The organism is Devosia sp., from assembly GCF_048261455.1.
GTDB lineage: Bacteria > Pseudomonadota > Alphaproteobacteria > Rhizobiales > Devosiaceae > Devosia_A.
In genome coordinates, this window is sequence record NZ_JBLXGA010000003.1 from 63930 (window position 1) to 120145 (window position 56216).

At 62.8% G+C, this 56216-nt stretch carries 58 protein-coding genes (1 of these 58 only partly in view); 33 read left to right on the plus strand and 25 right to left on the minus strand.

Annotated elements, in window-relative coordinates:
* Nucleotides 1-432: SH3 domain-containing protein (locus ACN0TK_RS04225; protein WP_417308204.1), on the plus strand; the 432-nt coding region annotated here is incomplete at its 5' end.
* A gap of 83 nt (nt 433-515) precedes the next feature.
* Nucleotides 516-740, plus strand: coding sequence for a hypothetical protein (locus ACN0TK_RS04230; protein ID WP_417308205.1), 225 nt, complete (start codon nt 516-518; stop codon nt 738-740).
* Between the two features lie 2 nt (nt 741-742).
* Here the strand turns inward: ACN0TK_RS04230 and ACN0TK_RS04235 are convergent, their stop codons facing one another.
* On the minus strand, nt 743-1183 hold the full coding sequence (locus ACN0TK_RS04235) for a hypothetical protein (protein WP_417308206.1): 441 nt from the start codon (nt 1181-1183) through the stop codon (nt 743-745).
* Between the two features lie 122 nt (nt 1184-1305).
* Here ACN0TK_RS04235 and ACN0TK_RS04240 point away from each other — a divergent pair, with 122 nt between their 5' ends.
* Nucleotides 1306-1701 (plus strand): DUF2177 family protein, encoded by a 396-nt coding sequence (locus ACN0TK_RS04240; protein ID WP_417308207.1) that lies wholly within the window; start codon nt 1306-1308, stop codon nt 1699-1701.
* A 2-nt stretch (nt 1702-1703) separates the two neighbouring features.
* On the opposite strand, the gene ACN0TK_RS04245 is transcribed toward ACN0TK_RS04240, so the two are convergent.
* Nucleotides 1704-2645 carry a DMT family transporter gene (locus tag ACN0TK_RS04245; RefSeq protein ID WP_417308208.1) on the minus strand — a complete coding sequence of 314 codons (942 nt, stop codon included), beginning with the start codon at nt 2643-2645 and terminating at the stop codon, nt 1704-1706.
* 137 nt (nt 2646-2782) lie between these two features.
* Between ACN0TK_RS04245 and ACN0TK_RS04250 the strand changes: the two genes are divergently transcribed.
* Together ACN0TK_RS04250 and uvrC are read left to right on the plus strand one after the other, a co-directional pair.
* Nucleotides 2783-3583 (plus strand): SDR family oxidoreductase, encoded by an 801-nt coding sequence (locus tag ACN0TK_RS04250; RefSeq protein ID WP_417308209.1) that lies wholly within the window; start codon nt 2783-2785, stop codon nt 3581-3583.
* Entirely contained in the window at nt 3544-5454 is a 1911-nt protein-coding gene (gene uvrC / locus ACN0TK_RS04255; protein ID WP_417308210.1) for an excinuclease ABC subunit UvrC, read from the plus strand. The genes ACN0TK_RS04250 and uvrC overlap by 40 nt, the downstream gene beginning before the upstream one ends.
* Nucleotides 5455-5531: 77 nt before the next feature.
* Here uvrC and ACN0TK_RS04260 read toward each other — a convergent pair whose 3' ends face one another.
* Nucleotides 5532-5678 carry a DUF1127 domain-containing protein gene (locus ACN0TK_RS04260; RefSeq protein WP_417308211.1) on the minus strand — a complete coding sequence of 49 codons (147 nt, stop codon included), beginning with the start codon at nt 5676-5678 and terminating at the stop codon, nt 5532-5534.
* A 501-nt stretch (nt 5679-6179) separates the two neighbouring features.
* Here ACN0TK_RS04260 and ACN0TK_RS04265 point away from each other — a divergent pair.
* From ACN0TK_RS04265 to ACN0TK_RS04285, 5 genes are all read left to right on the plus strand, one after another.
* Complete coding sequence (locus tag ACN0TK_RS04265; protein ID WP_417308212.1) at nt 6180-7256, plus strand: 3-deoxy-7-phosphoheptulonate synthase; 1077 nt, start codon at nt 6180-6182, stop codon at nt 7254-7256.
* A 181-nt stretch (nt 7257-7437) separates the two neighbouring features.
* Nucleotides 7438-8007: a CDP-diacylglycerol--glycerol-3-phosphate 3-phosphatidyltransferase gene (gene pgsA, locus ACN0TK_RS04270; RefSeq protein ID WP_417308213.1), complete on the plus strand. Its 570-nt coding sequence runs from the start codon at nt 7438-7440 to the stop codon at nt 8005-8007.
* Nucleotides 8004-8255 carry a molybdopterin converting factor subunit 1 gene (gene moaD / locus ACN0TK_RS04275; RefSeq protein WP_417308214.1) on the plus strand — a complete coding sequence of 84 codons (252 nt, stop codon included), beginning with the start codon at nt 8004-8006 and terminating at the stop codon, nt 8253-8255. Before pgsA ends, moaD begins: the two co-directional genes overlap by 4 nt.
* A 1-nt stretch (nt 8256) precedes the next feature.
* Nucleotides 8257-8715: a molybdenum cofactor biosynthesis protein MoaE gene (locus ACN0TK_RS04280; RefSeq protein WP_417308215.1), complete on the plus strand. Its 459-nt coding sequence runs from the start codon at nt 8257-8259 to the stop codon at nt 8713-8715.
* Nucleotides 8712-9209: a nucleoside deaminase gene (locus ACN0TK_RS04285; RefSeq protein ID WP_417308216.1), complete on the plus strand. Its 498-nt coding sequence runs from the start codon at nt 8712-8714 to the stop codon at nt 9207-9209. Before ACN0TK_RS04280 ends, ACN0TK_RS04285 begins: the two co-directional genes overlap by 4 nt.
* Nucleotides 9210-9273: 64 nt before the next feature.
* On the opposite strand, the gene ACN0TK_RS04290 is transcribed toward ACN0TK_RS04285, so the two are convergent.
* Nucleotides 9274-10161, minus strand: a complete 888-nt coding sequence (locus tag ACN0TK_RS04290; protein WP_417308217.1) for a branched-chain amino acid aminotransferase — start codon at nt 10159-10161, stop codon at nt 9274-9276.
* A 192-nt stretch (nt 10162-10353) separates the two neighbouring features.
* Here ACN0TK_RS04290 and ACN0TK_RS04295 point away from each other — a divergent pair, with 192 nt between their 5' ends.
* Entirely contained in the window at nt 10354-10827 is a 474-nt protein-coding gene (locus ACN0TK_RS04295; RefSeq protein ID WP_417308218.1) for a MarR family winged helix-turn-helix transcriptional regulator, read from the plus strand.
* 6 nt (nt 10828-10833) lie between these two features.
* Here ACN0TK_RS04295 and proC read toward each other — a convergent pair whose 3' ends face one another.
* The 4 genes from proC to ACN0TK_RS04315 all read right to left on the minus strand — a co-directional run bounded on the left by proC (nt 10834) and on the right by ACN0TK_RS04315 (nt 13440).
* On the minus strand, nt 10834-11649 hold the full coding sequence (proC, locus tag ACN0TK_RS04300) for a pyrroline-5-carboxylate reductase (RefSeq protein ID WP_417308219.1): 816 nt from the start codon (nt 11647-11649) through the stop codon (nt 10834-10836).
* Nucleotides 11646-12149, minus strand: coding sequence for a YbjN domain-containing protein (locus tag ACN0TK_RS04305; protein WP_417308220.1), 504 nt, complete (start codon nt 12147-12149; stop codon nt 11646-11648). The genes proC and ACN0TK_RS04305 overlap by 4 nt, the downstream gene beginning before the upstream one ends.
* Before the next feature lie 341 nt (nt 12150-12490).
* Nucleotides 12491-13204 (minus strand): metallophosphoesterase family protein, encoded by a 714-nt coding sequence (locus ACN0TK_RS04310; protein WP_417308221.1) that lies wholly within the window; start codon nt 13202-13204, stop codon nt 12491-12493.
* Nucleotides 13201-13440, minus strand: coding sequence for an accessory factor UbiK family protein (locus ACN0TK_RS04315; protein WP_417308222.1), 240 nt, complete (start codon nt 13438-13440; stop codon nt 13201-13203). The genes ACN0TK_RS04310 and ACN0TK_RS04315 overlap by 4 nt, the downstream gene beginning before the upstream one ends.
* Nucleotides 13441-13581: 141 nt before the next feature.
* Between ACN0TK_RS04315 and lgt the strand changes: the two genes are divergently transcribed.
* The 9 genes from lgt (at nt 13582) to ACN0TK_RS04360 (ending at nt 21883) form a co-directional block, all read left to right on the plus strand.
* Nucleotides 13582-14397, plus strand: a complete 816-nt coding sequence (lgt, locus tag ACN0TK_RS04320) for a prolipoprotein diacylglyceryl transferase (protein WP_417308223.1) — start codon at nt 13582-13584, stop codon at nt 14395-14397.
* Nucleotides 14394-15479, plus strand: a complete 1086-nt coding sequence (locus ACN0TK_RS04325; protein ID WP_417308224.1) for a class I SAM-dependent methyltransferase — start codon at nt 14394-14396, stop codon at nt 15477-15479. Before lgt ends, ACN0TK_RS04325 begins: the two co-directional genes overlap by 4 nt.
* Nucleotides 15476-16246 carry a peptidoglycan editing factor PgeF gene (pgeF, locus tag ACN0TK_RS04330; RefSeq protein WP_417308225.1) on the plus strand — a complete coding sequence of 257 codons (771 nt, stop codon included), beginning with the start codon at nt 15476-15478 and terminating at the stop codon, nt 16244-16246. Before ACN0TK_RS04325 ends, pgeF begins: the two co-directional genes overlap by 4 nt.
* Nucleotides 16247-16357: 111 nt before the next feature.
* On the plus strand, nt 16358-17290 hold the full coding sequence (locus ACN0TK_RS04335; RefSeq protein WP_417308226.1) for a ribose-phosphate pyrophosphokinase: 933 nt from the start codon (nt 16358-16360) through the stop codon (nt 17288-17290).
* A 64-nt stretch (nt 17291-17354) separates the two neighbouring features.
* Entirely contained in the window at nt 17355-18380 is a 1026-nt protein-coding gene (alc, locus tag ACN0TK_RS04340; protein WP_417308227.1) for an allantoicase, read from the plus strand.
* Between the two features lie 36 nt (nt 18381-18416).
* The gene (locus ACN0TK_RS04345; RefSeq protein ID WP_417308228.1) at nt 18417-18917 is read left to right on the plus strand and encodes an ureidoglycolate lyase; all 501 of its coding nucleotides are present in this window, start codon (nt 18417-18419) and stop codon (nt 18915-18917) included.
* Nucleotides 18918-18997: 80 nt separating this feature from the next.
* Nucleotides 18998-19621: a nucleoside deaminase gene (locus ACN0TK_RS04350; protein WP_417308229.1), complete on the plus strand. Its 624-nt coding sequence runs from the start codon at nt 18998-19000 to the stop codon at nt 19619-19621.
* Between the two features lie 63 nt (nt 19622-19684).
* Entirely contained in the window at nt 19685-20458 is a 774-nt protein-coding gene (gene otsB / locus ACN0TK_RS04355; RefSeq protein WP_417308230.1) for a trehalose-phosphatase, read from the plus strand.
* A 6-nt stretch (nt 20459-20464) separates the two neighbouring features.
* The gene (locus ACN0TK_RS04360; protein ID WP_417308231.1) at nt 20465-21883 is read left to right on the plus strand and encodes an alpha,alpha-trehalose-phosphate synthase (UDP-forming); all 1419 of its coding nucleotides are present in this window, start codon (nt 20465-20467) and stop codon (nt 21881-21883) included.
* A gap of 496 nt (nt 21884-22379) precedes the next feature.
* On the opposite strand, the gene ACN0TK_RS04365 is transcribed toward ACN0TK_RS04360, so the two are convergent.
* The 3 genes from ACN0TK_RS04365 to ACN0TK_RS04375 form a co-directional block, all read right to left on the minus strand.
* Entirely contained in the window at nt 22380-23846 is a 1467-nt protein-coding gene (locus tag ACN0TK_RS04365; RefSeq protein WP_417308232.1) for a DEAD/DEAH box helicase, read from the minus strand.
* A gap of 314 nt (nt 23847-24160) precedes the next feature.
* Nucleotides 24161-24958: a molybdopterin-dependent oxidoreductase gene (locus ACN0TK_RS04370; protein WP_417308233.1), complete on the minus strand. Its 798-nt coding sequence runs from the start codon at nt 24956-24958 to the stop codon at nt 24161-24163.
* A complete protein-coding gene (locus ACN0TK_RS04375; protein ID WP_417308234.1) occupies nt 24951-25820 on the minus strand; it encodes a cytochrome b/b6 domain-containing protein in 870 nt (289 codons plus the stop codon). The genes ACN0TK_RS04370 and ACN0TK_RS04375 overlap by 8 nt, the downstream gene beginning before the upstream one ends.
* A gap of 224 nt (nt 25821-26044) precedes the next feature.
* On the opposite strand from ACN0TK_RS04375, the gene ACN0TK_RS04380 reads away from it, so the two are divergent.
* Both ACN0TK_RS04380 and ACN0TK_RS04385 read left to right on the plus strand, forming a co-directional pair.
* Complete coding sequence (locus ACN0TK_RS04380) at nt 26045-26605, plus strand: sigma-70 family RNA polymerase sigma factor (RefSeq protein WP_417308235.1); 561 nt, start codon at nt 26045-26047, stop codon at nt 26603-26605.
* Nucleotides 26598-27239 (plus strand): NrsF family protein, encoded by a 642-nt coding sequence (locus ACN0TK_RS04385; RefSeq protein WP_417308236.1) that lies wholly within the window; start codon nt 26598-26600, stop codon nt 27237-27239. Before ACN0TK_RS04380 ends, ACN0TK_RS04385 begins: the two co-directional genes overlap by 8 nt.
* Before the next feature lie 171 nt (nt 27240-27410).
* On the opposite strand, the gene ACN0TK_RS04390 is transcribed toward ACN0TK_RS04385, so the two are convergent.
* On the minus strand, nt 27411-28064 hold the full coding sequence (locus ACN0TK_RS04390; RefSeq protein ID WP_417308237.1) for a ThuA domain-containing protein: 654 nt from the start codon (nt 28062-28064) through the stop codon (nt 27411-27413).
* Between the two features lie 94 nt (nt 28065-28158).
* Complete coding sequence (locus ACN0TK_RS04395) at nt 28159-29220, minus strand: methyltransferase domain-containing protein (protein ID WP_417308238.1); 1062 nt, start codon at nt 29218-29220, stop codon at nt 28159-28161.
* A gap of 280 nt (nt 29221-29500) precedes the next feature.
* Here ACN0TK_RS04395 and ACN0TK_RS04400 point away from each other — a divergent pair, with 280 nt between their 5' ends.
* Complete coding sequence (locus tag ACN0TK_RS04400) at nt 29501-31408, plus strand: bifunctional metallophosphatase/5'-nucleotidase (RefSeq protein ID WP_417308239.1); 1908 nt, start codon at nt 29501-29503, stop codon at nt 31406-31408.
* A 198-nt stretch (nt 31409-31606) separates the two neighbouring features.
* On the opposite strand, the gene ACN0TK_RS04405 is transcribed toward ACN0TK_RS04400, so the two are convergent.
* The 7 genes from ACN0TK_RS04405 to ACN0TK_RS04435 form a co-directional block, all read right to left on the minus strand.
* A complete protein-coding gene (locus ACN0TK_RS04405; protein ID WP_417308240.1) occupies nt 31607-31861 on the minus strand; it encodes a GlsB/YeaQ/YmgE family stress response membrane protein in 255 nt (84 codons plus the stop codon).
* A gap of 61 nt (nt 31862-31922) precedes the next feature.
* Nucleotides 31923-32969 (minus strand): Gfo/Idh/MocA family protein, encoded by a 1047-nt coding sequence (locus tag ACN0TK_RS04410; protein ID WP_417308241.1) that lies wholly within the window; start codon nt 32967-32969, stop codon nt 31923-31925.
* Nucleotides 32970-33029: 60 nt separating this feature from the next.
* A complete protein-coding gene (locus ACN0TK_RS04415) occupies nt 33030-33800 on the minus strand; it encodes a ThuA domain-containing protein (RefSeq protein WP_417308242.1) in 771 nt (256 codons plus the stop codon).
* 146 nt (nt 33801-33946) lie between these two features.
* A complete protein-coding gene (locus ACN0TK_RS04420; protein ID WP_417308243.1) occupies nt 33947-34957 on the minus strand; it encodes an ABC transporter ATP-binding protein in 1011 nt (336 codons plus the stop codon).
* Nucleotides 34958-35038: 81 nt separating this feature from the next.
* Entirely contained in the window at nt 35039-36178 is a 1140-nt protein-coding gene (locus ACN0TK_RS04425; protein ID WP_417308442.1) for a carbohydrate ABC transporter permease, read from the minus strand.
* Nucleotides 36179-36234: 56 nt separating this feature from the next.
* The gene (locus tag ACN0TK_RS04430) at nt 36235-37254 is read right to left on the minus strand and encodes a carbohydrate ABC transporter permease (protein WP_417308244.1); all 1020 of its coding nucleotides are present in this window, start codon (nt 37252-37254) and stop codon (nt 36235-36237) included.
* A 132-nt stretch (nt 37255-37386) separates the two neighbouring features.
* Entirely contained in the window at nt 37387-38751 is a 1365-nt protein-coding gene (locus ACN0TK_RS04435) for an ABC transporter substrate-binding protein (protein WP_417308245.1), read from the minus strand.
* A gap of 447 nt (nt 38752-39198) precedes the next feature.
* Between ACN0TK_RS04435 and ACN0TK_RS04440 the strand changes: the two genes are divergently transcribed.
* Nucleotides 39199-40224, plus strand: coding sequence for a substrate-binding domain-containing protein (locus ACN0TK_RS04440; protein ID WP_417308246.1), 1026 nt, complete (start codon nt 39199-39201; stop codon nt 40222-40224).
* Here ACN0TK_RS04440 and ACN0TK_RS04445 read toward each other — a convergent pair.
* The 4 genes from ACN0TK_RS04445 to ACN0TK_RS04460 form a co-directional block, all read right to left on the minus strand.
* Nucleotides 40221-41315, minus strand: a complete 1095-nt coding sequence (locus tag ACN0TK_RS04445; protein ID WP_417308247.1) for a DUF1513 domain-containing protein — start codon at nt 41313-41315, stop codon at nt 40221-40223. The genes ACN0TK_RS04440 and ACN0TK_RS04445 overlap by 4 nt on opposite strands.
* Nucleotides 41316-41317: 2 nt before the next feature.
* Nucleotides 41318-42376 carry an imelysin family protein gene (locus tag ACN0TK_RS04450; RefSeq protein ID WP_417308248.1) on the minus strand — a complete coding sequence of 353 codons (1059 nt, stop codon included), beginning with the start codon at nt 42374-42376 and terminating at the stop codon, nt 41318-41320.
* Nucleotides 42376-43881: a di-heme oxidoredictase family protein gene (locus ACN0TK_RS04455; protein WP_417308249.1), complete on the minus strand. Its 1506-nt coding sequence runs from the start codon at nt 43879-43881 to the stop codon at nt 42376-42378. Before ACN0TK_RS04455 ends, ACN0TK_RS04450 begins: the two co-directional genes overlap by 1 nt.
* Before the next feature lie 100 nt (nt 43882-43981).
* The gene (locus ACN0TK_RS04460; RefSeq protein WP_417308250.1) at nt 43982-45238 is read right to left on the minus strand and encodes an imelysin family protein; all 1257 of its coding nucleotides are present in this window, start codon (nt 45236-45238) and stop codon (nt 43982-43984) included.
* Nucleotides 45239-45475: 237 nt separating this feature from the next.
* On the opposite strand from ACN0TK_RS04460, the gene sseA reads away from it, so the two are divergent.
* The 9 genes from sseA (at nt 45476) to ACN0TK_RS04505 (ending at nt 54952) form a co-directional block, all read left to right on the plus strand.
* On the plus strand, nt 45476-46327 hold the full coding sequence (gene sseA / locus ACN0TK_RS04465; protein WP_417308251.1) for a 3-mercaptopyruvate sulfurtransferase: 852 nt from the start codon (nt 45476-45478) through the stop codon (nt 46325-46327).
* A 19-nt stretch (nt 46328-46346) separates the two neighbouring features.
* Entirely contained in the window at nt 46347-46601 is a 255-nt protein-coding gene (locus ACN0TK_RS04470; RefSeq protein WP_417308252.1) for a hypothetical protein, read from the plus strand.
* A 95-nt stretch (nt 46602-46696) separates the two neighbouring features.
* Entirely contained in the window at nt 46697-50035 is a 3339-nt protein-coding gene (locus ACN0TK_RS04475) for a DUF2126 domain-containing protein (protein ID WP_417308253.1), read from the plus strand.
* A gap of 138 nt (nt 50036-50173) precedes the next feature.
* Entirely contained in the window at nt 50174-52585 is a 2412-nt protein-coding gene (locus tag ACN0TK_RS04480) for a circularly permuted type 2 ATP-grasp protein (RefSeq protein ID WP_417308254.1), read from the plus strand.
* A gap of 11 nt (nt 52586-52596) precedes the next feature.
* The gene (locus tag ACN0TK_RS04485) at nt 52597-53475 is read left to right on the plus strand and encodes a transglutaminase family protein (protein ID WP_417308255.1); all 879 of its coding nucleotides are present in this window, start codon (nt 52597-52599) and stop codon (nt 53473-53475) included.
* Between the two features lie 145 nt (nt 53476-53620).
* Nucleotides 53621-53788, plus strand: a complete 168-nt coding sequence (locus ACN0TK_RS04490; RefSeq protein WP_417308256.1) for a hypothetical protein — start codon at nt 53621-53623, stop codon at nt 53786-53788.
* 12 nt (nt 53789-53800) lie between these two features.
* Nucleotides 53801-53959: a DUF3309 family protein gene (locus ACN0TK_RS04495; RefSeq protein WP_417308257.1), complete on the plus strand. Its 159-nt coding sequence runs from the start codon at nt 53801-53803 to the stop codon at nt 53957-53959.
* A 166-nt stretch (nt 53960-54125) separates the two neighbouring features.
* On the plus strand, nt 54126-54503 hold the full coding sequence (locus ACN0TK_RS04500) for a DUF883 family protein (protein WP_417308258.1): 378 nt from the start codon (nt 54126-54128) through the stop codon (nt 54501-54503).
* Nucleotides 54504-54550: 47 nt separating this feature from the next.
* Entirely contained in the window at nt 54551-54952 is a 402-nt protein-coding gene (locus ACN0TK_RS04505) for a hypothetical protein (RefSeq protein WP_417308259.1), read from the plus strand.
* A gap of 245 nt (nt 54953-55197) precedes the next feature.
* Here ACN0TK_RS04505 and ACN0TK_RS04510 read toward each other — a convergent pair whose 3' ends face one another.
* Nucleotides 55198-56216, minus strand: the 3' portion of a protein-coding gene (locus ACN0TK_RS04510) for a diacylglycerol/lipid kinase family protein (RefSeq protein ID WP_417308260.1). The gene runs 82 nt beyond the window's last position; 1019 of the gene's 1101 nt are visible here — the last part of the coding sequence; the start codon falls outside the window, past its right edge; its stop codon occupies nt 55198-55200.

Below are 56216 nucleotides of genomic sequence, written 5' to 3' on the forward strand. Positions count from 1 at the left end.
ATGTCTATCATGCGAAAACTTGCCCCGCTCGCCGGCGCCGTGACCGCCCTGTGCATTGGTACAGTCGCCGCCAGCGCCGCACCTGCCTATTCCACCACCTCGCTGAACGTACGCTCCGGTCCCGGCACGGGATATCGGGTCGTTGATACCCTGCGCCCGGGTGAACCGGTCAATATCGAATATTGCCGTGGCAGCTGGTGCTTCGTGAACAAGGCCGGCCCCGACGGCTGGGCGTCCGCGACCTACCTGAGCCGGGGCCCCGTGGCAGATCGTTACGATCACTATGACCGGTACGATCGATATGATCGCTATGAACGCGACTACCCCCGCTACAACCGCTACCGCGGACCGCGACTGCCCTTCACCGGCTATCGCTACAGCGATCCGTCGGTCTGCTTCGGCTCCAACAACGCGCGTCTGTGTTTCGAGTAACGATGCCAGACTAACCCCGGCGCTCTTGCCCAGCATGAATGGCGTGCGTATCTAGGCGGCGCACGCCATTCGGATCCGACGTCATGAAGCCCAGACCCAACGCCAGATCGACCAAGATTGCAGGCACGCTCGTGACGCTTGGCTTGGGAACGATTTTTCTTGAGCGGTTCGGGCTCAGCGAGTGGCAGGGCAGCTCCGGCAGCGGCCATATCGACCCCACCCTGCTGTCCATTCTTGTGATTGTGCCGCTTATGCTGATCGGCGTCGGCTGCGTCATCTTCGTTGCGGGCCGGATCTTCCGCTTTTAGCGCTACTCGACCCGCAAACGCTCTGTATCGATCCCGCGCGCAATCAGCGGCTCGCGGATTCTCCGGCCAGCGAACTCATTGATGCCGTATAGCACCACTGCACCGGCAAGTAGCGCCAGTCCGAAACCACGCGTCCCCTCTGCAGTCGCCACCATGATGGCAGCGAAAAAACACGCCATACCGCCGGCCATCAGCAGCAGCCATTTGCGGTCGGACTGAACCTTGAGGTTGCGGGCGCTCGACATCAGCAGGTCCCGCAGTTCCAGATCGCTCATCGCGACCAGGTCAGCATTTGTGCCTTCTCGACGGATCGTCTGCATATAGGCCTCGACCCGGCGCGCCAGCACATCCTCGCGCTCGGCTTCGCGCCGTCCGCGCAGCAGAAAATTGCCCACCAGCGCCACCAGACCGATGACAAGCGCAATCTCGAGCAGGATGATCATGTGCCACGTCCCTTCCGAGAAACAATTGTGATCAGGAAATGTGTCCGCACGCTTGCCATTTCAAGGCATGCTGCGTTGTAGGGGAAGCCGGGCATTCGCAGCGGCACTTGGGGACACAGCATATGACCAGATATCTCATTCTTTACGTCGCAGGCGCGGTGATCTTTTTTGCCATCGACTTTTTGTGGCTGACTCTTTCGGTGAAGAGCATCTACCGCAGAGAAATCGGCGATCTGCTTCTGGATCAGCCAAACCTTGCCGTCGCTGCAGGGTTCTACCTTGTATATCTGGTAGGCGTCGTCGCCCTCGTTACCGCCCCGGCCGAAGGCGATGTTCTCAAGGCTCTGTGGATGGGGGCACTTTTCGGTCTCGTCGCCTACGGCACTTATGACCTCACCAACCTGTCGACGATGAAGGGGTTCACCCCCACCATCGCCATGATCGACATGGCCTGGGGCACTTTCCTCACCGCCATCACCTCGGCCGGCGCGGTATGGATCGCGGCACGCTTCGCCTGAGGTCAGTGCGGCGGAACATCGGTCTTTGACAGGCTGGGACCGGCGCTGCGCCCCTTGCGGGCCAGCCGCCGCTCCCGTGCCATCACGATCAGCCCCGCACTGACGACGATCAGCGCACCCAGCAGCGACACCGGGTCGATCAGATGACCGAACAGCGTATAGCTGAGCAGCACGGCCCAGGGCAGCGTCATGTAGTTGAACGGCTGCAGGACGCTGGCCGGTGCCTTGCCGAGCGCCACCATCATCAGGCCGTGCGCCGCCACCGAGGTCACACCAACGGTACCGATCAGCCACCAGTCCTCCACCCGCACCGGCGCCCAGAAGAACACGCCCACGGCGCTGGTCAGCACCAGCCCGACCATGCCGACATAGAGCATGCTCGTCGCGGTCGAATCCTCCGCCGATACCTTGCGCGTCAGCACCGTGTAGAGCGCATACAGCGCCGCCGACAGCATTGCATACAGCACCCCCGCGTCGAGTGGCAGCCCGCCCGGCCGCACGATCACCAGCGCACCGGCAAAGCCCAGTGCCACTGCACCGAGCCGGAACACCCCGACTTTCTCGCCGAGAATCGGGATCGCCAGCAGTGTCGTCAGCAGCGGATAGACCAGCGTGATGCCCTGCAGCTCGGCCAGCGGCACGCTCACCAGCGCATTAGCGAAAAACCAGATGTCGCCAACCAGGAGCACGCCACGCAAAATCTGCAGCCGCGGATGTGCCGAGCGAAAACCTGCCAAGAGCGGCCCTTGCCGCGCCGCCAGGACAATTGCGAACGCCGCGAACGCCCAGTAGCGGATCATCGCCAGCTGAAACGGCGAGTAGTCCTGCACGATCAGTTTCGCCAGCGCGTCCTGCACGCCAAAGATGACGGTCGCGACCAGCGCCAGCCCGATCCCCATCGCCACATTGTCGGCATTGCGACGCGGTTTGAGCAGTTCATTCATGGCGATGCGGTCTTTCGATACCGACGCCAATCCCCGCTGACGTCGCAACGCGTATAATCGTGATCCACCGAGACCGATAGACAGCGAGTTGCCAAATTGAAGACCGCGCCGGAAAACCCTATCTTTCACGCCGACTCATGACAGACACACACCCCCATACCAGCGGCCGGTCGGACAACTCCCCCGGTGTCGCCCTCGTCACCGGCGCCGCCGATCGTATCGGCGCGGCCATCGCACGGCGCCTCGCGGCTGAAGGCTGGGCCGTGCTGATCCACTACCGCAGTTCCGGCGACAAGGCCGATGCGCTGGCTGACGAAATCCGCGCTGCAGGTGGCAGGGCCGACAGCGTACAGGCCGATCTCGCCGATCGCGATCAGCGGCGTGGGCTGATCGCCGCCGCCGCCAGTCCTTTCGGGCCGCTGACGCTGCTGGTCAACAACGCCTCGATGTTTTCAAAGGACGCCGCGACCGATCTCGACGAAGCCCTGTGGGACGCGCATTTCGCCGTTCATGCCGAAGCTCCGGCTTTTCTGGCACGTGACTTTGCCGCGCAACTGCCCGATGGCAGTGCCGGCAATATCGTCAACATCATCGATGAACGCGTGCTCGACCTGTCGCCGGCCCATTTCAGCTACACTCTGTCGAAATCCGTGCTCTGGACCATGACACGCACCCTGGCGCAATCGATGGCGCCCCGCATTCGCGTCAATGCCATCGGCCCCGGCCCCGCCGTCGCGCCGCCAGGGGTGTCGCAGGCGGCGCACGACAAGCGCAATGCCGAACTGCCGCTCGGCGGCGCAGCTGGTGCCGAAGGCCTCGCCGATGGCGTCATGGCTATTCTGGGCCTCAACACCATGACCGGCCAGATGATCGCCCTCGATGGCGGCGAGCATCTCGAATGGCCGGAACGCCGTGGCCCGACCCCGAGGCAGCAATGACCGCTTCGCCTCCGGATGGCGCCGAAGTCATCCGCAATTTTGTGAAAACCCTGCCGACTGCACCGGGCGTCTATCGCATGTTCGATGAAGCGGGCGAGGTCATCTATGTCGGCAAGGCGCGCAACCTGAAGGCGCGCGTTACCAATTACACGCGCCCCGACGGGCTCGACATCCGCATCCGGCGGATGATCGCGGCCACCCGCAACATGGAGTTCGTCCGTACCGAGACCGAATCCGAAGCGCTGCTGCTCGAAGCCAATCTGATCAAGCGTCTGCGCCCGCGCTACAACGTGCTGCTGCGCGACGACAAGAGCTTTCCCTATATCCTCATCGCCACAGAACATGAGGCGCCCGAGCTCAAGAAGCATCGTGGCTCGCGCCGGGCCAAGGGCCACTACTTCGGTCCTTTCGCCTCTGCAGTCGCGGTCAAACGCACCATCAACTCGCTGCAGAAGGCCTTCCTGCTCCGCACCTGCTCGGACAGTTTTTATCGCGGCCGCACCCGGCCGTGCATGCTGCACCAGATCAAGCGCTGCGCCGGTCCCTGCACCGGCGAAATCTCGCTGACCGACTATGCTGAACTGGTGGAAGAGGCCCGCCAGTTCCTCTCCGGCAAATCGAAATCCGTGCAGGACCACCTCGCCACCGACATGAACTCGGCTGCCGAGGCACTTGATTTCGAGCGCGCCGCCCTGCTCCGCGACCGCCTGTCCGCGTTGGCGCTGATCCAGTCGGCAGGCGATGTCGCAGCAAAGACCGTGGAAGAAGCCGACGTCTTCGCCATCCATCAGGAAGCGGGCCAGTTCTGCGTGCAGGTCTTCTTTTTCCGGGCCTTCCAGAACTGGGGCAACCATGCCTTCCGGCCACGCGCCGACGCCAACCTGACCGAAGCCGAAGTGCTCGAGGCCTTCCTGTCGCAGTTTTACGAGGATCGCCAGCCGCCTCGCCTGGTGCTGCTGTCGCACGAGCTGTCGGAACCGGAGGTCATGGCGGAGTTTCTGGCCGGTCGTGCCGGCCACAAGGTGCGGGTGCAGACCCCGCAGCGCGGCGAGAAACGGGACCTCGTGGTCCATGCCCACAACAACGCCCGCGAGGCATTGGGCCGCCAGCTCGCCGAGGGCGCCACGCAGAAGACCCTGCTCGAGGGCGTCGCGAAGCTGTTCCAGCTCGACAAGCCGCCGCGCCGCATCGAAGTCTATGACAACTCCCATATTTCGGGCACCAACGCGGTCGGCGCCATGATCGTCGCGGGCGAGGAAGGGCTGTCGAAAAAGCACTACCGCACGTTCAACATCAAGAATTCCGAACTCACCCCGGGCGACGACTTTGGCATGATGCGCGAAGTGCTGACGCGCCGCTTCACCCGGCTGGCCAATGAGTCGCCGCTCGAGGCAGAGGACGAGCAAACCGGCATGCCGGACTGGCCCGATGTGGTCTTCATCGATGGTGGCGCCGGCCAGCTCAGCGCCGTGCGCGAGGTCATCGACGCACTCGACCTGCCGCGGCCGGTGACCTTCATCGGCATTGCCAAGGGCGAGGAACGCGATGCCGGGCGGGAAAAGTTCTTCATGGCCGGGCGCGAGGCCTTCATGCTGCCCCACCGCGATCCGGTGCTCTATTACGTGCAGCGTCTGCGCGACGAGTCCCACCGCTTCGCCATCGGCACGCACCGGGCCAAGCGCAAGAAGGACATGGTCAGCAATCCGCTCGACGAGATCGAGGGCATCGGCCCCACCCGCAAGCGCAACCTGCTGCAGCGCTTCGGGTCGGCCAAGGCGGTCAGCCGCGCGGCCCTCGCCGATCTATCCGCCGTGCCCGGCGTCTCAGACGCCTTGGCCCAGCAGATCTACGATCATTTCAACGGAAAATAAGCGGCCGCGCCGACTCGCAGACAAACAAAAGGCGCCTCACGGGCGCCTTCGTTCATCTCAGTCACTATGGGGTTCGATCAGAGGATCGAGCCACCGCGTGCAACCGTCTTGATCTGGTCGCGGGTGATGCCGAGATCGCGCAGCTGGATGCTATCGAGCTGCTGCAGCTCGCGCACGGTGCGCTGGTAGTTCACGTACTGGGTGATTTTCTGACGAATGTTCATTTGTAACTCCTCTAGGGCTTGGTTGAGCGTGTTATAACCACCCATACCCTACAGAGCTAGTAGTCTATGTTTGTAGCAGCCATGCGCCAGACGCATTCCGCATTAACTGACATTAGGTTCTCGTTAATCAATTTGCCGAATCGATGGGCAAACAGTCATGCGCGATTCGCACTTCTCGAGTCGCAAAGCCGAGAGAGAACGCCGATCTCTTAGGGCCTTTTGGGTAGGTGATCGGGCGGTCGTCACCACATGCAGATCGGCTGGCTGGCCAAGATTTTCCCGTCAATTGAAATCGTCGGACGTGACTCCGTTCTCGTCTTGGCGTAAAGAAATGCCCATGAACCTTCGCGCCGCCACCTTCTATTGGTACTTTAGCAACGGAAGCCGCTGGCAGCCGGAGGGACCCGTTTGATCTGAACGAACAAGCGAAACGACCCGAAAAGCCGCCAGACCACCTGGCGGCTTTTTCGTCGCCGGTGACCCAGATGAGGACCGACGACCATGCTCAAATCCACCGACGACCTGCGCATCACCGAACTGCGCGAATTGCGGACTCCCGAAGAGGTCATCCGCGAATACCCGCGCACCGACCCGGCGACCCACACCGTGCTCAGCGCCCGGCACGAGTTGCACAATATCATGTCCGGCCAGGACGATCGCCTCGCCGTCGTCGTGGGCCCCTGCTCCATCCACGATCCACAGGCCGCCCTCGAATATGCCCGCCGCCTCGCGGCAGAGCGCACCCGCCTGACCGACGACCTGCTGATCATCATGCGCGTTTATTTCGAGAAGCCGCGCACCACTGTCGGCTGGAAGGGCCTGATCAACGACCCCAATCTCGATGGCACCTTCGACATCGACAACGGCCTGCGCCTCGCGCGGTCCCTGCTTCTCGAGGTCAACAACATGGACCTCCCGGCGGGCTGCGAATTCCTCGACATGACGACGCCGCAGTATTTCGCCGATCTCGTCGCCTGGGGCGCCATCGGCGCGCGCACCACCGAGAGTCAGGTGCACCGGGAGTTGGCGAGCGGCCTGTCCTCCCCCGTCGGCTTCAAGAACGGCACCGATGGCAATGTGAAAATCGCCCTCGACGCGGTGAAGTCGGCCAGCCAGCCGCATCATTTCCTCGCCGTCACCAAGTCGGGCCGCTCGGCCATCGCCAAGACCACCGGCAACGCCGATTGCCACATCATTCTGCGTGGCGGGAGCCAGGCCACCAATTACGACGCCGAGAGCGTCGACACTGCCTGCAAAGCCGCCGAGAAAGCCGGCATCCGCCCGGCCATCATGGTTGACGCCAGCCATGCCAACTCGTCCAAACGCCCCGAAAACCAGCCGCTGGTGCTCCGCGATGTCGCCGGTCAGATCGCCGCCGGCGATCGCCGCATCTTCGGCGTCATGGCCGAGTCCAATCTTGTGGCCGGGCGGCAGGATCTCGTCGCGGGCCATGACCTCGTCTATGGCCAGTCGATCACCGACGGCTGCATCGACTGGGAGACCACCGTCACCGTTCTCGACGAACTGGCGCAAGCCGTTCGCGATCGCCGTGTCGCGACAGGTCAGCTCGTCGCCTGATCACTGCGCCCGGCAGCTTACCTGCCGGGCGCCCGAGCGTTGCAAAATTTCACCTGTCGCGGCTCCGAGCGAGATTTTCGCTTGCTATTGGCGGCACATCTTCCATGGATCGCAGCAACACGTCGCGGTCCTACGCCGACCGCGCCTTGACCCTACCGCCATCATAGGATTGGCTCGAACCATGCAAGTGCCTCCGCCATTTCTGATGCTCCCGAACCAGCTCACCATCGGTCGCATTGTGGCCATCCCGGTGATCTGCCTGCTTGTCGTCATCGACTGGGACTGGCTGCGCTGGCTCGCCCTGCTGCTCTACATCGCGGCGGCAATTACCGACTGGCTCGATGGCTTTCTCGCCCGCCGCATGCATCTCAACTCCGCCCTCGGCAAGATGCTCGACCCGATTGCCGACAAGCTGCTCGTCGGCGCTCTGCTGGTCACGCTGGCCTGGACACATGACCTCAACGGCTGGGACCTGATTCCGGCCATCGCCATCCTTATGCGCGAAATCTTCATCCCCGGTCTCCGCGAGTATCTGGGGGGCCGCGCAATCGATGTGCCGGTGACCCGTCTCGCCAAATGGAAGACCACCGTGCAGCTCGTCGCACTGGCACTGGTGATGGCCGCCCCCATGCTGCTCGGCCTGGCCTTCATCAGCCACGTTGCGCTCTGGCTCGCGGCGATCCTGACCGTCTGGACCGGCTGGGAATATCTGCGTTCGACCTGGCCGCACCTTGCAGGCCCCGAGCTATGAAGATCAAATACTTCGCCTGGCTGCGCGAGCGGCTGAATCGCGACGAGGAAGATGTCGACCTGCCCGCGGAGGTCGTCACCATCGGCGACCTGATTCACTGGCTCAAGTCTCGCGACGAAGCCGCTGACCTCGCAATGCAAAAGCCGGAATTAATCAAGGCTGCGCTTGATACCACGATCGTGCCGCACAGCGCCGAGATCGGCAGTGCGAAGGTCGTCGCCCTCTTCCCCCCGATGACCGGCGGCTAGCATGTCCGTTCGTCTCGGCACCGCGCTGTTCGATCCAGGACTCGAAACCAACCGCTTCATCGCGGAGAATGCCGGTGCCGGCGCAGCGGTAACTTTTACCGGCTTGGTGCGCTCGCACCCCGATGATCCCATCACCGGCCTCTTCCTCGAGACCTATCCCCTGCTGGCAGAGACCCAGATTGACGCCGCCATTGCCGAGGCCGTTGTTCGCTTCGGGCTGATCAAGGCCAGCGTCATTCACCGGCACGGCACACTCGCGCCCGGCGAGCCCATCGTGCAGGTCATGACTCTCGCGCCACACCGTCGCGCCGCCTTCGAGGGGGCAGAATTCCTGATGGATTATCTTAAGACCGATGCCCCCTTCTGGAAGAAGGAGCAGACCGCCACCGGTGCGCGCTGGGTCGACGCCAAGCGCAGCGACGACGACGCCCGGGACCGCTGGAACAAGGAACACCCATGAACGCCACCGATCACACACACCTGGTCCGCGCCGTCGACCTCGCCGAGACGGGGCTTGAGCTCGGCCATGACCCGTTCGGCTCTGTACTTGTCTCTGCCGACGGCGACGTCCTGTTCGAGGATCACAACCGCATCGGCAGCGGCGACAGCACCCGCCATCCCGAATTCGCCATTGCGCAGTGGGCCGCGGCCAATCTGACCCCGGAACAGCGCGCCAAGGCCACCGTCTATACCTCGGGAGAACACTGCCCAATGTGCGCCGCCGCCCACGGCTGGGTCGGGCTTGGTCGCATCGTCTATGCCAGCTCTTCTGAACAGTTTGGTCAATGGCTCGGCGAATTCGGCGCCGGTCCGCAATCGGTCCGCCGCCTCGCCATAACCGACGTCCTCGTCAATCCCGATGCCGACGGCCCCGACCTTACGCTCGCCGATCGCATCCGCGAGTTGCACGCGCGCCGCGCCAAAGATGGCGGCTACGGCCTCACCAAAGACTGAGCGCGAAGACGAAAACGCCCCGCCGGTCGGGCGAGGCGTTGCAGGTTTTTCTTAGCCGCGAAACTTACTCGGCTGCGACCTTCTTGGGCGTCACCGCTTCGGTATAGGCATTGATCAAGGCCGTGCAGGCAGCTGCCGGCTTGAAGCGATACTCGCCGATCTCGCTCACCGGTGTCACTTCGGCGGCTGTGCCAGTCAGGAAGCACTCGTCGAAATCCGACAGCTCTTCCGGCTTGATGTAGCGTTCGATCACCTTGTAGCCGCGCTCCTTGGCGAGCCCGATCAGCGTCTGACGGGTGATACCATTGAGGATGCAGTCCGGGATCGGCGTGTGGATTTCGTCGCCCTTGACGAAGAACACATTGGCGCCCGTCGCCTCGGCAACCAAGCCGCGGTAATCCAGCATCAGCGCATCGGAATAGCCGTTCGCCATGGCCGCGTCCTTGGAGAGCGTGCAGATCATGTAAAGACCCGCGGCCTTGGCCGAGCACGGAATGGTCTCCGGGCTGGGACGCTTCCACTTGCTCCATTCCAGCCGGATGCCCTTGAGCTTTTCCTCGACCGAGAAGTAGCTCGGCCAGACCCAGGCTGCGATGGCGAGGTGAACGGTATTGTTGCGCGCCGGCACCGAAAGCTCTTCCGAACCGCGCCACGCAACAGGACGCATATATGCGTCGACGAGATCGTTCTTTGCCAGCACCTGCCGGCAGGCTTCATCGATCTCGTCCGCGCTGAAGGGAATGGTGAAATCCAGCGTCTTGCCGCTGCGGATCAACCGATCCGTATGCTCGCGCAACTTGAACACTTCGCCGCCATAGGCCCGCTGACCCTCGAACACACTGGTTGCATAGTGCAGTCCGTGCGTCAGCACGTGCAGCTTGGCGTCCTTCCACGGGACCATTTCGCCATCGAACCAGATCCAGCCGTCGCGCTGGTCCATCGGCAGTGCCATCGGAATATCTCCCACTCGTCGCATGCGGCCTGTACCGGTCGCGTTATTCGCCATGTTATTCTTGAGCGCAATCCTGCCTCAGCCGGTAGCCCTTGGCAAACCGGAATGGCTCTGGGATAAGGCGGAAAGGCATTCTTCGATTGGATGATGATGGCACCGACCCAGATAAATGTCAACAAGGCTGACATAAATTTGGCTGCCGTCGAATCCGGACTGCCGCTCGACGTGATGGGGCTGTTCTTTTTCGCCTATCGCGACTTCGTCGGCGACGCGGATTCCCTGCTCGAACGCCAGGGCTTTGGCCGCGCGCATCACCGAGTGCTCTATTTCGTCAATCTCAAGCCGGGCATGCCGGTGGCAGATCTGCTGGATATTCTGAAGATCACCAAGCAGAGCCTCGCTCGCGTGCTGCGCCAGCTCATCGACAGCGGCTATGTCGAGCAGCGCACCGGCAAGTCCGACCGACGCCAGCGTCTGCTGTACGCCACGCACAAGGGACGCGAGCTCTTCCAGGTGCTTTCGGCGACACAGACGAGCCGCATCGATGCCGCTTTCGCCGCCCTGCCGGCAAATGCGCGCCAGACCGTGCTGCAGTTCTTCGTGGGAATGATCGAGCCGGAAGATCGCCCTCTGCTCGATCGGTTGAAACTCACCGAGCGCGTCTGAACTGGCTCAGACCTTGCCGAGTTCTTCTGAGCGGCGCCGCGCCGCTTCAACGGCCTTGTCGAGCAGCGGCTCCAGCCCGCCCGGCCCCATCAACACAGCCAGAGCTGCCGCTGTCGTCCCATTGGGCGAGGTGACGTTTTCGCGCAATTGCGCCGCAGGGCTCGAATCTGCCTCCAGCAAGGCCGCAGCACCGATGATGGTCCCCCGGGCGAGCCGCATGGCTTCGTCGGCACCCAAACCTTGCCGCGCTCCGGCCGCCGCCAAGGCCTCGACGAAATGGAAAATATAGGCAGGGCCCGATCCGGACACCGCCGTGACGGCGTCGAGTGCTGCTTCGTCCTCGAACCACATGACATCGCCGCCGGTCTTCAGCAGCGCATCGGCAACCGCACGATCATCCTCGCCGATATCGAGACCAACCGCCCCGATCATGCCCTTGCCGAGCTGCGCCGGCGTATTCGGCATGGTCCGTACGACGCGATCGGTCATCAGGCCTTCAGACAAACCCACCAGCGGAATGCCGGCCGCAACCGACAGCACCAGCGTATGCGGCCCTACGGCGGGCTTGATATCGACCATGACGTCGTAGATTACCTGCGGTTTGACCGCGAGCACCAGCACATGGGTCAGGACGCCCAGCGGCGAATCGAGCAGTTGCACACCATGCTTAACGGCAAACTGAAGCGCTGGCTCGCCGGGGTTCGGATCGCATAGCACCAGACGCTCGGGCGGCAGCCCGCCGGCGATCCAGCCCTTGGCCAGCGCCAGACCCATCTTGCCGGCGCCGACCAGAACAACGGGCCCAATATCTGAGAGTTTCAAGCTTCGCCTACTGTCTCGAACATCACCTGACCGAGCGCTTCCCCAGCGCTCTTGCCGGCCCATATCACGAACTGGAACGCCTGATAGTAGGAATCGCAGCTGTCCGTAGCCGAGCGCAGCAGCGCCTCGCACTGTTGCGGCGACACTTCCGCACCACCGGTCAGCAGATGCGAATTGCGGAACAGCACCACCCCTTCATGCGTCCACATGTCGAAATGGCCGATCCACAACTGCTCGTTGATCATGCTGATCAGCAGCTTGATCTCGTTGCGCCGCGCATCGGGCACTTTTAGGTCGAAAGCGGCTGCGATGTGCAAGGATTCGAGATCTTCCATCCAGTTGAACGAGACATGATAGTCCGACCAGTGCCCCCGAACCGAAATTGAAATTTCGTCGGCGTCTTGCCGCTCAAAGTTCCAGTCGTTGATAGATGCAATATGCTCGATGATATCCACCGGATGGATCGTGCGATCCGGTTCATATTCGAGAAGCTGTGCCATTGGCTGCGTGTCCCACTGGGCGATACGAATGAAAAGGGCCAGGCCGTCAAATGCGACCAATACGCGGTACTCGAAAGAACTGCCGCATGCGAAGCGCCTACGAATCGTCCTGTTGGATCAACCTATCCGGGCGGCACGATTCTCGGCACCACACTGCCGAGCGCATCCAAGGCTTTCTTTTGTGGATGATTTGGCCGGAAGGGTTAACAGCTTCTTAAGTTCGCGAGTCTGTCCCCAGTCTTGGCTGCGCAATATTGGGACAACTGCAGCTGAGCACCCTGACCGCGACATATTGGTCACGCGGGATGAGTCAGCGGGAATTGTGAAGCAGATGAGGGCGCTCAGAGCGCCCAGGGCAAGGACCAGCCGCTACGCACTGAGTCGGCCCAGGTCGGATAGCCGTGATCGAGCGCCTGGTGCGCAGCCGCTTCGTTGTCATAAGGCACCGCGATCAGGCTGGACCGCCAGCCATGTGTCATTTTCTCGATGATCGCGTAGTGAGCCGCCGGAGAACCGATGGCCAATGGCATGCCGACACTGCCGGGATTGACCACAAGCCGGCCATCACCGAGCCGCAGGCTGCGCGCAATATGCGTGTGGCCGCACAGCAGCACCTCTGCCTCGACTCCCTCGGCTTCACGCGTGATGCTTTCCTGCGAGCGATAAAAGGCTTTGCCGTCGTCATCGATGCCGGTGAGCCACAGCACCATGTCGCTTGAGGGGGTGCCGTGACAGAGAAAGACGTCGCCGACACGCCCCGTCGCCGGGATGCCGGCCAGCCAGTCCTTCTGCGCCGCACTGAGCGCGTTCCGCGCCAACACGTCGATCTCCCAATCGTCCTTGCGGCCGTTGACGATGAACCGATCGTGATTGCCACGCACGGACTGCAGATCCAGCGCCATGAGCCGATCGGCAACACCGGCCGGATCATAGGGTCCGCTCAGGAAGTCGCCGAGCGCGACAGTCTGATCGACGCCCTGCCCGGCAATATCCTCGAGCACGGCATCGAGCGCATGCAGATTGCCGTGGACGTCGGAAAGGACGGCCAGCTTCACTCGGCAGCCTTGCCAGACTTCGGCTTGAGATCGGCCATTTCGTCCTGAAGTGCCTTGATCTCGAGGCTCTGTGCCTGGACCAGCTCGCGCAGCGCGTCGTAATCCTCGCGCTTGACGAGGTCCATATCGGCGATCAACCGCTCGAGCTGCGACTTCACCACCGTCTCAATTTCCCGCCGCACGCCGTCCGCAACGCCCGCCGCGTTGTTCATCAGCTTGCCCAGCTCATCGAACATTCTGTTGCCCTGGCTCATCGCAAATCCTCTCTCGCGTCCGCTGCCGCATCGCTCGTTTCGCCGATACTTAGGCCCACCAGTCCGCCTTGACCAGAGCCAGCCGATGCCTAAAACGTCACGCACCCAGCCGGAGCAAGCGACTTGCCCTTTCCCGATATCGACCCGATCGCTTTCGCCATCGGTCCATTTGCCGTTCGTTGGTATGCTCTGGCCTATCTCGCGGGGGTCGGGCTCGGGGCCGCCTATGGCCATCTGCTGCTCAGCCGGCCGAAGCTGTGGCACGACGACCGCCCACCCTTCGCCCCCGGTGCAATCTGGGATTTCGCCTTCTGGGCAGTGATCGGCATCGTCCTTGGCGGCCGCATTGGCTACGTGCTGTTCTACAACCTACCCTACTACGCTGCGCATCCGCTGGAGATATTTGCCCTGTGGGATGGCGGCATGAGCTATCACGGCGGCATGCTCGGCATCATGCTGGCGATGGCGCTGTTTACCCGGCACTTGGGAGGCAATGTCCTGTCGTCTTTCGACCTGCTCGGCGCCATCGGCACCATCGGGCTGTTTCTCGGCCGCATCTCCAATTTCGTGAACGGCGAACTCTATGGCGCGCCCACCGACCTGCCCTGGGGGGTCGTGTTCCCGACCGCTGGCGATGGCATTCCGCGCCATCCGACCCAGCTCTATGAGGCAGCACTCGAAGGCATCGCCCTCTTCGTCCTGATCGCTGTCGCCACCCATGTCTTCAAAGCCCTGCGCCGTCCTGGACTCGTCGCCGGCCTGTTCGGGATCGGCTATGCGCTCAGCCGCATTTTTGTCGAGTTCTACCGCCTCCCTGACGTGCAGATCGGCTATCTCTACGGTGGTTGGCTGACCATGGGCATGGTGCTGAGCCTGCCGATCCTCATCGCCGGCATAGGCCTTGTTTTCTACTCTCTCCGCCGGAGCCAACTTGCATGACCGAGGACCGCTCGCTCGACGAGATCATCCGCTCTGAAATTCGCCAGTCGGGCCCGATGCCTGTCTGGCAATACATGACCCTGGCGCTCGGCCATCGCCGCCACGGCTATTACACCTCCGGCGATCCGCTCGGCGCCCGCGGCGATTTCACCACCGCGCCCGAGATCAGCCAGATGTTCGGCGAGCTGCTGGGGTTCTTCATCGTCAACCTGTGGCAGCAGGCGGGCGAGCCACAAAGCTTCACCCTGTTAGAGTTGGGACCTGGCCGCGGCACGCTGATGTCCGACATGCTCCGGGTCACGGCGCGCGCCGAAGGCTTTCACGATGCACTGCACCTGCACCTGTTCGAGTCGAACCCGGACCTGCGCGCGCAGCAGGCCGAACGCCTCGGCACATACCATCCGTACTGGAACGAGAGCATCACCGAGGTCTCCGAGGATGACCCGCTGTTCGTCGTCGCCAACGAGTTCTTCGACGCTTTGCCGATCAACCAGTATGTCCGCAGGGACGACGGCTGGCACGAGCGCCAGATCGGCATCGACCCCGACAATGCGCTGACCTGGGGCCTGTCGCCGACACCGATCCCTTTCGAGAACATGCCCCCCGAGGTGCACTCGGCACAGACCGGCGAGGTCTTCGAGGACAACCGCCAGTCGGCCCTCATCGTCGCCCAGCTCTCGCAGCGGATCGCCAACCAGGGCGGCGCCCTGCTGGCCGTCGACTATGGCTATGAGACGAGCCAGACTGGCGAGACGCTGCAGGCCGTGCGCAAGCACGGCTTCGCCGACCCACTCGTCGATCCTGGCGCTGCAGACCTGTCGGCCCATGTCGACTTCGGTGCTCTGCGCAAGGCCGCTGAGGCGGGCGGTCTGAGCGTTGCGCCACTGGCGACACAGCGTGATTTTCTGGGAGATCTCGGCATTGTCGAGCGCGCCTCGGCGCTCGCCCGCGCCAATCCCGACCAGCTCGACTCGATTGCCGCCGCGTTGAAGCGCCTGACAGATCCTGCGGAAATGGGTACGCTGTTCAAGGTCTTCTGCGCACACCCGGACAGCCTTGAACCGATCGGATTTGGCTCATGAGCATCGAATTCGCGACAAGCCGGCCGCTGGACCGGCTGGACGGCATCCGCCACGGCTTCTTCGGCCGGCGCGGCGGTAGTTCGACCGGTGACTACGCCTCGCTTAACATCTCGGAACTGTCCGACGACAAGCCGATTCATGTTGCGAACAATCGCGAGCAAATCGCTGGTGTGCTTGGCTTTTCGCTCGATAACCTCGCAGCCATTCATCAGGTTCACTCGGCCGACGTGCTGCACATCACTGGGCCGCTGGGCGCCCATCGGCCGCAAGCAGATGGCATGGTCTCCAATACGCCCGGCATCGCCCTCGCTATCTCGACGGCAGACTGCACGCCGGTCCTTCTGGCCGATGCCGAGGCACGAGTCATCGGCGCCTGCCACGCGGGCTGGAAGGGCGCCATAGATGGCATCGCCACTGCTACGGTCGATGCCATGGTGGCCCTCGGCGCCAGGCCGGAGCGGATCATCGCTGCCATCGGCCCGACCATTTCTGGCGCCAACTACGAGGTCGGCCCCGAGTTCGCCCGCAACCTGCTCAAACTTCACCCCGACGCCGCGAACCGGCTCTGGATCCCAGAGGGCTCGGATCGCGAGCATTTCGATCTTCCCGGCTTCGTCTTCGACCAATTGATGGCTGCGGATGTCGGCCTCGTCGATGATCTCGATATCTGCACCTATGCCGCGCCCAAGGCCTATTTCTCGCACCGTTTCGCGACGCATCGCGGCACTTTGACGGGACGGCAGTTCAGCGTCATCGGCCTCGCCTGACAGAATTCCTTCACCTGATCGTCATGTGGCGCATTGCGCGGCCGGTGATGGCAAGTTAAGACCCGCCCATACACGCCAGCCCCATGTCCCCGGCCCACTCGGATAACGCTCGTGAAACTCGTCACCGGTAATTCAAACCCCGCGCTGGCCGAGGCCGTCGCGAGCTACCTTGAGATTCCCCTGACCGACTGCACGGTCAAGCGGTTCAACGACAAGGAAATCTTCGTCGAGATCCATGAGAACGTTCGCGGCGAGGACGTCTTCATCCTTCAGTCGACCTCCTATCCGGCCAATGACAACCTGATGGAGCTGCTCATCCTGTCGGATGCGCTGCGCCGCTCGTCGGCCCGTCGCATCACGGCCGTTGTTCCATATTTCGGCTACGCTCGGCAGGATCGCAAATCCGCATCCCGCACACCCATATCGGCCAAGCTTGTTGCCAACCTGATCACCGAGGCCGGCGTCAACCGTGTCGTGACACTCGACCTGCACGCCGCCCAGATCCAGGGGTTCTTCGACATCCCCACGGACAATCTCTATGGCGCGCCCGTCATGGTGCGTGACATTCGCAAGAACTATTCCAACGGCAACCTGATGATCGTTTCGCCCGACGTGGGCGGTGTGGCGCGGGCGCGGGCCACGGCCCAGCGCATCGGCGCCGATCTTGCGATCGTCGATAAGCGCCGTCCGCGCGCCGGTGTGTCCGAAGTGATGAACATCATCGGCGACGTGGCTGGGCATGCCTGCATCCTCATCGACGATATCGTCGATTCCGGTGGCACCTTGGTGAACGCGGCCGAAGCGCTTCTCGCCGCGGGTGCCACCGAGGTCAGCGCCTACATCACCCACGGGGTGTTGTCCGAGGGCGCTGCAGAACGCATCGCCTCCAGCAAGCTCAAGGAACTGGTGATCACCGACTCGATCGTCGAGACCGAGGCAACCAAGGCTGCCGGCAACATTCGCACGGTGTCCATCGCCCCGCTGCTGGGCGAAGCCATCGCCCGCACCGCCAGCGAACAGAGCGTCTCCAGCCTGCTCAGCTGATCGAGGGGGTGCAGAACCCGGCGCTTTGGGCTATCTCAGGCTCAACGCAACCAAGTTGGTCCCCATGAGCGAAGCCGTCGTTATCCTGCCGCCCCCCGCCGACCTGCCCGATTTTGCCCGGCACAGCGTCAACCTCGCCTCTGCCGGTCTCGGCGCTGAAGCCATCTTCGCTTCCGACGATTTCTTCGCCGAAGTCGGCCGCATGCTGGCCGACAAGACGCCCGAGTTCTTCCCTGACCGCTATGACGACCACGGCAAGTGGATGGACGGCTGGGAAAGCCGGCGCAAGCGCGAAGCCGGCCACGACTATGCCGTCGTGCGGCTGGCGACGTCCGGCGTCATCAAGGGCTTCGATCTCGACACCTCGCATTTCACCGGCAATTACCCCCCGGCGGCGCGCATCGAAGCCTGCAACGTCAAGGGGGAGCCAGGCGACGGCACGCATTGGACGGAGATTCTGCCGCTGACGCCGCTCGGGCCGTCGCAGCACCACTTCTTCGCCTCGACTTCCGAGAGCGTTTTTACCCACGTGCGGCTCCACATCTATCCGGATGGCGGCATCGCCCGGCTGCGGGTCTATGGCGAACCCCACATCGACGAACTGGCGATCGGCGACCAGACCATCGATCTGGCCTCCGGCCTAAACGGGGGTCGCGTCGTTGCCTATTCCGATGCGCACTATGGCGCCTTCCACCGTCTGCTGGCGCCCGGCCGTGGTGTCGACATGGGCGATGGCTGGGAAACCCGCCGCCGTCGCGTCCCCGGCAATGACTGGATCATCATCGCGCTCGGTGCCCGCGGCATCGTCGAGCGGATCGAGCTCGACACGGCGCATTACAAGGGCAATTACCCCGACAAGGCATCAATTGTTGCGTCCGACCTCGGCCGTGGCCTCAATGCCCTCACCGATGCCGTGGTCACCTCGGCGATGTTCTGGCCGGAACTGCTTTCGCAGCAAAAGCTGAGCGCCGACGCGATCCATACCTTCGAGACCGTCACTGCGCTGGGCCCGGTGACCCATATCCGGCTCAACATCTTTCCCGATGGGGGCATCTCGCGGGTCCGGATCTGGGGCAAGCTGGCGCCGTGAACGCCAAACATCAACAAGCGCCGGTAGTGGCTTGAGATGACTCGCACGATCGTAACGCAGCCGCTGACGCCAGAGGCCTTCGCACCCTACGGGCAGGTCATCACGACGACAGGCGCCGAACTGCGCCTCATCAATCAGGGCATGACCCAACGCTTCCACGATCTGGCGAAGATCGAGCTCGGCGGGAATAATTTTCGGCCGCTCATCTCACTGTTTCGCGGCAAGCCCTATACGCTGCCCCTGAGCCTCACCATGGTCGAGCGGCACCCTCTCGGCAGCCAGGCCTTCTTTCCGCTTTCGGATCGTCCTTACCTCTCGATCGTCGCACCGGATGATGACGGCATACCAGGTGAACCGCTTAGCTTCCTCGTGCCCCCTGGCACTGGCGTCAACATCGCCATGAATACCTGGCACGGCGTCCTCACCCCACTCGGCGACAGCGAAGCCGACTTCCTCGTCGTCGACCGCGGCGGCGACGGCGACAATCTTGAAGAACACCACTTCACGACGCCGTGGACGGTTGTCGCAGGGAACTGACTCACCGCGCCCCTGCACCTGCCAGAGTTGACGGGACTGCCGGCTAAGGTCACCGTCCGACTCGCAACCGGAGGGGGCCGATGGACACGCCAGAACTGCTATCTCGATTGCTCGAGGTCATTGAGCAAGATCTCGTGCCGTTGACGCAGAACGGCGTCGCCGGCGGAAATAAGCTGTTCGGCGCCGCGATCCTGCGCAAATCCGATCTATCGACCATTATCGCCGAAACCAACAACGAGACCGAGAACCCGCTGTGGCATGGGGAAATCCACGCCATAAAGCGCTTCTACGAACTGCCCGCCGATGCACGCCCGGCCCCAGCCGACTGCATTTTTCTCGCCACCCACGAGCCGTGCTCGCTCTGCCTTTCCGGCATCACCTGGGGCGGCTTCGACAATTTCTATTACCTGTTCAGCTACGAGGACACGCGCGACAGCTTCGACATCCCGCACGACATCCGCATTCTGCGCGAAGTCTATGCGGTGCCGGACCCGGATCGCACTGTAGCCGCGGAGACGCGTCCGCTCTACAATAGACATAACGCATTCTTCGACGCGCACAGCGTCCAGGCGATGATTGCCGGCCTCGATCGTACCAGCAAGGAAAGCCTCGTCGGTCGTGTCGACGCGCTAGCTGCCGTCTATGGCGGACTTTCCGCCAACTACCAGCGGACAAAAGGTAACAGGGGTATACCGCTTAGCTAGTCCGATCGTGAACCAAGCTCCCCACCGAGCGTTCTGACTCGGGGAGACCATCAGGAGCATTTGATGTCAGACTTCATGAATCCACAGTCCGGGGACCCTGTTCCGCCTCTGGCACTGTTTCTGGATTTCGACGGCACACTTGTCGACCTTGCGCCGACACCGGATGGCATTACCGTGCCACCCGAACTCATCAGTGAAATTCGATCCGCTCGCGAAGCCTTTGGTGGCGCGGTAGCGGTCGTGAGCGGCAGGGCCATTGCCGATCTCGACCGCTACCTGCCCGACCGCCTGGCAATCGCCGGCGGGCATGGCACCGAGCGTCGCGGCGCCGATGGCAGCCTCGAGGCCTCCTCAGACGACATCGGGTCTGCGGCCGTTACCATCGCCGACCAGGTCGCCGACTTCGTCGACGCTCACGAGGGGCTGATGATGGAGCGCAAGAGTGCCGCTGTTGCCCTGCACTATCGCCATGCGCCGGATTTGCGGGAAGAGTGCATCGCGCGCCTGACCGAGGCTGCTACGAGCGTCGGCTTCGGCATCGTCGACGGCAAGATGGTCGTCGAGGCGCGCCCGAGTACCATCAGCAAGGGCTCGGCTGTCAGAGCATTCATGCAGGAAACACCGTTCAAGGGCCGACTGCCCGTCTTCATCGGCGATGACACGACGGATGAAGACGGCTTCGCAGCCGCTCAGGAGCTGAACGGAATCGGCATGAAGGTAGGCGAAGGGGAGACAGTGGCCAAGCTACGAACTCCGGATGTCGAGTCTGTCAGAGCAATCATTCGCGGTCTTGTGGACCGATACGGCGCGGGCGCCGCTGCCCCGGAGGTAATGTAACACCCCATGTCCAAGCTCATCGTCGTTTCAAACCGTACACCCTCAAAGACCGCAGCCGCCGGCGGACTTGCGGTTGCGCTTCAAGCGGCTCTCGCCGACCGAGAAGGGTTCTGGTTCGGCTGGTCGGGTGAGTTCGTCACCAAGCCGACCACGGAGATCACCTTCCGCGATGTCGGAGATATCAAGGTTGGTGGCATTGGCCTGACCAAGCAGGATTTCAATGCCTACTACGCGGGCTACTCCAATCGCATCCTGTGGCCTTCCTTCCATCTGCGGCTGGATCTCGCCCATTTCGACAACTCTTGGTACGAAGGTTATCGCAGCGTCAACGCGCAGTTCGCAGCAGCGCTGATGCCGCACCTCGAGCCCGAAGATACGATCTGGGTGCACGATTATCATCTGATCCCATTGGCAGAAGAGCTGCGCCGACTGGGGGCGGAAAATCGTATCGGCTATTATCTGCACATCCCCTTCCCGACCCCGGATGCGCTGTTCGCCGTGCCGCATCATGAAGAACTCCTGCACGACCTGTCTCGTTACGACCTGATTGGGGTACAGGCCCATCGTGATGTCGCTGCGCTGCGAGAAGCCATCGACCACGCGGTGCCGCCTGCCTTCGGAGGGGCGACCCGCCGCCCGGCGGATTTCTCGAATACGCAGATCGCTGCGTTCCCCATAGGCTCGGACCCCGAGGCATTCGCAAAACTGGCAACGGGCGCCGCGGCCAACAAGATGGCGAACCGGCTACGCACCAGCCTGCGCGGCAACGATCTGATCATGGGTGTCGACCGGCTCGACTATTCGAAGGGTCTGCCGCAGCGTCTCGAAGCGTATGAGAAGTTGCTCGTCTACAACGCCAACCTGCGTCGCAAGGTCCACATGCTGCAGGTCGCGCCGCCGTCGCGAGATATGATCAGCGAATATCGCGATACGTCCGATACGGTCGACGCGATCTGCGGTCGAGTCATGGGCAGGTTCTCCGAACCCGACTGGCAGCCACTGACCTATGTGAAGCGCCCCTATGGCCAGGCGAGCCTTGCCGGCATCTACCGGCTCGCCAAGGTCGGCCTCGTCACCCCGCTACGCGACGGCATGAATCTTGTCGGGCACGAATACGTGGCAGCGCAGGATCCGGAGAACCCGGGCGTATTGGTGCTGTCCCGCTTCGCAGGTGCAGCCGAGATCTTCGCCGACGCGATTCAGGTGAACCCGTTCGATACGGATGAAACCGCCGAGGCGATGCGTGTCGCACTGGAAATGTCCCTGGATGAGCGCAAGGCGCGCTGGCAGACGCTGTTCGCCGCCGCCACCAAGCACAATATCCACAGCTGGGGGACGGACTACCTCAAGGCGCTCATGGCTCGGGAAGAGCGCGAGACGTCCAAGGACGAAAGCCCGCACAAGGACCGCAAGATCGCCTCCTGAGACGCCCTGCGGATCGTCTCAGGCGATAAGAACGAGACTGGCGGCGACGAAGGCCAACACGGCCAGCGCCGCTGCCATTAATACAAAGAGCGCGATCTGGTAGCCGATAGCCGGCGATGAGTTGCGCGCTGCATCTGTCGACCTGGACGACATTACTCAGCCAGTTCTGAAACTACCACAATGGCCTCGGCTTCGACTGGCATGCTGGCAGCCGCGAGGGTGAGCGTGCCCATGGCAGTCATAAACAGTGCGAACAGCGAAACTTTCAGCATTTTTCTAGCCCCTGATCGGCCGACGGCCGTTTGTTTTTACTGGGGCAAGAATGCGGCAACCCGCTTGAACGTTCCCGGACTCAAGCATTTAGCTGCCGTTCATAATCCGAAACTGTCGAGCTGTGCCCGGGCGACAACGTAAGGCGCGCGGGCCCTGAACCCGCAATGCGAAAGGGCGGCTCCGTGAGCCGCCCCTTGCAATGACAGTCTATGATCTCAGCAGATCACGCGGAAGCCGACGACGACTCGCGCTTGCTCCGTGACGCATCCCGCTGCTTCTTGTTCCAGCGCTGTTTCGGCGGGCGGGCTCCGCTCGGGCCGACTTCACCGGTCTTGCGCTCCCACCATGCGGGGCCTTCGGCTCCAGCGGGACGGGCTGCAGCGGGCTTCCCACCATTGCCATTGCCACGACGGCCATCGACGATTGCCGCCTTCTTGGCGCCGGAGAAATGCTTGCCGGCGCGGGCCTGCTTGCGCTGCGGATTGGGCCGATCCGACTCGGGCTTCGGCGGCCGGCGCGACGAGCGCGGGTCGGCAGTCTCGACCTCACCGCCATTGCCCTTCAGCTCGCCGGAGACCGGCAAGGTCCGCCGGATCAGGCGCTCGACATCGCGCAACTTGCTGCGCTCGGTGCCGTCACACAGGGTAATGGCAACACCGGAAGCGCCGTTTCGCGCGGTTCGGCCGATACGGTGCACGTAGTTCTCGGGATCATCCGGCAATTCGTAATTTATGACATGGGTGACGTCCGTCACGTCGATGCCGCGCGCCGCAATGTCGGTGGCGACGAGAATGCGGACCTTGCCGCTGGCAAAGCCCTTGAGGGCAGCCTGGCGCGCATTGTTGGACTTGTTGCCGTGAATCGCCGCGGCGTCGAACCCGTCGATGCCGAGGTTCTTGGTCACCCGATCGGCGCCATGCTTGGTACGTGCAAACAGAATGACGCGGCTCAGCGCCGGATCCTTGAGCAGACCGTTGAGAACGGAACGCTTTTCCTTTGATCCGGAGAGGATCACTCGCTGTTCGATCGTCCCGACGGTCTGCGCCGCAGGATTGGCCTCGACACGGACCGGATCATTCAGCAGGCCCTTGGCCAGCGATGCGATCTCCGGGGCCATCGTGGCCGAGAACATCACGGTCTGACGCCGCGGGCCGATCGCGGCAGCAATGGCCTTCACCGCGCCGACAAAGCCCATGTCTAGCATGCGGTCGGCCTCGTCGAGCACCAGCCAGCGCGTTTCGTTCAGACGCAGCTTGCGGTCATCGACGATGTCCTTCAGGCGGCCGGGCGTGGCGACAACGACATCGACGCCGCGCGCGATCTTCTGGATCTGGCCGCTGCGCGAAGCGCCGCCCAGCACCAGCACCGTGCTCAGGCGATTGCCGGACAGCTTGCGCAGGACTTCGTCGATCTGCACCGCGAGCTCACGGGTCGGCGCGAGGATCAGAGCCCGGGTGGTCATCGGGGTGGGACGCCCCTGCAACTGGGCAATGCCGGCAATGATCGGTAGTCCGAATGCAGCGGTCTTGCCCGAGCCTGTCTGGGCGATGCCGATGACATCGCGACGTTCGAGCTGGGGCGGGATTGCCTTTGCCTGGATGGGCGTAGGCGTGGTGAAGCCGGCGGCATCAAGCGCGCTGACGAGCTGCGCATTCAGGCCGAGTTCGGCAAACGTGTTGGTCAAATTCATAACTTTCCATGGCTGCGCCGGGCCAATCGGCGCGCATTATCCGCGTGGCGCAAAGCGCGCCGACAAGCGGATATGGTTTCTCTGCAATGGCGACAGGGATTGCCGCGCGGTTGCGATACATCCCGAGCACATGCTCAGGGCACTTCGCCGCTCACCGCTTGTGGCCGATAAGAAGGAAGTCCATCACCATATTTGCGCGCAGGTGCCTCACTGAGGTCAGCTCGCGCTGGCGAATACCGGACATATGGACTGTTCGGACCTAATTAGCAAGGTACCGCCACGCAGGTGAGCCATGCGCCGAGGCTGGCGGGTGTTCAGATCCCGCCATACCAGTCATAGCCGCGGTCTTCCCAATAACCGCCCTGCCCCAGGCCGTATTGCGAAAATCCGTCCACCAGTTCGATCGTGTGGACGTATTTCGGCTGCTTGTAGCCCAGCGCCCGCTCGATGCGAACGCGAACCGGCGCACCATTGGAGACCGGCAGGGTCTCGTCGTTGAGGCCGTAGGCGGCGATGGTCTGCGGATGGAAGGCGTCGATCAGGTCACAGCTCTCGTAATAGGGCTGCGCTCCGGAAAGGCCGCCTCCCAGCTTGTCATAGCAATGATAGACGACGAACTTTGCAGCGGGCTTCACGCGGGCCTCATCGAGCAGCCGCGACAACGGCACCCCAGTCCATTTGGCGATACAGCTCCAGCCTTCGACGCAGTCGTGCCGCGTGATCTGGGTCCGCGCCGGCATGTTGCGCAGCTCGGCGAGCGAGTAGCTCTGCTCCTGCTCAACGAGACCGGTGATCTTTAGCCGGTAGTTGGTAAAACCGGTCGCCTCCAACTGCTGATATTCCTCGACATTGCGTCGTGGATCGGTCGATCCGTTGGGACGCTGCCCCTGACGGATCTCGCTTTCCGCAAATTCCCGCGCCAGCGCCTGATCGCCGACCAGCGCACGCTGTGCCGCGTAGGTCAGTTCATTGGCGCGCTCGAGAAAATTGCGGACCGGATCATCCCGGCGGGCCAGAAAATCGAACTGGTCGCAGCCGGCAAGTACCAGCGACGAGGCGGATGCCGCACCAAGGCCCAGCAGCCGGCGACGGTTCATGATGAGTTTAGTCATGACGTGTTTCCTCCGTCTCGGCACCGGGACTGGTGCGATACCAGCCCGTGATCATCGAGCGCAGTTCATTGATCGGGCCGGCCAGCACCACCATCGCGATGTGCACGACGAAGAACAGCACCAACAAGACCATGACGATGAAATGGATGGTGCGCGCGGTCTGCCTGCCGCCGAAGATATCGAGTAGCCACGGCCAGGCGGCGTTCATCCCCGGCGACATCGTCAGACCGGTCAGAATGATCAGCGGGAACAGCACAAAGAAGACGCCGAAATAGCTCAGCCGCTGCAGTGGTGAATAGGTACGGCCATGGTGAAAGCGAAAGCGCGCGTGATCCCATATGTCTTTCGGCAACTGCCTGAGGTCCCGTGGCTTCAGGATGACATCGCGCCACAAGTGCCCGTTGGCGAGGCTGGCGATCAGCCAGACCGCGAGCGCGCCCACAAAAATCCAGCCGAAAAAGAAATGCACGACGCGCCCTGTCGCCAGATCGCGTGTAGATGGAATGGTCGCCCATCCCGGAAAGCCGATAAAACTCGGCTGCGCCTCAGGGCCGCTCATTCCCAGCACGCCGGTTGTATCGAACTTGTTGCCGAAGATCGTGGTGAACCCGCGCGGACCATCTGGCGTGTTCTCAGCCCCGATGCGCAGAATCTCATTGTCGAATTCGAACCCGGATTGCTGCCCGATATAGAGCGCCGGATGGGCATTCCATATCTGCAGCCCGGACAGCAGCAGAAAGAACAGGCAGATCACCCAGGTCCAGTGGGTCAGCCGCGTGAAGATCGACTGCCGGTAGACCAGCGCGCCCTTCTGGCGTCTGCCGGTTGCCGGCGTCTCGGACGCCTCCGTCATCTGGGCCATCGATCTAACCTCCCTCGTCCGTGCCGTTGAGAGCAGCAACGATGCTTCGGACCTCAACTGCCACCCTATCACGCAATAGTCATCCTCAAGCGCGACCCGTGTAACAGAGTTCGGGCCAGTCGGCCGATCGGTTTCATCGCTTACGAAGTCGTGATGCGACGCGGCACGAGACAAATTTGCCGGTCCATGTAACTATCTGCCGTTCTCGCACGAATTGAGTGGCAATGAGCATGACGGCGGACATGGAGTCGCGGCTGCAGCCGATGATGATTGCCGCACTTGCAGGCGACGCGGTTGCTTACCGGCGACTGCTGGATGAACTGCGCCGCCATTTGACCCGTTACTACGCCAGACGGCTCAGCAGCGAATTGTCGACCCAGGCCGAAGACCTCGTGCAGGAAACATTGATGGCTATCCACACACGGCGCATGACTTACGATACGACCCAGCGCTTCACCGTGTGGGTGCATGCCATCGCGCGCTACAAGCTCATCGACCTGCTGCGCCGCCGCCGCGTACGTCAGGATGTACCTCTTGAGGACGATGCCGCCCTGTTCGCGCGCGACGAAGCTTTCGACGCCACCGCAAAAATGGACGTTGATACGGTGCTCTCAAGCATCGCAGACAAGCCGGCCGACCTGATACGTCACGTCAAACTGGAAGGCGCGTCCATCGCGGAGGCGGCCAAACGCAGCGGCATGAGCGAGTCGGCAGTAAAGGTATCAATTCATCGAGGCCTTAAGTCCCTCACAGCGCGCTTTGCGTCCGGAGCCCGAGATGAGTGACGCGCTGCTCGATAGTCTGACCGCGGATCTTCGTCCTGTGCGCCAGGGCGCGATGACGCGCCGCATCGTGACATGGCTCGTTCCAGCCATGGCACTCAGCGCGATCATCATGGTGCTTTGGCTGGATTGGCGCTGGGACTTTCCATACGCCCTCACCGACCCGATCTTCTGGCTGAAATTCGGCTACACGTCGATCTTCACGATCCTCGCCCTGTGGGCCACGCAGCGTCTCGGCCGTCCGGGCGGCAGCATGAGAAAACCGCTGATTGGTATCGGCGTGCTGATCGGCGCCTTGGCTCTGACCGCAATTGTGCAGCTCGCGATGGCCGAGCCGGACCGCGTGCGCCCGCTGGTTATGGGATATACGGCGATCGTATGCCCGCTTTATATCCTCAGCCTGTCGGTGCCCATCCTCGGCGCCACCATGCTGTTAATGCGCCGCCTGGCCCCGACAAACCTGCCGCAGGCCGGCCTAGCCGCGGGGCTGCTCGCCGGCGCGGCTTCTGCTTGGGTTTACGCCTTCCATTGCGGCGAGACCGGCCTCGCCTTCACGACGATCTTTTACACCGCAGGCATCAGCGCCGTGGCCCTCGTAGGCTGGCTCACCGGACCGTTTCTTCTGCGCTGGCGCTAGCGGCACTTGTCGCTGCCCCGCGGCTCACACGCCTTCCGCACCGAATGGCCGGACCAAGCCCGGCCATTCGAGGGAAATATCAGGACAAGGAAGTGAGACGGTAGAGGCGGCGCTATGGCCTGCCCGCAGATCGCCGGGAACCCCGGCGATCCGTGTCCGAACAGGAGCCTATCAGTCTTCGTCGCGGGCGGCCCAGTTCAACCCGCGGCGCATGATGGTCGCCATTTCAGACACTTCGAACTCGCCCGAGCGGTGTCCCAGCGTCGAGTGGAACACCTTGCCCTTGCCGTACATGCGCTTCCACACGACAGGCATCACCACGCCCTCGGTCCAGGGTGCGTACTGACCGGAAAAGGTCGTGGTTGCGAGAACCTCAACCGACGGGTCCATGTGCATGTAATACTGCTCGGACGTGTACGGGAACGAGGACGGGATGCCCTGCATGATCGGGTCTTCGGGCTTGGCCACATCGACCGTGTAGTCGATGATATTGCCCGGATGAGCGACCCACTGGCCACCGACCATGAACTGATACTCCACCGCGTCGCGGAAGGCGTCGCTCATGCCGCCATGATGACCGGCGAGACCAACGCCGCCTTCGACGGCCTTGACCAGATTCTCCAGCGGTTCCTTTTCGATCTTGCTCATCGTGTAGATGGGCACGATCAGGTTGAGATCGTGAATGTCGGAATCGGCCAGAACGTTCAGATCGGTCTCTACACGGACGGAAAACCCGTCCTCGTGCAGCCAGCGGCGATAGATGGCGGCGCACTCCTCCGGATCATGTCCGTTCCAACCACCCCAAATAATCAAAGCACTGCGCATAAGCCTCTCCTTGAAAAGCGGGCGGAGAGTACCCTATCGAGCCTGAGGTGCCAGAAAAAACTTGGCCCTTTAACAGAGGAGCTGAAACGCCCGCTCAGCGGGCATTCGGGCGCAATGTGGCAACGAAATGCAGCCGCCCGTCGAAAATAAATGTGAAGGGCACAGGGTAGATTCCGAGCTTTTCGACCCGTGCTTCTTGCTTGAGTCCGGCGTGATCGAATGCGGCCTGCCAACGCGTTTCGCTCAGATAGTTATAGGGCAGCACCACATCGTGGCCGCGATTTCCGACCCAATCCATGAACCGTAGTGTGGCGTGCGAAACAGGCCCGCGCATCAGGTGATCCTTGATGACGACGGAGACACGTGCCACGCGCGCCGCCTCGGCCAGCACTGCGGCTGGGTCATCGGTGTGATGCAGCACATCGACGATCGTGACGTGATCAAAGCTGTCGTCGGCAAACGGCAGCTTATTGCCGTCATATAGCGTCACCGGGATCTGGGTGACGGGGCGCAGCATCACATCTACCCCTTCAACCGCAAGGTCCGGCCGTTGCCGCATCAGGCTGGCGGCGATGGAGCCATCGCCACTACCGAGATCCAGCACCCGCCCACCGGAAGGGATTGCCGCGGCAAGATGGGATGACAAGACCTCGACCCGACGCTGGAAGACCGCGGCGTCATGGACAGAATTCAAAAGTTGCTTGCCGCCTGCCCCGCCCCGAGGCGCACTCGAGAACGCCCAGAACTGCAGCAGCACGAAGCTGGCACCGGCCGCGAGGCCCGCAACGATCAGCGCCCCCAGCGGCGGCGCGATCCCCAGAATGGAATAAAAGACGAAAGACAGTACGGCGACGAGCACCAGCGAAACCGCCTGCACCGCCGCATAGCGCGGAAAGGCGACCTGGTGGCGCGCATCCGACCGAAACGACAGCCGGCGCTGCGCCAGATAGGTCGGCACGATGAACAGTGCATAGCACACGGCGCCCAACAGCCAGTCCGGCACCCCGGTCTTGAGACCGATGACCGCGCTGGTCAGAATGACATAGAGCAATGTCGCGGTGCCGCCGACCGCGAGGAAGGCGAGCAATCGCCGGCGCAGGGAGCGGGCGGTCGAGGATGAGGCCACGGGGTCTTGGGTCTCCAGCGTCAGGCTCACGTCGCAATCCTTGCTCCCGGGGACCGGGCTGAAACAGGGCAAAGGGGGACCGCCAGCAAGACAGTCAGCGCATCATCGAGTCTGCATGGTTGAAAATGGGTGAAAGTGAGCGACTTTACGCGCCCGCCAACCCTTTCGCTTCGCAACGAAACTGCTAACATCCGCATTCAACTGGCATTGCGGCCAACCGGTAGTGGAGGGATTCCGCGTCGTTACATCGGCGTCGCAATACAGTGCCACAACGCTCCGGACCAACCGGTTCATGCGAAAGGACAGGGAAATGAAACGACTCTTGCTAGGCGCCTCGGCGCTCGCTCTGACTGCTGGCTTCTCGGGAGCCGCCCAAGCCGAATTCACCCTCAACATCCTGCACTTCAACGATTTCCATTCCCGCTTTCAGCCGATCACCGGCTCCGGTTCGGACTGTAGCGCCGAGGACGACGCAGCGGGCGAGTGCTTCGGCGGCATCGCCCGGCTGAAGACCGGCATCGACACGGCGCGCGCCGATGCGGGCGACGACGCCAACATCGTGCTGCTCTCGGCCGGCGATGAGTTCCAGGGCTCGCTGTTCTACACCCAGTACAAGTCCGAGATCATTGCCGACTTCCTCAACGACCTCGACATCGATGTGGCGGCCACCGGCAACCACGAGTTCGACGACGGCCCTGAGGAGTTCGCCAAATATATCGATGCCGCAGAGCATCCGATCATCGGCGGCAATTTCGATGTCAGCGCCGAGCCGCTGCTCGCGGGCAAGATCAACGGCGTCATCGTCCTCAATGTTGGTGGTGAGAAGATCGGCATCATCGGCGCCCTGGCCGAAGACACCGTCGACACCTCCTCCCCCGGCGATAATGTGAAATTCCAGTCCGCCATCGACTATATCCAGGGCGCCTCCGACGCGCTGGCCGAGGGCGGCGTCAACAAGGTCATCCTGCTCAGCCATGTCGGGTACGCCAAGGACCAGGAAATCGCCGCGGCCACCACCGGCATCGACCTGATCGTCGGCGGCCACAGCCACACGCTGCTGTCCAACACCGACGAGGACGCGGAAGGCGCCTATCCGACCATGGTCGCCAACAGCGCCGGAACCGAAGTTCCGATCGTCCAGGCTGGTGCCTATGCCAAATATCTCGGTGACCTGACCGTCACCTGGGATGATGATGGCAACGTGATTTCCGCCGAAGGCGACCCGATGCTGCTCGACGCCTCGGTGACGCCGGACGAAGACTTCACCACCCGGCTCGCCGAAATGGCCGGCCCCCTCGAGGAACTTCGTGCAGAAGTCATCGGCACCGCGACCGCGATGATCGAAGGCGACCGCAACGTCTGCCGCGTGCAGGAATGCGAGATGGGCAATCTCGTCGCCGATGCACAGCTCGACCGCGTTGCAGACCAGGGCGTGACGATTTCGATCGCCAACTCGGGTGGTCTGCGCGCCTCGATCGACGAGGGTGAGATCACGATGGGCGAAGTGCTCACCGTGCTGCCCTTCTCCAACACGCTTGCCACTTTCGAACTGTCGGGTGACGACATCGTAGCTTCGCTCGAGAACGGCTTGAGCCAGATCGAGGACATCGCCGGTCGCTTCCCGCAGGTTGCGGGCCTCAAGTACACCTTCGACAAGACCCAGCCGGCGGGTTCGCGTCTGGTCGGCGACGTGATGGTCAATGAGGGCGGCGAATGGGTCGCCATCGATCCGGACAAGACCTATGGCGTCGTGACCAACAACTATGTCCGCAACGGCGGTGACGGCTACACGCTGTTCGAGACCGACGCGGTCAACCCCTACGACTTTGGCCCGCCGCTTGAGCGCGTCGTTGCCGACTATATTGCCGAACTCGGTGGTGAGTACACGCCTTACACCGATGGCCGCATCACCGATGCCTCTCCTGAGGCGGCGATGGACGAAGAGATGGCCGCAGAGGAAGACGCCGCGATGGCCGCAGAGGACGTAGCAACCGAGGGCGTTTCGCCTGAGGATAGCGCGACCGAAGCGCCCGTCGAAGGCGATGCGATGGCGACCGAGGAAGACGCCGCCATGGCTGCCGAGGACATGGCGACAGAAGGCGTTTCGCCGGACGACACCGCGACCGAAGCGCCTGCCATGGACGCACCCGCAATGGATGCGCCTGCCATGGAAGCGCCCGCGATGGACGCCCCGGCCGAGGCACCTGCCTCCAACTGATCGCTTCGACCTGAAACGCGAAGGGCGCCCGATCGGGCGCCCTTTTTTTGTGAGCAAGCGAAGTCATGTTCGCCAGTCGTAGGTGTCAGCAAGCTCCGCGACTTGGATGCGAACTCGGGCTGCCGTCCCGCTGAGCTTTTCGGTTTCAGATCGGCGTTCCGGACAGCAGATCGCGACCCCGCCCCGCCCTTTCTGGGCTCAGCCGCGCGACTTTGCCAGCTGCCGCCAGGCCAAGAGCACGATGATCGCACCGACAAGCGCGCCGAAGAATCCGGCTGACTCGCCAGGACCGTACAGATTGATGGCCTGCCCCAGGAAAGTCGCCAGGACCGCGCCGACGATACCCAGCACCGTGGTCAGAATGAAGCCACGGGGCTTCTTGTCGCCGGGTGTGATGAATTTGGCGATGATGCCAACGATGAAACCAATGATGATGGCGCCGAGGATTTGCATGTGAGCCTCCAGTTGTGACCGTCAAGATGGTCACAGCGCCCCAATGTTGCAATCCTCGGGACTAAATTGCGGGCAGCTCATGCCGCTCGCGATCTGTGACCCAGGCGAGATCGAGAATGCGCTGAAGGTTCGCAGCGTGGCGAAACGAGGGTTCATTCATGACGCCACTATGCACAGCGTCGGTAAATCGCTGATAGTTGGTCACCACCGGCTCGACCGGCACCTCTTCCCACACGCCGGTTTCGATATTGGCCCCGACACACAGCCTCAGCTCGGAGCCGTTGTAGCGGTGGTCAAGTTCCAGGCCGCCTTTGTCGCCGAAGATGCGCAAACGCAACGCGTTGAAATAACCGGTCGCCCAGCGGCTCGCATGGATCACGCCCAGCGCACCATTGTCGAAGTCGACCGACATGGTGAAACTGTCATTGGCATCGAGATCATACTCGCCAATCCGATTGTCCGGCGCCTTGTCGAAGGTCTGCAAGCGGGCAAAGACATTGTTGATCTCAAGCCCCGCCCCGTAGGACGCGAAGTCGAGGATGTGGATGCCGATATCGCCGAGCACACCGTTGGATCCGTGCTTGCTGCTGAGCCGCCACAGCCACTGGCTTTCGGTCCGCCAGTCGCCCCAGGCCTTCGACACCAGCCAGCTTTGCAGATAGCTCGCCTCGACATGCTTCACCGCGCCGATCATGCCGGACTGGACGATCTCGCGGGCCTTCTGCAGCTGCGGGACGTTCCGGTATGTCAGGTTGACCATGTTGATCATCCCGGACTGCTCGGCCACATCAACCATCTGGAACGCCTTGTAGGCATCGGTCGACAGCGGCTTTTCGCAAAAGACGTGCTTGCCGGCCTGCAGCGCGGTAATGGAGGTCGGGTGATGCACGCCATCCGGCGTCACATTGGCGACCGCATCAAACTCGCCCCAGTGCAGGGCCGCCGCCAGCGAATTGAACCCCATGGGAATGCCATGCTCGGCGTTGAAGCGATCGAGCCGACCGGGATCGACGTCGACGCCGCCAACCACGTCGACGCCTTCAATTTCGGAAAAGGCCTTGGCGTGGGTCGCGGCCATGCCGCCGGTACCGAGAATTACCAGACGCATATCTAAGTCCCTGCTGCGGAGAGTCCGGTGGGTGCCGGGGCAAGGCCCCGGCAACGTCACTCACTTCGGGTGGTTGGCCAGCTTGGCACCACGCTCTTCGATCTTTTCTAGCGCCTTTTCCACACCGCGGTTGGGCGCGCTCATCAGCAGCTCGTGGCGATCGGCATTGAACGCCCAGTGCACGGCGTTGCGCAGAACCTTGCCGACGGTCTTGTCGTGATAGGTCGGGTAGGTCTCGTGGCCGGGACGGAAGTAGAAGATATTGCCGGCGCCCCGGCGGTAGGTCAGGCCCGAACGGAAGATCTCGCCGCCCTGGAACCAGGAAACGAAAACGGTCTCCAGCGGCTCGGGCACCGAGAAGGGCTCGCCATACATTTCCTCGAACTCGAGCTCGAAATACGGCGGCAGACCCTTGGCGATCGGATGGCCGGGATTGACCACCCAAAGCCGCTCGCGCTCGCCGGCCTCGCGCCAGTGCAAGTTTGCGGGCGTTCCCATCAGCTTTCTGAAGATTTTCGAGTGGTGCCCCGAGTGCAGCACGATAAGTCCCATGCCCTGCCAGACCCGCTCGGCAATGCGATCGACGATGGCGTCGTCGACATCGTTGTGAGCGGCATGGCCCCACCACAGCAGAACATCGGTCTGGTCGAGCTTTTCCACCGTCATGCCATGCTCGGGATCCTGCAGCGTCACGGTCGACGCGCTGATACCGCTGTCCTCGTTCAGCAGCGCGGCAATCTGGCCGTGCATGCCTTCGGGATAGTTCTGGGCAACGAATTCGTTTTCTTTTTCGTGGACGTTCTCGCCCCAGACAGTGGCTCTGATCGGCATCAAAAAACTCCTTGATCGCACAAAGGGCCGGCAGAGCCGGCCCTGGTTCGAAGTGTCATCACTTGCAGCATGCGTGCACGTTCATCAAGCCCCAGCCTGTCCGATCAACGACTGCAAGGCAACGCGCAAATGGATGGATGGCCGGATCAGCCCCGGCCGATCGGCTGCCCGGACTTGTCGAAACGGTAGATCATTCCCGGCTGCGGCACGACCGAGATGGCTTCATCGGGCTTGTAGCTCTGCATGCCGCTCTGGCGGACCACCAGCGGCTCTTCCTTGCCCGTATCGACATAGATGTAGCTGTCGGAACCGAGGTTCTCGGTATGGATCACCTTGCCTGAGATCGCCTTGTCGCCGGTGCCCACGCCGATGTGCTCGGCACGCAGCCCGACGGTTTCGGCGCCAAACTTCGCGGCATATTCGCCATCGAGGATATTCATCTTCGGCGAACCGATGAAGCCTGCGACAAATAGTGAATTGGGTGACTCGTAGAGTTCGCCCGGTGTGCCGACCTGCTCGATCATGCCGTCGCGCAGCACGCAGATACGGTCGGCCAGTGTCATCGCCTCGACCTGATCATGCGTCACATAGATCATCGTCGAGCGCTCCATCGACTGGTGGAGCTTGGCGATCTGCAGACGCGTCGCGACGCGCAGCGCCGCATCGAGGTTACTCAACGGTTCGTCGAACAGGAACACCTTGGGATCGCGCACGATGGCGCGTCCGATGGCAACGCGCTGGCGCTGCCCGCCGGAAAGCTGACCCGGAAGGCGCTTGAGGTAGGGGGTCAGCTGCAGCTGCTCGCCAGCAGCCTCGACCTTGGTCTGGATTTCGGACTTGCTCAGTCCCTGCAGCTTGAGCGCATAGGCCATGTTGTCGAACACGCTCATGTGCGGATAGAGCGCGTAGGACTGAAACACCATGGCGATGCCGCGCTTCGAAGGCGCGCGGTCGTTGACCACCTCGCCATCGATCTCCAGCGTTCCGTCAGTGATGGTTTCCAGCCCCGCAATGGTGCGCAGCAGTGTGGACTTGCCACAACCGGACGGACCGACAAAAACCATGAACTCGCCCGAGCGGATATCGAGGTTGATGTGCTTGAGCACACGCACTTGGCCGTAGTCCTTGAAGACTTCAGTGAGCTTGAGGTGTGACACGATCCACTCTCTGCCTTTTGCCGCATCGTCTCCCGCGATGCGAATGTTGTTCGGACCGCCGTGATCCGGCGGTTTTGATGCCTACTTCACCGACCCGGCCAGCAGGCCGCGGACGAAATAGCGCTGTAGTGCAAAGAACACGATCAGCGGCACGACGATGGTGATGAAGGCACCTGCCGTGAGGATTTCCCAGTTGTTGCCGCGCGAGCCGAGCAGACTGACCAGCTTGCCGGTCAGCACCAGTTTGCTGTCCTGCGCGCCAAGGAACACCATGGCCACCAGCAGATCATTCCACACCCACAGGAACTGGAAGATCGAGAACGAGGCGAGCGCCGGAAAGCTCAGCGGCAGCACCATGGTGGTAAAGATCTTGAAGTGCGACGCACCATCCATGCGCGCCGATTCCATGATTTCCTTGGGCAGGCCGGCCATGTAATTGCGCAGCAGGTAGATGGCGAGCGGCAGGCCGAATGCCGTATGCGCCAGCCAGATGCCCAGATAGGTCTTGCCGTCGGCCGCGCCGAAGGCGTTGGCGATCTGGTTGTAAAGCGTCAACAGCGGGATCAGAGACATCTGCAGCGGCACGACGAGCAACCCCACCACCAGGGCGACCAGCACCCCGCGGAACGGAAACCGCATCCAGGCCAGTGCATAGGCCGCAAAGGCCGCGATCAGGATCGGGATCACCGTTGCCGGAATGGTGACGGTGAATGAGTTGATGAAACTGCGCCCCACCCCATTTGAGGTCAGCACCTCGATATAATTGTCGATGGTGAAGCGTGGCGGAATTTTCGCCAGATAGAAAACGCGAGGTCCGCGCGTATGGGTGAACTCTGTCGGAGAAACCCAGCGGAAATCGCCGTTCCCCGACACTGTAATGACACCGCCGTCGCGCATCTCCATGCTGTCGCCGGCGGGCGTCGCTGCAGGCTCGCCATTGGAGAGGCCAAAGGCGCTCAGCGTCTTGTTGGTGTCACCCTCGAAAAGATTGCCCGAGATCACATACTCGCCACCCTCCAGCTCCTGGTCGGATGCGGTGCCGATGCGGCTGACGCCGAGCGTTTCCGAAGTGGTCAGCGCCGTCCACCAACCCGACACGGCCAGTTGGTCCTTGTCGCGCAACGAGGAGATCAGCAACCCGGCCGTAGGCAGCGTCCAGATCAGAACGAGGAACAGCAGCGCCACATGGGTGATGATCTTGCCCATGTCGAGCCGGGACATGAAGCCGGAGCGCCGCGTGGTCTGGGTCGTGGCGGCGGTGTCGACACTGGTGCTCATCAGCGCGTCCCCTGCTCTGCGTTGGCCCGGCGGATGTTCCACACCATGATGGGCAGCACGGCGATCATGATGACCACGGCGACGGCCGAGCCGCGTCCGTAGTCGAAGTTCACGAACATCCACTTGAACATGAAGTTCGCCAGCACCTCGGTGTCCCACTGTCCGTTCGTCATGGCGAAGATGATATCGAAGACCTTCAGCACGACGATGGTGATGGTGGTCCACACAACGACGACGGTGCCCCAGATCTGCGGGATCATGATGTCGAAAAAGATCCGCACGCCACTGGCGCCGTCGAGACGCGCCGCTTCAAGGGTTTCCTCGGGAATGCCGCGCAGTGCAGCGGAGAGGATCACCATGGCGAAACCTGTCTGAATCCAGATCAGGATGACCATCAGGAACAGCGAATTCCAGAATGGAATGGTGATCCATGCCTGCGGCGGAAGGCCGAACCCGGTGACGATGGCATTGAGGATGCCAATCTGGTTTTCACCTGCCGCGCGATAGTCATAGACGAATTTCCAGATGACAGAGGCGCCGACAAACGAAATCGCCATCGGCATGAAGACCAGAGACTTGGCGATATTGCCCCACCACAACCGGTCGGCCAGCACCGCGATCACCAGGCCAAAAGCCGTGGAAGCCGACGGCACGATGATCAGCCACATAACATTGTTGAAGACCGCGCGCTGGAAGCTGGGATCGCTGACCGCCCACAGATAATTGGCGAAACCCACGAAGTTCCGCCCATTGTTGTCGAACAGGCTCAGCCGGAATGTCTCGACAACGGGGTAGATGAGATAGACGGCCAGAAACAGCAGGGCGGGAAACAGAAAGATCCACGGGCGAATAGCGCTGCGCAACTGGTCAATGCCGGTCGCTGCCTCGGAAGCAGCGGTATCGGAATTGAGAACTCTGTCCAGTAGCCAGTTGGAGCCCCAGAAGTAGGCGAAGCACGCCGCAAGCGCGATGACGACGGCGATGCCGGCTCCGGCAATCTGCTGCACGATCTCGCTCATGGTTATCGCCTATCCCCCTTGCGGCAATCTTTGCGATCACCGTCTGACGGGCCCTGCCGGCCTCGTTATTCTAGTTGAGACTAGGTGGGACCGGCACAAAGGCGCCAGTCCCGAAGTTGAATTGTGAACGCTTTACTGGATGGCGTCCCAGCTGGTCTGGATCTGGTCAGCCACTTCCTGAGCGGACTCGCCGCCCACAAAGTCGACCATGCCCGTCCAGAAGCTGCCCGCGCCGACTGCCGCCGGCATCAGATCGGAACCATCGAAGCGGAAGGTCGTGGCGTTGAGCAGAATCTCGCCTTCGCCCTTCAGCGTGTCGTTCGCATAGGTGTCGGTGCTGGCGGCCTTCATGGTCGACAGGAAGCCCGACTGCGACATCCAGATCTCGTTCGAGATCGGGTTCATCAGGAAGTCGATGAAGGCACGGGCCGTGTCACTGTCATTGGTGATCGTCGCCAGCGTGCCGGCGCCGAGCACCGGATTGCCCAGATCCTTTTCCGAGGATGACGGGAAGTAGAAGAAGTCCGCATCGACGCCCAGTTCGGTCCCTTCAGGGAAGAAGGACGGGATGAACGAAGCCTGATGGTGCATGAAGCACTGCGGCGGCACCGAGAAGAGACCCAGAGGGCTCTCGCGGAAATCGGTGGTGCCGACAGCAGCGGTACCACCCGCAACCTTGTCATCGTCCTTGGCGAACCAGCCGAACTCCTCGATCGCGGCCACGACCTTGGGGTCATTGAACTTCAGCTCGTTCGAGACCCACGCATCGTAGTCTTCAGCCGGATACATGCGCAGCATGATGTCTTCGACCCAGTCCGTCGCCGGCCAGCCCGTCGCACCGCCGGAACCAAGCCCGATGCACCACGGCGTATTGCCATCAGCGACCATCTGCTCGGTTAGCGCCTTGAGGTCTTCGTAGGTCTCCGGGACATCATAGCCAGCGTCGGCGAAGTTGTCGGGCGAGTACCAGACCAGAGACTTCAGGTCGGACTTGTAGGGAATGGCGTAGAACGTTTCGTTCCCGTCCTCATCGGCATAGGTGCCGAGGCTGACAAAGGACGAACCGGCTGCATGCTCGGACTCGACCCGCGCCTGCATGTCCTCACCCAGCGGCACCAGGTAGCCCTTGGACGCCATGTCGGCGAGCAGGCCCGGCTGCGGCAGGATGGTGACATTGGCGGAGGACCCTGCAGCAGCGTCGATCTGCGCCTGCTGCTCGTAGTTCTCGGACGAACCATATTCGACGTCGATACCGGTGGCGTCCTCGAAATAAGCGAGCACGGACTCGAACATCTCCTGGTCGCCGCCCTCACGCCACGGGCCCCAGATGGTCAGCTTCTGACCTTCGAGACCGGAGTGGTTGGCAGCGAATTCCTCGAGAGCATCCCAGCTATAGGGGCCCTCGCCCTTGGGATACATGAGCTCCTGTGCATTAGCGGAAATCGCCGTGAGCGCAGCACCCGCGAACAATGCGCCGGCGAGATACTTCAGCTTCATAAAATTACCCTCCCTGGGGACTGTGTGAACGGGAGGTGTGCACGAGATCGTCGCGGAAGCGATGACCCGTCCATATCCTCCCTGTCAAAAAACGCCGTTTGCAGGAATTGAGGCCCTGCAACTCTTCCAAAGCGCTTTGGCCAAGTTGTAGCGGCGGGACGTGAAAACTGTCAAGGGCCGTACCTTTGCCGAAAACAGCAAACTCGGCACAACCCATCAAATTTGCTGTGTTTTTTCATTCTCATACCAGTAATTCCACCAGACGACGACCAACACCGTCTGCGCGGTCTGAGGTACGCACAGCAGAAAATTCCGGCTCTTGCCTTACCTGTTCAAATCGCTTTGAATAGCCTTCTCAGAGGAGGACGGCTCGCGGTGCGTCCGGATCGAAGGAGGTCGAATGGCCCCGCCGAATCCGGAACCAACGCGCCTGCCGACAAGCAAAGTATGAAACTGAAAGACCTGGCTTCAGAGCTCGGGCTATCACCGACAACGGTAAGCCGTGCGCTGAACGGTTTCCCGGAGGTCAGCGAGATCACCCGTCGCAGGGTGAGCGAGGCAGCGCTGCGCCTGGGGTATCGCGCCAATTCCAATGCCCGGCGTCTGGCGACGGGGCAGTCCGGTGCGATTGGTATCGTTCTGCCGCTCGGCCCCGCGCAGAACTTTGGCCCCCATACCTCCGAATTCCTTTCGGGCCTGGGCGAGCGCCTGGCACAGTTCGAGCTCGATATCGTCGTCGCGCCGCTCGATGACGACGACGAGATGCCTGTCTATACCCGGCTCGCCGCCAGCAAACGCGTCGATGGTGTCGTCCTGCTCTCACCATCTGTGAAAGATCCGCGCATCGCGGGGCTCAATGCGCTGCGGCTGCCGTTCGTGCTGCATGGACGCACCGAAACCGATCTGCCACATGCCTGGCTCGACATCGACAACATCGGGGCTTTCCATCGCGCCACAAGCCATCTGATAGATCTCGGGCACCGCCATATCGCCCTGGTCAATGGTCCGCCCCACCAGACCTTCGCGGCCCATCGCGAGCGCGGCTATCGCGAGGCCATGCTCGAGCGCGGGCTAGTGTCGAACCCTGCGCTGATCGGGGGCGGCCGGCTGACCGACGAAAGCGGCTTCCGCCTCGCCCAGCGCTTCCTCGACCAGACGCCCCGCCCCACCGCTTTTCTCGCCAGTTCGATGATGACGGCGCTCGGCGTATTCCGGGCGATCCGCTCAGCCGGGCTCGAACTGGGCCGCGACATCTCGATGATCGCCCATGACGACGTCTTTCCCTATCTCAATGCCGACAACATGGTGCCGACCATGTCGACAACCCGCTCGTCGATCCGGGCGGCGGGTGCCCGCAGCGCCGATCTGCTGCTGCAGATGATCGCAGGCAAACCTCCCGAGGAAATTGGGGAACTGTGGCCGGTGGAACTGGTGCTGCGCGAGTCGACCGCCGCAATGCGGCACACGGCCTAGCCGCGATAGAGCCGCAGATGATTGTCGAAGCCGAGATCGAACCGGTGCTCGGCGACATCAGCGCCGGCGAAGCCATCTAGCGCCCCCTGCCCGCTCGACACCAGCAGACCCGCATGACCCGGGGCGACACCGCAGCCATTCTCGAGCACCAGTCGATCGACGACGGTCGCGCGGTCCGGGTCGATGGCGAGGATCGTATTGCCCTCAGGCGATGAGATGCCGATCAGCTTGCCGTCCTGCGAGGCCGCGACCGATCCAACATAATTGCGCAGGTCGCCGAGATCCCCTGGCGGCAGCTCGATGAGCCGGATTTCACCCTCTCTGGTCGCATAGCCGACAAGCTGTGGCTGGTCGACCGGGGCGCCCTTGTACTGACAGCCGAACCAGGCCCGGCCGCTGGCATCGAGCGCCATATGACGGATCGACAGTTGCGCCAGTCCCGCTTCCAGCCGCAACTGCCCGATGAGACTACCGTCCCGGCGCGAAATGAAGGCAATGGACGGATCCATGCTGTCGATATTGAGTTCGGCCCGCCCGTAGTCCGGATGCGTTTCGATCCCGCCATTGGCGACGACGAACGCCTCGCCGTCCCGTGTCAGCAGCATTTCGTGCGGGCCGATGCCGAATGTGTCGAATTCACCCAGCCGCGCGAAATCTGCGCTCACGTCGTAAATGCCGATGACGCCGCGGGCGTTGTCGAAATCGTTCTCGGTCGCATAGAGCAGGCGGCCATCCGGCGAAAACACACCGTGACCGAAGAAATGGCGGCCCGCGATGCTGCTGAGCACCTTCGGTTCGGCGCCGCCCCTGGGGTCGAAGACGACCGCAAAGGTGCCCGGCTGACGGGCGAAGGCAACGGCCAGACCGCTCGTCGGCGAAAAGCTGATGTCGTGACCGCGGTCGGGCAGGTCGACCGTCGAGATCAACGCACCTGCATCACTGACCAGTGCAGCGGCAAACCCGCCGGAGGGTTTCTGGACGGCCGAAGCGAGGACCAGTTCAGCACGCTCAAGCGCCTCGGCCCGCCGCGGCAGCAGAGCGGCCGCGAAGGCAGCGCCGGCGGCCTTGATGAAGGTGCGCCGCTGCCACATGCTCAGTCTCCGTCGAGCGAGGAAAATCCGACCGACAGCCCGCGCGCCGCAGCAAGGTTCTCGCCCAGCAGCGTGTCGAGCGATTGCGTGACGATCACCAGATAGTCGAGCGCCTGCTTCTGCTCGGGATCGTCGAGCGCTTCAGCCACCGGATCCGTGACAAGCGCACCAGCGCGCACCGCATTTTCGAGTTCGAATGTGATGCCATTGCTGACCCATTCGTTTTCTTCATCGACCGCCCCGATACCCGAGCGGGTGAAAAGGTCATCGAGCCCCTCGAAATTGGCGAGGGCCGAGGGGACGGACATGTTCGAGCGCCAGAACAGCGCCGACCTAGGCCTCGAACGCTCGCCCTCGCGCCCGAGAAATGGCAGTAGCCGCTGGTCACGGATGATCTCGGAGCCGTGGGCGAGCAGCCCCGTGACGTCCTCCATCACCTCACGTTGATTGCGGTATTCCGGATCACCCTCGGTCGGTTGCAGCAAACGCTTCGCGATGCCATCCGGTGCCTGCCAGGCCGCATCGAGTTCACCGGCCACCTGATGCAGGGCACCAGCGATCGCCAGACCGAAACGGCAGCGATAATCCGCGCCGTCATCGAGCGCCTCGCTGCCTGTGCCGAACAGCACGAATTCCAGCGCCCCGAGCCCTTGCAACGCGACACTTTTCTGCGTCAGGGACTCGACGCTGGTCGCGGTTTCATCCTGCTCCGCCAGCGCCGCCTGCACCTGACGCAGCGCAACGCCCTTGCGGTCGGGCCAGAAGAGAATCCGCTCGCTGCGATTGTCTTCGAGCAGCGGCCCCAGCCGGTAGAGTTCGGCCCGCGACCACGACAGCACTGTCTCGCGAAACTGCGCCCGCGCCGCCGTGGCACGCTGCACCGACGGCGCCTCGCACAGGAATTCCATGTCGCTCTCGAGCGCCCCGGTCGCGGCATTGAAGTCAGCGAAAGCCGGGCGGAACACATCGTCGATGGCAGCACGCACAATGTCACTATCGCTTTGCGCCATGGCCGGAACCGCGAGAAAGGGCAGGACCAGTAGCGAAAGCACGATACGCATCACAGCGACTCCAGGAAGGCCAGCAGATCATCGCGCGTCGACTGCGGCAGATTTGCGAAACTGTCGCGCGCCGCCTGCGCCTCGCCTCCATGCCACAGGATGGCTTCGGTGAGGTTACGGGCCCGGCCATCATGCAGGAACAGCGTGTGCCCGGAAACGGTTTCGGTCAGCCCGATCCCCCACAGCGGCGGCGTACGCCATTCGTAGCCATCGGCGCTGCCCTCGGGACGATGATCCGCCAGGCCCTCGCCCATGTCGTGCAGCAGCAGATCGGAATAGGGCCAGATCAGCTGGAACTGATGCGCCTTGGTGGGCGCGTCGCGCGAGGTAACGAACTTCGGCGTGTGGCAGGAAATGCAGCCGGCTTCGTAAAAGGCCTGCTTGCCGCGCAGAACCTGCGGGTCGTCGACGTCGCGCCGCTGCGGCACACCGAGATTCTGCGAATAGAAGGTGACGAGATCGAGCACCGGATCGGGGGCCTCCGAAATGCCGAGCCGTTCCTGCTCGCCGGTCGGCGCTTCGAGGCATGCCGCCTCATTGGCGGTGCAATCGCCATGCGGCAGGTTCACCAGAGGGGTCGAAATGCCGATGTCACCGGCAAAGGCATTGGCCGATTGTACCCGGATCGACGGCGCGCCGGCCTTCCAGCCGAACCGCCCCAGCATGACGGCGCCGCTGACAGGATCGAGAACCGTGTTCGGCTTGCCCGAAATGCCGTCACCGTCGACGTCGTCCGGGTCGGCCTGTGCCAGAATATCCTCGGCCGGGATCTGTTCGAGCAGGCCAAGGCCGATCATCTGCGGCGTGACCCGTGGCGACAGCATGACACCATCGGCCATCGGGCCATAGGCGAGATCGGCCACAGAATAGCTGGGCGCGCGCAGCGTCACGACCGTGTCGTCGCCCAAGGTCACCGGGACATCCGCATAGTCGATAACCATGCGCCCTTCGGCCGGGACACCGGGAACCGCCTTGTCCTGCAACTGCGTGCCATATGTCGGATCGCCGATCACCGATGCGGCGCCTTCGGCAAGCAGCGCCCGATCGTCGTCGGTCACCGGCGGCGCGGAAATCCTCAGGAACATGGAGGTCGCATCGTCGGCGGCCGTCAGCGGCGGATGCCCACGACCGTCCTTGAGGTGGCAATTCTGGCAGCCCCGCGCATTGAACAGCGGGCCCAGCCCATCCGACGCCTCGGTCGAAGCGGGCGACGACACCCACAGCTTGCGGAACAGCGCATTGCCGAGCTTAAAATCCCTCTCCTGCTCGAAGCTGAGATTGGCCGACGAAAAAGAAAAGGCATCCTGGTTGATGCGCTTTTTCACCGTGGCCGCGCCAGCCGGCAGCTGCTCGAAATTTTCGGGATGCGCGAACTCTGTCGTCGGAGCAGTGACGCGGGCCACCCGATCCAGATCTTCGGGCGTCAGGTCGGGCCGCGACTTCTGATCACCGGCAATCGCCATGCCGCCTATAAGAGTCATGACCAGGAACGCAGTGAAGTGCATGTGCATGTCAGGCACTAGGCGCCCCCGGTCACGGTTGGAAGAAAAGGACGACGGAACGGATTCGCACAACCCGCACCGTCCACTATTTTGGGGGAAACCCTTATTGGAAAACAGCTTCCGGGTCTGTGAGGCTGTCACTCTGCTCGATGCTCACACTTTTGCCGAGATCGAGAAGGGCGACGGCGCGTTCGACGCCGCGCGTCTGCGCGATCAACCCGTCGATTGCGGCCTGCACCACCGCATTGCCCTCGTCATTGCCTTCGCCGATCATCTGGTCATAGGCCTCAACAGTTTCGGCCCGGTCGGCCATCACCTGCATCTTGCTGACGGTGTCGGCGAGCAGCGCCTTGATCTCGGTGTCGAGTTCCGGATCGCGCGCCGCAATCAGATCGGAGATCGAGGGACCTTCGACGACGGAGCCGTCGACGCGCACATACCGCCCCAGATAGACATTCTCAACCCCGATCGCGTCGTTCAGATGCGACACATGCGTGTTGTCGGAAAAGCAGTCATGCTCCTCTTCCGGATCATGCAGCAGCAGGCCCAGCTTCATCCGCTCGCCAGCCAGTTCGCCGAAGGACAGCGAGCCCATGCCGGTGAGAATGGTCGGCAGACCACTCTCTTCGAGCGCCACGCGAGCTTCGCCGCCAGCCTGCCAATAGCCGACCATCTCCTCGAGGTCCGAGACCAACAGGTCGGTCGCGGCGTCGAGATACTGCGCGCGCCGGTCCGCGTGGTCGGCACTCGAATAGTCGGTGAAAGGACGCTCGCCGGCGCCGGCATCGGTACCGTGCAGGTCCTGCCCCCAGAGCAGGAACTCGATGGCGTGATAGCCGGTCGCCACATTGGCTTCGATCCCGCCCGCTTCCTGCAGCGTCTCGGCAAGGAACTCCGGCGTGATCTCCGTGGCGTCGACTTCGGCACCATCGATCATGATCGACGGATTGGCGATGACATTGGCGGTGTAGAGGCCGTTTTCGTCGCTCTCGGTGCCATAGCCGGCATCGACATAGTCGATCAGCCCCTCATCGAGCGGCCAGGCATTCACCTTGCCTTCCCACTCGTCGACGATGGCATTGCCGAAGCGGAAGGCTTCGGTCTGCTGGTACGACGGACGCGCGGCTTTCCACGCGGCGCGGGCGGCATCCAGGGTCTCTTCGCTGGGGTCGGCGATCAGCGCATCGGTGGCGGCATCAAGCGCACGGGCCGTGCTCAGCGCGTCTTCATAGCCCGCCAGCGCGATGTCGGCGTAATTGCCGAGGATCGCTTCGGCAGCGGGCTCTGCGGCCTGCGCAAACCCCGCACCTGTGGCCACCATCGCGGCGGTCAGGCCGATCGTGCTGATCGTCATTCTCATCGTTATCTCTCCCGGTAAAATCTCGGTCTTGAGGGGCGACTAACAAAGTGGATTACGACGATCAACTATTTTCGACCTTCTCTGGAATGGCTCTAAAAGATAGTTGCGCTCGGCGGTGTTGACCGGACGGCGAAGGCGCTTGCCTTTAAGGATGACACGGGCATTCCGAGCGAATTTCCTGCGCCATACGCGCGCCGGCAGGTGACGGGCAGCGCGGCGCACACTAATGTCCGGCCCATGAGCACAATCGATACCCAAGATCCCTTCGTCACCACCGAATGGCTTGCCACGAAGCTCGGCGACCCATCTATCGCAATCGTCGATGCCAGTTGGTATCTGCCGAACGCCGGGCGTGACCCGCGCGCCGAATTTGCCGAAGCGCATGTCCCGGGCGCCGTGTTCTTCGATCTCGACGCCATTGCCGATACGACGAGTGGCCTGCCGCATATGCTGCCGACGCCAGAGGCGTTCGCGGCTGCCGTCGGCGCGATGGGAATTTCGGAAACACAGCGCATCGTCGTTTATGACGGTGCGGGGCTCTTTTCTGCACCGCGGGTGCGCTGGACCTTCCGCACCATGGGCGCCAAGGACGTCTGGCTGCTGGCAGGCGGCCTGCCAAAATGGCGGAGCGAGAACCGGCCCGTGGAAAGCGGAGCGGCAACCCCTGCGCCGGCGACGTTCACCGCCAGCTTCGATCCCGAGGCCGTCGTCGACATCGCGACCATGCGCACGCTAGTCGAGACCGGCGACCGCCAGATCGTCGATGCACGGCCAGCGGCCCGCTTTCATGCCCAGGCGCCGGAACCGCGCGCCGGCATGCGCTCGGGCCATATGCCCGGCGCGAAGAGTGCGCCCGCCGACACGCTGATCGCAGAAGGTAAGCTGAAGGATCGCGAAACTCTGCGGGACCAGTTCACCGCCGCCGGGATCGACCTCGACAAGCCGATTGTCACGAGTTGCGGCTCCGGCGTCACCGCGGCGACGCTGCTGACCGCTCTGAAGCGGGCCGGCGCCCGGGATGTGACGCTTTATGATGGCTCCTGGTCGGAATGGGGCAGTCTGCCCGATACGCCCATCGTCGCCGACTGATCGAGACTGAAAGCCAAAAATGAACAGCAGAGCCAACACCAAGACCGCCCTCGAACGCCGCGTGCGCCGCCTCGGACGCCCGTTCCGCGTCAGCCTGCTGGTAGCGCAGAAATTGACACCGAGAATCCAGGAACACGGCGGCTACATGCTGCGAGACGACGACACCAAGCAGATCGTCTTCGGTAATGACGGCTACGAGTTTTCCGCCGATCTCGACGAGGTCGAGGCCTTTTTGACGGAGTCGCGTGACGCGGCGCGCCGCAACCGCAAATAAGCATGGCTGCCCAGCGGTATAGTCCTATCGCAGGGTAACAACTGTGCTAGGCTGGATCGGGTAAGTCCCTTGCCAGTCAGTGAGCGCCCGACCGCATGTCGATCAAAGCTGCCGTCTACCATCTCACCCACTACAAGTATGATCGCCCGGTGTACCTGCAGCCCCAGATCATTCGCTTGCAGCCGGCGCCGCACTCCAAGACGAAAGTGCTCAGCCATTCGCTGCGGGTCAGCCCGGCGAACCATTTCGTCAATGTGCAGCAAGACCCTTACGGCAATTACCTCAGCCGCCACGTCTTCCCCGAGCCGGTGACCGAACTCAAGATCGAAGTCGATCTCGTCGCCGACATGACGGTCTACAACCCGTTCGATTTCTTCGTTGAAGAGAGCGCCGAGACCTGGCCTTTTGAATATCCCGAAACCCTGCGCGACGATCTGTCGATCTACATGACGGCAGAGCCCGCCGGCCCGCTGCTGACCGAGTTCCTCAACGGCATCGACCGCACGCCGACGAACACCGTGACCTTCGTCACCGGTCTCAATGCCCGCATCCAGCAGCACATCGGCTATATCGTGCGCCTGGAAACCGGCGTGTTCGAGCCGGAAGAAACTCTGCGCCGGGCCCAGGGCTCGTGTCGGGATTCCAGCTGGCTGCTGGTCCAAGTGCTGCGCCATCTCGGCTTTGCCGCGCGCTTTGTCTCCGGCTATCTCATCCAGCTCAAGCCCGATCTGCAGGCCCTCGACGGCCCGTCGGGCACCCAGCACGATTTCACCGATCTGCACGCCTGGTGCGAGGTGTACCTGCCGGGCGCCGGCTGGGTCGGCCTCGACCCGACCTCGGGCCTGTTGGCCGGTGAGAGCCACGTGCCGCTGGCCGCCACGCCGCATTATCGTAATGCCGCGCCGATTTCCGGCTTTGCCAGCTTCGCCAATGTCGAATTCAATTTCGACATGACGGTCAGCCGCGTGGCCGAGCATCCGCGGATCACCAAGCCCTTCTCCGACGAGAGCTGGGAACGGCTGAACACCCTCGGCCGCCAGGTCGACGACGAGCTCAAGGCCAATGACGTGCGGCTCACTATGGGTGGCGAGCCGACCTTCGTTTCGATCGATGACTTCGAAGCCGGCGAGTGGAATGCCGATGCGGTCGGCCCCACCAAGCGCGGGCTGGCCGACAAGCTGATCCGCCGGCTGCGCGAACGCTTCGCCCCCGGCGGTCTGCTGCATTACGGCCAGGGCAAGTGGTACCCCGGCGAAACGCTGCCGCGCTGGACCTTCTCGCTCTACTGGCGCCGCGACAACCAGCCGGTGTGGCGCGATGAAGAGCTGGTCGCCAGAGAAGGCGAAACGACCGACGCCAAGCCCGGCGATGACCAGCGCCTGCTGACCGAGATCGCCACAAATCTCGGGCTCGGCACCGAGACTATCGATCCCGCCTATGAGGACCCGGGCGACTGGCTCGTCAAGGAAGCCCGGCTGCCCGAGAACGTCGACCCCAACAATCCCGAACTCGCCGACCCCGAGGCGCGGGCGCGCATGGCGCGGGTGTTCAACCATGGGCTGAACAACCCGACCGGCTATGTGCTGCCGGTGCAGCGCTGGAACGCCCAACCAACAAAAAACAGCTGGATCACCGAGAAGTGGCGTACCCGTCGCGGCAAGCTGTTCCTCGCTGCAGGCGATTCCCCGGTGGGCTACCGCTTGCCCCTCAGCGCTCTCAAACACGTCGAACCCACGGCCTACCCGCATGTCGTTCCGCGCGATCCGCTGGTCGCCGTCGGCGACCTTCCGGCGGTCGACGAACTGCTGAAAAGCCCGGTCGAAGTACGTGTCGGCCACCATGCCCAGCCCTCGACCTTTACCGCCGATCCGACGATCGGGCAGGACATCCAGGAGCAGGTGCTCGACGAAATCGATTCCACCGTGCGCACTGCGATCACCGTGGAACTGCGCGAGGGGCGGCTCTGCGTCTTCCTGCCGCCGGTTTCGACGGTGGAGGACTATCTCGAGCTGATCGCCGCGGCGGAAAAGGCCGCTGAAAAGATCGATCTGCCGATCCATGTCGAGGGCTATGCCCCGCCCTATGATCCGCGGCTCAACGTCATCCGCGTGGCGCCCGATCCCGGCGTCATCGAGGTCAACATTCATCCCGCGGCCAATTGGGAAGAATGCGTGGCGACGACAACCGCCGTTTACGAGGAGGCCCGACAGGTCCGCCTCGGCGCCGACAAGTTCATGATCGACGGCAAGCACACCGGCACCGGCGGCGGCAACCACGTCGTCGTTGGCGGCTCGACGCCCGGCGACAGCCCCTTTCTGCGCCGGCCGGATCTGCTGAAGAGCCTTGTGCTGCACTGGCAGCATCACCCGGCGATGAGCTATCTGTTCTCGGGCCTGTTCATAGGCCCGACCTCGCAGGCCCCACGCTTCGACGAAGCCCGGCACGACAGCCTTTACGAGCTGGAAATTGCCCTGAAACAGGTCCCGCTGCCCGGCGAAGGTGAGGCCCCCGTTCCGTGGCTCGTGGACCGGCTGTTCCGCAATCTGCTGGTCGACGTGACCGGCAATACCCACCGCTCCGAAATCTGCATCGACAAGCTCTATTCGCCCGATGGGCCGACCGGCCGGCTGGGTCTGGTCGAGTTCCGCGGCTTCGAGATGCCTCCCAATGCGCGCATGAACCTTGCCCAGCAATTGCTGGTGCGCGCGCTGATCGCCCGATATTGGAAAGAGCCGATCGACGGCAAGTTCGTCCGCTGGGGCACCAGCCTGCACGACCGCTTCATGCTGCCGCATTTCGTCTGGACCGACTTCCTCGACGTGCTGAGTGACCTCAAGGCCAATGGCTTCGATCTCGAACCGGAATGGTTCGAGGCGCAGCACGAATTCCGCTTCCCCTTCTGCGGCGAAGTGGAAGTGGATGGCATGAAGCTGACGCTCAACCAGGCGCTGGAGCCCTGGCACGTGATGGGCGAAATGGGCGCCATAGGCGGCACGGTGCGTTTTGTGGATTCGTCGGTCGAACGACTTCAGGTCAAGCTCGAAGGCACCAACCCCGACCGCTACCAGGTGACCTGCAACGGCCGCGCTGTGCCGCTGACAGGCACCGGCGTGTCCGGCGTCTCGGTGGCCGGGGTGCGCTACAAGGCATGGCAGCCGGCCTCCGGCATGCACCCTGCCCTGCCGGCTGATGCCCCGCTGCGGTTCGACATCTACGACACCTGGTCGGGTCGGGCGATCGGCGGCTGCACCTATCACACCGCGCATCCGGGTGGCCGCAACTACGAGACCTTCCCTGTCAACGGCAACGAGGCCGAAGCCCGGCGCCTGGCGCGCTTCGTGCCGCACGGCCACACCCCCGGCCCCTACACGCCGCCGATCGAAACCCGTTCGGCGGAATTCCCGATGACCCTCGATCTGCGCATGCCGGCCTAGAACGCGCTGACAAGGTTGGTGTGATTGTTAAAGCTGATGCCGACGCGCATTAGTCGGTAGGCAATCGACGGCGGATTTTGACCAAACAGTCGAATATCGCTTGCGATTCCTGGCGCCTGAGATAGCGCTATTGCCGTTATGGAAACGTGGAATCAGCGACAGCAGGCAAACGCGCGAGGGGCCGACAGCCTCCTTGCGGGCTATCGGCTGATTCCTGGAGTGCCTGACGAGATGATCGGCCCGGACGGCACGATCCGTCCGGCCTGGGCCGGACTCATCGCATCGCTGGAAGACCTCGGGGCCGAAGAGCTCGCGATCCGCTTCGAGCGCGCCGACCAGTACATGCGCGATGCGGGCGTCTTTTACCGCACTTACGACGGCATGGACGGCAATGAGCGGGCCTGGCCCCTGGCCCATGTTCCGCTGATTATCGAGGACTCCGAATGGGCCAGCATTTCGAGCGGGCTCACCCAGCGCGCCGACCTGCTGGAGCGAATCGTTGCCGACATCTATGGCGACAACGAACTGGTGAAGCGTGGTCTGCTGCCGCCCGAACTGATTGCCCGCAATGAGGAATTCCTACGCCCACTCGTCGGCATCAAGCCAGCTGGCGGTCATTTCCTGCAATTCTGCGCCTTCGAGCTTGGCCGCGCCCCCGACGGGGGTTGGTGGGTTTTGGGTGACCGCACACAGGCTCCCTCCGGCGCCGGCTTTGCGCTGGAAAACCGGGTGGCAACCAGCCGCGCGCTACCCGAGATCTATGGTAGCCAGCACATTCACCGGCTGGCCGGCTTCTTTCGTGATTTTCGCGACGCGCTGAATGCGCATGCGCGCGCAAAGGGGGGTGGCGTCGCCATCCTCACGCCGGGCCAGCACAACGAAACCTATTTCGAGCACGCCTATATCGCCCGCTATCTGGGCTTCCTGCTGCTCGAAGGCCAGGATCTGACAGTCGACAACGGCCAGGTCATGGTGCGGACGATCGATGGGCTGAAGCCCATTTCGGTACTCTGGCGCCGCATGGACGCAGCCTTTGCCGACCCGCTGGAACTGCGCACCGACAGCCATATCGGCACGGCCGGCCTGACCGAAGCGCTGCGCCAGGGTTCGATCTCGATGGTCAATGCTCTGGGCTCGGGCATTCTGGAAACCCGCGCCCTCCTCGCTTTCCTGCCCAACCTGTCGAAAGCGCTGCTGGGCGAAAGCCTGCAATTGCCGTCCCTTGCGACCTGGTGGTGCGGACAGGAGTCCGAGCGCCAGCACGTGATCGACAACCTGCACAAGATGCTGGTCGGCCAGGCCTTCGCCACCAATCTGGCGATCGATGATCCGCAGAACACCGTGCATGGCGGCGAGATCAGCGATGATGCGCGCGCCAGCCTGCTGATGCGCATGCGCGCCGCGCCAGCGGATTTCGTCGGTCAGGAGCCGGTCAGGCTGTCGACGGCCCCGGTCTATGTCGATGGCCGGCTGGAGCCGCGTCCCATCACCCTGCGTGTCTATGCGGCCCGCAGCCGCGACGGCTGGACCATCATGCCCGGCGGATTCGCCCGGGTCGGTCTGACCTCCGATGCGGCTGCGATGTCGATGCAGCGCGGCGGTCAGGCGGCGGACGTCTGGGTCGTGAGCCCGCGCCCGGTGGAGAACGTAACGCTGCTGCCGCGCGATGGCGAAAAGCTGGAGCGTATTTCGTCGCGCAGCCTGCCGAGCCGCGCCGCCGACAATCTGATCTGGCTGGGCCGCTATGCCGAGCGCTGCGAGAGCATCGTGCGCGTGCTGCGCGCCTACAATGTGCGCCTTGCCGAAACCTCGACGCCCGACCAGCCGCTGTTGAACGATACCCGCGAATATCTCGAAGGCATTGATATCGACGCCGATCTGGCCATGCCGCCGGGGCTGCTGGCCGCCATCGACAGCGCCGTCTATAGCGCCAGCCAGATCCGCGACCGCTTCTCGCCCGATGGCTGGCTGGCTCTGACGGATCTGCGCAAGACGGCCCGCAGCTTTGCGAGCCGCGTGCGGCCGGGCGCGGATGCCGCCGGCGCACTGACCGTGCTGCTGCGCAAGCTGGCCGGCTTTTCCGGCCTCGTGCATGAGAACATGTATCGCTTCGCCGGCTGGCGCTTCCTCGAGATCGGACGCCGGCTCGAACGCGGTATCCAGATTGCTGGCCACGTCGCCTGGTTCCTCCGCGAGGAGGCTCCCGAAGGCTCGGAAGACATGTTGCTGGAGATCGGCGACAGCGTGATGACCCACCGGCGCCGCTATGCACATAGCGCCAGCATTCTGTCCTATGTCGACCTGCTGGTGCTCGATCCGCTCAACCCGCGTTCGGTGCGTTTCCAAATCGCCGAATTGCGCGAGCAGATCGAATGCCTGCCCGGCGGCAATGACGATGGCCACCTGTCAGGCGCAGCCAAGGCGGCACTGTCGCTCTATACCGAGCTGCGCGTCACCGAGGCCGAGCAGATGACCACCGAGAGGCTGCAGGAACTGGGCGCCGAAATCGGTGCGCTCGGAGCGCTCGTCGCCGAAGCAAACTTTGTCTGAGGAGTCAGGCCGTGCTGTACGACGTTCGGCTTGAGCTGCATTACGACTACGAAGCATCCGTGCATGGCGACCGGCATCTGGTGCGCGTCGTTCCGGCATCCCTACCCGCTTCGCAGCGGGTCATCGCCGCAGGCCTGACCTTCGATCCGCGGCCCGAGCTGGAGACCAGCTTCACCGACTTTTTCGGCAATACGGTCACAACGATTTCCTACGAGGGTTATCACGACCATCTCGACGTGCGGCTCACGGCGCGCGTCCAGGTGGATGAAAGGGATCAGACAGCGGACCTGTCGCCCACGCTAGACGGCATGCGCCAGGAACTCGCCCGCATCTGGTCGGTCGACGCCGACTCCCCGCACCACTTCCTCGCCGCATCGCCACGCGTGGCGCTCGACCCGAAAATCACCGAATATGCCCGCCAAAGCGCTGCCCGCACCTTGTCAGTGCAGGCAACGGCAATGGACCTCTGCCTCGCGATCAACCGCGACTTCGCCTATGACACCGACGCCACCAAGGTCGACACCACACCGTCGGAAGCCTTTGAGCTGAAAGGCGGAGTCTGCCAGGACTTCGCGCATGTGATGATTGCCGGGCTGCGCGGCATCGGCATTCCCGCGGGCTATGTCTCGGGGTTCCTCCGCACCATTCCGCCCAAGGGCAAGGAGCGCCTCGCGGGCGCAGATGCCATGCACGCCTGGGTGCGCGTGTGGTGCGGCAAGCATGCCGGCTGGCTCGAATTCGATCCGACCAACGCCATGGTCGCCGGCGCCGACCACATCGTCATCGGCCATGGCCGCGACTATTCCGACATTTCACCAATTGTCGGCGTGCTGCGCACCTCTGGCCAGCATCATACCAAGCAGTCCGTAGACGTCATCAGCGTCGATTAAACAACCGGCACCCCAGCGCCAGTCAGCTTTCTTCGAACCACTGCGGAACCAATCCGTCGCACCCGCCGTTCTTTTCGCCAGACACGCCAAGAGACCAGCGTGTTGGCCGGCCCAGACCGGTTAGCGTCGAGAAGGATTGAGCGCGATGACACAGGTTGAAATCTCCAATCTTGAACATGCGAGCCGCACGGCTGTTGCCTGGTCCCCGCAAGGGTACGATGGCCGCACGCACTACCTTGCTGTTGTTGCAGCGATCGTTCCCGCCGTCGGCATTCTAGCCATCGCAGCTTCGCTGCTGCTCGCCATCGCATAAGGAGCGTCACGCATGACCCTCGGTACAATCCTCATCATCCTCCTCATTCTCGCGCTGATCGGCGTGATTCCGGCCTGGCCGCATTCGCGGTCCTGGGGCGTTGCGCCCTCCGGTATTCTTGGGGTCGTTCTCGTCATCATCATCATCCTTGTGCTAATGGGAATGATCTAGAGCTTCCCCCACGCGAGCCGAAGTCGCCCCACTTGCGGCTCGCCTAACCCCCGGTTCTCGCCCGAACCGGGGGTTTTTCTTTGTCTGGCACTGGTGCGCCCGCAGATTTGATGGAACTGAAGCGCGTGTGCCACGTTTCATGGACAACATCCAAAGGAGCGTCACCATGGCTGCCACAACCGATATGGCCCCTTCCCGTTCGACCAAGAGCAGCGCTGCGGGCGCACGCCGGTCCTCTTCCCGCACCAAGGAAGTCAGCCGCGAAGACGAGCTGTCCGCTCAGATCGAGCAGCTGCAAAACGACCTGAAGTCGATCGCCGGCACCCTCGCGGGTCTGGCCGAGGACAAGGTGCAGGATGCCAAATCCATCGCGACGCGTGAGACCGACAATCTCAAAAAGCAGGGCCAGAACACCCTGGACGATGTTCAGGACGAGTTCGGTCAGATCGAAAAGCAGCTGAAAGACACCATCCGGGAAAAGCCCCTGACGGCGGTGGCCGGCGCCGTGGCGCTTGGCTTCGTTCTCGCCGTCGTAAGCCGCTAAAACCCATGGGTGTGCTCGGACCGATCGCCTCGCTTCTTGGAATCGAGGTGGACGAGCTGGTGACCCGCATGAAGGCCCAGGCTTTGGCTTGGGCGGTTATTGCGGGTTTCGCACTCGTCGGCGTCGTCTTCCTGCTCGTCGCGCTCAATGGCTGGTTCAGCGTCATGTGGGGGCCGGTCGTTGGTCCCCTGGTGCTTGGCGGCGGCGCGCTGGCGATCGCCCTGACGGTCTGGGCGGTGATGACCATCACAGCCAACATCAGCAAGCGCCGTGAACTCGAACGCCGCCATGCTGCGGAAAAGACCGCACTTGTGACGACAGCGGCGGTGACCGCCCTGCCCCTCGTGCTGCAGTCGGGCCTGATGCGCAAACTCGGCCTACCGGTAGGCGGCGCACTTGCTGCGGCCTACCTGCTGACCCGCTCCGGCGGACACAAAGCCGACGAATAATCCGATCCGGCCCGATCTCGACTTGAGTTCGGGCCGGTCGACTTTTTGCCTTCTCGCGCATCCCGGTTTCCCCGACTGCAATATGGCAAGTATGGCACGTTGCGTCGCGGCGGGGATAATCGCGGCTAACGCACTGACGATCATCCAATTTTCGATATCAGCCCGCCTCGGCACCAGACGAAGGCAGTCGCGCTTGCTGCAATTCCGCCGCGGCAAAGCCGCACTGATGAACGCAGCCTGAACCGCTAGACCGACATCAGCAAGATGGAGGGCGTACCGGTATCGGCGGTGTCTTCTGCGGCCTGTGAGCGCTCTCGCGCCGTCTGCCCGGGCAGCACAACCTTCAAGCCGCGCGGATGTATGCGCAGATCGACGAGCTTTTCCAACGGCACCAGCTCGCCATCGATCACCGCCTGGGCCGAAGACTTGCGATGCGGAAAGCGCAGCGTCACCTGGGTCACCTCGCGCTCGGAAACGCCACGATGATGCTTCCAGCTGCCAAACATCAGTGTGAACAACAGACGTGCCAGCTCGAGTGGCGGCAGCGGCTTGACCACATAGACACCAAGGATGCCCTGATCGATCTTTTCGGCATAGGGCGCGTGGCCCTCGCTGAGCAGATTGTTGGAAACAGAAATGGCGCTCGCCTTGCGCAGCTCCTTGCCCCGGGACGTGCGGATTTCGGCATCGAAGCGCAGCGGCTGCATGAGCGCACGGAAGACGGCACGGGTGCTGGCGAAAACCTTGCCGATCCGACCGTTGTAGGTGATCCCCTCGCGTCTGCGGATCAGCCGCGCATGCAGCCCTACCGCGAACTGATGGATGAATGGCGCACCATTGGCCGTGGCAATATCGACGGCGTCGACACTGCCTGCGGCAACTGCCTCAAGCGCCTCTTCGAGATCGAGCGGCATCTTCAACGAATGCGCGAACAGATTCATCGTGCCGGCGGGAAGCACGGCCAGCGGCACCTGGCTCTCAAAGCATGCCGTGGCGGCAGCCGAAATCGTCCCGTCGCCGCCGGCAGCGAGGATGGCGTCAGCCTTGGGGTCGCGGGAGGCACGGCGCAGCGTATCAACCAGTTCGCCGCCGGCGCAGACCCGGCACTCGAAACTGTGACCCGCCGCAGCAAAGATCGCATCCGCCTGCTGGCAGAATTCGGCCAGGTCAAGCGTGCGCAAAGTTCCGCCGTCGCGATTAAACACGCCGATAAAGTGCATGGTTTGAGGCGCTCTCCTGAATAGGGCCCGAACGCGACCGGGCC

Bases quoted from the DNA above. Each gene is read 5' to 3' on its own strand.
- ACN0TK_RS04280 (WP_417308215.1), top strand. From the start codon at position 8,257: ATGTCCGTTCGTCTCGGCACCGCGCTGTTCGATCCAGGACTCGAAACC.
- ACN0TK_RS04325 (WP_417308224.1), top strand. From the start codon at position 14,394: ATGACCGAGGACCGCTCGCTCGACGAGATCATCCGCTCTGAAATTCGC.
- ACN0TK_RS04400 (WP_417308239.1), top strand. From the start codon at position 29,501: ATGAAACGACTCTTGCTAGGCGCCTCGGCGCTCGCTCTGACTGCTGGC.
- pgsA (WP_417308213.1), top strand. From the start codon at position 7,438: ATGCAAGTGCCTCCGCCATTTCTGATGCTCCCGAACCAGCTCACCATC.
- ACN0TK_RS04290 (WP_417308217.1), bottom strand. From the start codon at position 10,161: ATGGCACTGCCGATGGACCAGCGCGACGGCTGGATCTGGTTCGATGGC.
- ACN0TK_RS04495 (WP_417308257.1), top strand. From the start codon at position 53,801: ATGACCCTCGGTACAATCCTCATCATCCTCCTCATTCTCGCGCTGATC.
- ACN0TK_RS04315 (WP_417308222.1), bottom strand. From the start codon at position 13,440: ATGTTCGATGAGCTGGGCAAGCTGATGAACAACGCGGCGGGCGTTGCG.
- ACN0TK_RS04240 (WP_417308207.1), top strand. From the start codon at position 1,306: ATGACCAGATATCTCATTCTTTACGTCGCAGGCGCGGTGATCTTTTTT.
- sseA (WP_417308251.1), top strand. From the start codon at position 45,476: ATGAGCACAATCGATACCCAAGATCCCTTCGTCACCACCGAATGGCTT.
- ACN0TK_RS04440 (WP_417308246.1), top strand. From the start codon at position 39,199: ATGAAACTGAAAGACCTGGCTTCAGAGCTCGGGCTATCACCGACAACG.
- ACN0TK_RS04430 (WP_417308244.1), bottom strand. From the start codon at position 37,254: ATGAGCGAGATCGTGCAGCAGATTGCCGGAGCCGGCATCGCCGTCGTC.
- ACN0TK_RS04460 (WP_417308250.1), bottom strand. From the start codon at position 45,238: ATGAGAATGACGATCAGCACGATCGGCCTGACCGCCGCGATGGTGGCC.
- ACN0TK_RS04385 (WP_417308236.1), top strand. From the start codon at position 26,598: ATGAGTGACGCGCTGCTCGATAGTCTGACCGCGGATCTTCGTCCTGTG.
- ACN0TK_RS04375 (WP_417308234.1), bottom strand. From the start codon at position 25,820: ATGGCCCAGATGACGGAGGCGTCCGAGACGCCGGCAACCGGCAGACGC.
- ACN0TK_RS04230 (WP_417308205.1), top strand. From the start codon at position 516: ATGAAGCCCAGACCCAACGCCAGATCGACCAAGATTGCAGGCACGCTC.
- ACN0TK_RS04410 (WP_417308241.1), bottom strand. From the start codon at position 32,969: ATGCGTCTGGTAATTCTCGGTACCGGCGGCATGGCCGCGACCCACGCC.
- ACN0TK_RS04380 (WP_417308235.1), top strand. From the start codon at position 26,045: ATGAGCATGACGGCGGACATGGAGTCGCGGCTGCAGCCGATGATGATT.
- ACN0TK_RS04245 (WP_417308208.1), bottom strand. From the start codon at position 2,645: ATGAATGAACTGCTCAAACCGCGTCGCAATGCCGACAATGTGGCGATG.
- ACN0TK_RS04490 (WP_417308256.1), top strand. From the start codon at position 53,621: ATGACACAGGTTGAAATCTCCAATCTTGAACATGCGAGCCGCACGGCT.
- ACN0TK_RS04390 (WP_417308237.1), bottom strand. From the start codon at position 28,064: ATGCGCAGTGCTTTGATTATTTGGGGTGGTTGGAACGGACATGATCCG.
- ACN0TK_RS04370 (WP_417308233.1), bottom strand. From the start codon at position 24,958: ATGACTAAACTCATCATGAACCGTCGCCGGCTGCTGGGCCTTGGTGCG.
- ACN0TK_RS04475 (WP_417308253.1), top strand. From the start codon at position 46,697: ATGTCGATCAAAGCTGCCGTCTACCATCTCACCCACTACAAGTATGAT.
- pgeF (WP_417308225.1), top strand. From the start codon at position 15,476: ATGAGCATCGAATTCGCGACAAGCCGGCCGCTGGACCGGCTGGACGGC.
- ACN0TK_RS04260 (WP_417308211.1), bottom strand. From the start codon at position 5,678: ATGAACATTCGTCAGAAAATCACCCAGTACGTGAACTACCAGCGCACC.
- alc (WP_417308227.1), top strand. From the start codon at position 17,355: ATGAGCGAAGCCGTCGTTATCCTGCCGCCCCCCGCCGACCTGCCCGAT.
- ACN0TK_RS04345 (WP_417308228.1), top strand. From the start codon at position 18,417: ATGACTCGCACGATCGTAACGCAGCCGCTGACGCCAGAGGCCTTCGCA.
- ACN0TK_RS04235 (WP_417308206.1), bottom strand. From the start codon at position 1,183: ATGATCATCCTGCTCGAGATTGCGCTTGTCATCGGTCTGGTGGCGCTG.
- ACN0TK_RS04445 (WP_417308247.1), bottom strand. From the start codon at position 41,315: ATGTGGCAGCGGCGCACCTTCATCAAGGCCGCCGGCGCTGCCTTCGCG.
- ACN0TK_RS04480 (WP_417308254.1), top strand. From the start codon at position 50,174: ATGGAAACGTGGAATCAGCGACAGCAGGCAAACGCGCGAGGGGCCGAC.
- ACN0TK_RS04405 (WP_417308240.1), bottom strand. From the start codon at position 31,861: ATGCAAATCCTCGGCGCCATCATCATTGGTTTCATCGTTGGCATCATC.
- ACN0TK_RS04305 (WP_417308220.1), bottom strand. From the start codon at position 12,149: ATGGCACAGCTTCTCGAATATGAACCGGATCGCACGATCCATCCGGTG.
- ACN0TK_RS04365 (WP_417308232.1), bottom strand. From the start codon at position 23,846: ATGAATTTGACCAACACGTTTGCCGAACTCGGCCTGAATGCGCAGCTC.
- ACN0TK_RS04425 (WP_417308442.1), bottom strand. From the start codon at position 36,178: ATGTCCCGGCTCGACATGGGCAAGATCATCACCCATGTGGCGCTGCTG.
- ACN0TK_RS04350 (WP_417308229.1), top strand. From the start codon at position 18,998: ATGGACACGCCAGAACTGCTATCTCGATTGCTCGAGGTCATTGAGCAA.
- uvrC (WP_417308210.1), top strand. From the start codon at position 3,544: ATGGCCGGAACGCCGTGGCCCGACCCCGAGGCAGCAATGACCGCTTCG.
- ACN0TK_RS04415 (WP_417308242.1), bottom strand. From the start codon at position 33,800: ATGCCGATCAGAGCCACTGTCTGGGGCGAGAACGTCCACGAAAAAGAA.
- ACN0TK_RS04500 (WP_417308258.1), top strand. From the start codon at position 54,126: ATGGCTGCCACAACCGATATGGCCCCTTCCCGTTCGACCAAGAGCAGC.
- ACN0TK_RS04470 (WP_417308252.1), top strand. From the start codon at position 46,347: ATGAACAGCAGAGCCAACACCAAGACCGCCCTCGAACGCCGCGTGCGC.
- ACN0TK_RS04435 (WP_417308245.1), bottom strand. From the start codon at position 38,751: ATGAAGCTGAAGTATCTCGCCGGCGCATTGTTCGCGGGTGCTGCGCTC.
- ACN0TK_RS04285 (WP_417308216.1), top strand. From the start codon at position 8,712: ATGAACGCCACCGATCACACACACCTGGTCCGCGCCGTCGACCTCGCC.
- ACN0TK_RS04265 (WP_417308212.1), top strand. From the start codon at position 6,180: ATGCTCAAATCCACCGACGACCTGCGCATCACCGAACTGCGCGAATTG.
- ACN0TK_RS04450 (WP_417308248.1), bottom strand. From the start codon at position 42,376: ATGCGTATCGTGCTTTCGCTACTGGTCCTGCCCTTTCTCGCGGTTCCG.
- ACN0TK_RS04455 (WP_417308249.1), bottom strand. From the start codon at position 43,881: ATGCACTTCACTGCGTTCCTGGTCATGACTCTTATAGGCGGCATGGCG.
- otsB (WP_417308230.1), top strand. From the start codon at position 19,685: ATGTCAGACTTCATGAATCCACAGTCCGGGGACCCTGTTCCGCCTCTG.
- ACN0TK_RS04250 (WP_417308209.1), top strand. From the start codon at position 2,783: ATGACAGACACACACCCCCATACCAGCGGCCGGTCGGACAACTCCCCC.
- ACN0TK_RS04360 (WP_417308231.1), top strand. From the start codon at position 20,465: ATGTCCAAGCTCATCGTCGTTTCAAACCGTACACCCTCAAAGACCGCA.
- moaD (WP_417308214.1), top strand. From the start codon at position 8,004: ATGAAGATCAAATACTTCGCCTGGCTGCGCGAGCGGCTGAATCGCGAC.